The following is a 56,455-nucleotide window of genomic DNA, read 5'->3' as shown; positions in this document are numbered from 1 at the left end:
CCCAGCACCAGCCCCAGGCCCAGGCCCAGCAGGAGGGCGAGCGTGGTGCTGCCGATGTGCCCGACCGGCACCGCCACGAACATGGCCAGGACGCCCAGAAGCAGCAGCGCCCCGGCCATCGCGGTGGCCAGGGCGGTCAGCCGTGCCTGCATCGACCAGTGCGATGGGGACCACCGCGTGACCGGATGCGACATTCCGGCGCCCTCCCCGGGTAGCGCGCGGTCGTGCACCGCGCCGCGTCCGCACCTGGGGGTGAGCGGAATGGAGTGTTCTACCTTCTCTAGGGCTTGTTGTAACCCTCCCATTGCCGGTGAAACAACGGCTCAGGTCAAGGATGAGCCGCCTGGGAGGAGTCGCCGGTGACCGGGACGGGCCGTGCCGTCGCCGTCCCGGTCACCGGACGGCCCCCGCCGTAAGAGCGCCCCGAACGGCGGGGACGACCTGGCCGGCCCACTCCGCGAGCACGGAGCCGGGCCGGGGGGTCTCGCCGGCCGCGCCGGGCGGCCGGATGATCGTTTCGAGTTCGGACTCCAGCAGCGCCAGCCCCGGGGAGGGCACCGTGGCGCCGAGCTCGACCAGCAGCGGCCGCAGGTGCACCTCGACCGCCAGCGCGTGCTGAGGCGCGCCCATCACCAGCACCGGGAGCGCGACGGCGCCGTGCAGCGCGCCGCCGGCGATCCGGTCGAGGAAGACCTTCAGCAGGCCGGTGTAGGTGGCCTTGTAGGTGGGGCTGGCGACCAGCAGCACCTGGGCCGCCTTGACGCGTTCGAGGGCCGCGGCGACCTCCGCCGGGGGCGTGGCCTCCAGCAGTCCCGGTCCGTACTCGGACAGGTCGATCACGCCGGGCTCGCCGTCGATGCCGGCCGCCTCCGCGACGGCGCGGGCGGCGGCGACCGCGGCGGCGGCCGTACGGGATCCGGGACGGGGATTGCCGATGATGACCTCGAAGCTCACGAACCTCATCCTGGTCCATGTTCCCCACTAAGTCAACCAATTAGATAGGAAACATCCGAGGGAATCCGCGACCAGCCGCACCGGACATAAGAGGGCAAGAGCGGGGGAGGACCCCCAAAAAGGATCGATGCCCGCGCGGAACGGCGCCTCCCACCCCTGGGGTGCCGACCGCGCGGACATCGCCTTCGGTGCCGCCAACCGCTCGCTCCGCGCGCCGAGGAGGATCCGACGGAGCCGGGCGATTGCCGAACTGGAGATAACTCTGCCCTGTCCGAATGCCATCGGGGCTACATCGAGGTGACGAACACGTTTCCTGCAATCTGTGTTCATACGGCACCATACTGTGCACATGATCGGGGGCTGGACGGACTGGAGTGACGAAAGGGGCCGACGGGTCAAGCATGGACGGGCACGCCACCGGATCCCCCGCGCACGAATCCACCCCTGTGCGCGAATCCCCGACGTACGACGTACGCCCGCTGGAGGCGGGTGATCCGCGGACGGTGGGCGGCTACTCCCTGCTCGGCCGGATCGGCGCCGGCGGGATGGGCACGGTCTACCTCGGCCGCCGCTCCGACTCCGACCGGCGGGTGGCGGTGAAGACCATCCACCCCCATCTCGCGGTCGACGCCGCGTTCCGGGACCGGTTCCGCGACGAGGCCGTCCTGGCCGGGCGGGTCGCCTCCTTCTGCACCGCGCGCGTCCTGGCGCACGGCGAGGAGGACGGCCGCCCCTACATCGTCAGCGAGTACGTCGGCGGGATGTCGCTCCAGCACCGGATCACCGCGGGCGGGCCGATGCCGGACGCGGACGCGCACGCGGTGGCGGTGGGCGTGGTGTCGGCGCTGGCGGCGATCCACTCGGCCGGGCTGGTGCACCGCGACCTCAAGCCCGCCAACGTGATGCTGACCCTGTCCGGCTGCCGCGTGATCGACTTCGGCATCGCCCGCTCCCAGGACACCCCCGGCACCCTCACCTCCGCCGGGACCGTCCTGGGCACGCCCGGTTGGATGGCCCCCGAGGTGCTGCGCGGCGGGTACGCCACCCCGGCGGCCGACATCTTCACCTGGGGCTGCCTGGTCGCGTACGCCGGGACGGGCCGGATGCCGTTCGGGGAGGGCGAACCGGCCGCGGTCGCGCTGCGCGTGATGCGCGAAGAGCCCGATCTGGACGGGCTGCCCGTGGCGCTGCTCAACGCGGTGCGGCCCGCGCTGGCCAAGGACCCGCGCGACCGGCCCACCGCGTCCGGCCTGCTGCTGGCCCTCGTCCAGGGAACCGGCCGTCCGGCGCCCGCGCCGTCCGCCACCGCGGCCCTCCCCCGCCGGGAGGCACGGAAGGCGGCCCGGAACGGCGGCGCGGCGCGCAACGGGACCGTCCCAAGGACGAGCCCCAGGAACAACGCCCGCAACGGCGCGGGCAACGGCGGAAAGGCGCTCGGCCGGCCGGTCGCCGCGCCGCCGCGTCCGGCCTCCTCCTCCGGTGCCGGCGACGAGGGCCCCGACACGGCCGCCTTCACCGTGATCGGGCACGTCGGGGCGCGCTCGTCGACCCGTGTCCGGCTGCTGGCCGGAGTCGGGGCGGCGGTGGCGACCCTGCTGGCCGGCGGACTGATCATTGGAATGAGCGGGGCGGGCAGGGACGCGGTCCCGGCGTCGTCGACGTCGGCGACGCCCCCCTCGGCACCGGCCTCCGGCACCACCTCGCGCGCCCCGGTGCGGCGCGTGGTGCCGGTCACGCCCCGCCCGTCCAAGCGGCACCCCGGCCAGCGGCAGTCCCGCGACCAGAAGGGCAAGAACAAGGGCGAGGGCAAGACCGGCGGAAGGAACAGGGGCAGCGGCGCTCCCTGAGCCCTGGGCCCAGGGGATGGGGCGCGCCGTGGGATCAGGTGCGCCAGATCAGCACGAGGGCGCAGTCGTCGTCGCGGGCCGCCGCCATCGTCTGGACCAGCTCCCTGGCGCCCTTCCGGAAGCCCTCGGGGACGAGCCGCTCGGCCTCACCCAGCAGCCGGTCGATGCCCGCGTCCAGGTCGCGGCCGGGCGACTCCACCAGTCCGTCGGTGTAGAGCATGAGCGCGTCGCCGGGCTTGAGCCTGCCGTGCTCGGGGACGCAGCGCAGGTCGGGCACCACGCCCAGCACCACGCCCTTGGCCGTGCCGACGTGCCAGGTGCCGGTGGCCGACTCGAACTGCACGGCGGGCGGGTGGCCCGCCGACTCGACCGTGAAGTCGCCGGTCTTGAGGTCGAGCACCAGATGGACGGCCGTGACGAAGCCCTCGTCCCAGCGCTGCCGCTGGAGATAGGTGTTGCAGGCGGGCAGGAAATGCTCGGGCTGGAGCGATCCAAGCAGCCCACCGAAGGCGCCGGACAGCATCAGGGCCCTGGTGCCGGCGTCGGTGCCCTTCCCGGACACGTCCACCAGCGCGACCTCCAGCGTCTCCCCGTCGCAGTTCGACACCACGAAGTCGCCGCCGAACGACGACCCGCCCGCCTGGAGGAGCACGACCTGGGAGTCCCAGCCCTCCGGCAGCTCGGGCATCTCGCCCTGGCGGCGCAGCCGGTCGCGCAGCTCCAGCAGCATCGAGTCGCCGCGCAGCCCCTGCACGCCGAGCCGCTGCCGGGTGCGGGCCAGGGTGAGGGCGAGCACCGCCGTGACGCCCAGCGTGGCGATCATGACGGGCCCGACGCCCTGCGGGTCCTTCCAGTCGTTGTAGCCGACCATGACCACGACCACGCACAGCAGCGCCACCAGGCTGCGCACCTTGAGCAGCAGGCCGCCGCCGAGCACGGCCAGGAACAGCGCGCTCAGCGGGGCCCAGGCCTGCGACACCGGCGCGCTGAACCCGATCACCAGCGTCAACACCGCCAGGGCCGCGAAGACGTTCCGTTCACGGGTCAGCCTGCCGCGCCGCAGCCACCCGTAGACCCGCACGAGGATCGGGATCCGGCGCAGGAAGGCGCGGACCCTCGGCGGAAGGAGGTGGACCAGACGTTGCAGCATGACTCCGGCACTGTATCGAGCATCCGGCCCGACCGGCGCCCATCCGCGCCAGCGATCACCGGTTGCGACGATCCACTACGCCCCCGTGGTCCCACCTTGCCCCCGAGCCCGTCCAGGATCACACTCCGTGGCCGCCGCCCTTGCCAGGAGGTGGGGCCGGTGGTGTCCAATGGACGCACCGAACCGGCCGTGCGCGGGCGAGCGGGAACGAGCGAGGAGGTCGCGGTGGGTCAGCCGGGAATGCGGATCACGGTGGACGCGGCGATGCGGGCGCGGGACATCTCCCGGCCGCGCCCGGACGGCGAGGAGCCCCCGCCGCCCAGGCCGGCCGCCGCGCCGGAGGCGGCCGAGCCGGGCAAGCGGGGCAAGGCGGCCAAGAACGAGCGGCGCCGCCAGGACAAGCGCGGCGGCGCCCGCAAACCGCCCGCGCCCTGACCGCGCCCTGACCGTCTAGAGGGGCGGGACCTCTCCGGTCTCCTCGTACTCGCTGAGCATCTGGATCCGGCGGGTGTGGCGCGGCTCGTCGGAGTACGGCGTCTCCAGGAAGATCCGGACGAACTCCGTGGCGGTGTCCAGGTCGTGCTGGCGCGCCCCGATGCTGATGACGTTGGCGTCGTTGTGCTCGCGGGCGAGCCGCGCGGTGTCCTCGTTCCAGACCAGCGCGGCCCGCACGCCCCCGACCTTGTTGGCGGCGATCGCCTCGCCGTTGCCCGAGCCGCCGATCACGATGCCCAGGACCCCGGGCCACTCGGCGGCGGTCCGCTGGGCGGCCCGCAGCACGAACGGCGGGTAGTCGTCGACGGCGTCGTACACCGGCGCCCCGCAGTCGACCGGCTCGTGCCCGTTCGCCTTCAGCCAGGCGACCAGGTGCTCCTTGAGCTCGAAGCCGGCATGGTCGCATCCAAGAAACACGCGCATGGCCAAGATTGTCCCAGGTCCGCCGACCCGCCGGCGCCCCGGGGCGGCGATCAGCCCGGGATCGGGACGGGGAAGCGGAAGCCGTGGTCGACCTGGGCCTCCAGGTCCTCGCCGACCGCCCGGTTGGCCCAGCTCCGCGCGTTCTTGACGTGGAACTCCACGGCCTGGCGGCGGAACCGGTCCCAGTCGCGCTCGCGGGCGTCGACGGCCGCGACCATGCGGTCGAGCGCGTCGCGGTTGGCGGCCTCCAGCGCGATCCCGTCGCGGCCCTGCTCCATGGCCCGGACGGAGGCGGACTGGCCGAGCCAGGTCAGCAGGTCGCCGCCGACGTGCTCGCGCAGGTAGGCCACGTCGCCGTCGCCCTGCACCTTGTTGCCGACGACGGTGATCGCGACGTCGTAGTCGCGGGCGTACTCGGTGTACTGGCGGTAGACCCCGACGCCCTTCCGGGTGGGCTCGGCGACCAGGAACATCAGGTCGAACCGGGTGAACAGCCCGGAGGCGAAGGTGTCGGCGCCGGCGGTCATGTCGACGACGACGTACTCGCCGGGGCCGTCGACCAGGTGGTTGAGGTAGAGCTCGACCGCGCCGGTCTTGGAGTGGTAGCAGGCCACACCCAGGTCGTCGTCGTTGAACGGGCCGGTGGCCAGCAGCGTGACCCGGCCGGCGGCGCCGCCCGAGCGGACCGCGACGTCGCGGCCCAGGGCGTGCACGGGGTCGTCGCCGCCGAGCCGCAGCAGCCGGGAGCCGGAGCCGGGCGGGGTGGTCTTGACCATGGCGGCGGCCGAGGAGATCCGCGGGTTGTCGCCGCGCAGGTGGTCCTTGATCTCGGGGAGCCGGTCGCCCATGGCGGGGATCGCGGCCGCCGTCTCGTCGTCCAGCCCGAGCGCCGCGCCCAGATGCTGGTTGATGTCGGCGTCGATGGCCACCACCGGCAGCCCCCGGGCGGCCAGGTGCCGGATGAACAGCGACGACAGGGTGGTCTTGCCGCTGCCGCCCTTGCCGACGAACGCAACCTTCACGAATGCCTCGATTCGGATATGAAAACCGTTGCCATTTCAGGTGGACGAGTCTTCCCGAAGCGCGGTGCGGCAGGCAAGCCGAATCCCCGAACTAGCCCGAAGGGGCCAGAAGGGCATGACCGGAGCGACTCCCCGGGGTTCAGCCGCGCGAGCGCGCGGCCGCCGCCGGATCGAAGCCGAACGGCAGCTCCAGCCGGTGCTCGGCGAGCAGCGGGGCGTCGCCCAGCAGGTCGAGCGTGGGCGCGTCGGCGGCGATCACGCCGCCCGACAGGATCAGCGACCGCGGGCACAGCTCGGCCGCGTACGGCAGGTCATGGGTGACCATCAGCACGGTCACCTCCAGCCCCAGCAGGATCTCCGCCAGCTCCCGGCGGCCCGCCGGGTCCAGGTTGGACGACGGCTCGTCCAGCACCAGGATCTCCGGCTCCATCGCCAGCACCGTCGCCACCGCGACCCGGCGCCGCTGCCCGAAGCTCAGATGCTGCGGCGGCCGGTCGGCGACCTCCAGCATGCCGACCCGGCCCAGCGCGACCTCCACCCGGCGGTCCAGCTCGGCGCCGCGCAGCCCCAGGTTGGCGGGGCCGAACGCGACGTCCTCCCGGACCGTGGGCATGAACAGCTGGTCGTCAGGGTCCTGGAAGACGATCCCGACCCGACGCCGGATCTCCCGCAGCGCCTTCTTGTCCTTGGGGTCCACGGTCATCCCGCCGACCCGGACCGTTCCCAGCCCGCCGTGCAGGATGCCGTTCAGATGCAGGACGAGGGTGGTCTTGCCCGCCCCGTTGGGGCCCAGCAGCGCCACCCGTTCACCCTGGCCGATGGTGACGTCGACGCCGTACAGGGCCTGGGTCCCGTCGGGGTAGGCGTAGGCGAGCCCACTCACTTCCAGGGACGGAGCACTCGTCATGGCCCCATCCAAGCGGCCAGGGCGACCAGGCCCGCCGCCAGGGGGAGGGCGGAGGCCGTCCACCACTGCGCGGCGGAGGCGCCGACGTCGTGCAGCACGGGCATGCGGCCGTCGTACCCGCGGCTCACCATCGCCAGGTGCACCCGCTCCCCGCGCTCGTACGAGCGCAGGAAGAGCGCGCCGAGCGAGCGGGCCAGGACACCCGCGTCCCGCATGCCGCGCGGCTCGAAACCGCGGGCGGCGCGGGCCACCCGCATGCGGCGCAGCTCGCCGGCCACCACATCGCCGTACCGCAGCATGAACGCCGCGATCTGCGTGAGAAGCTGCGGCATCCGCAGCCGCTCGATCCCGAGCAGCAGCAGCCGCGGCTCGGTGGTGGCGGCCAGCAGCACGGACGCGACCACGCCGAGGGTGCCCTTGGCCAGGATGTTCCAGGCGCCCCACAGGCCGTCCTCGCTCAGCCGCAGCCCCAGGACGGCGACCTTCTCACCGGTCGCGACGAACGGCAGCGCCAGCGCGAACGCCACGAACGGCACCTCGATCGCCGTCCGCCGCAGCACCAGCCCGTACGGGACGCGGGCCACGGCGGCGACGGCGGCCAGCAGCACCGCGTACACCGCGAACGCCCAGATCCGCTCGCGCGGCGTGGCCACGACCACCAGCACGAACGCCAGCAGGGCGACCAGCTTGCACTGCGGCGGCAGCCGGTGCACCGGCGAGCTCCCCGGAACGTGCAGCCGGTGGGCGTGGCCCCCGCCCATCTAGGCGTCCCGCGACGGGGCGGGCGCGGACGCCGCGCGCTCCGCACCGGCGTCCTCTCCGGCGACCGGGGCGCCGCGGCGGCGCAGCACCCAGAACAGCCCGCCGCCCACGGCCAGGACGGCGGCGACGCCGATCACGCCGGACAGCCCGCCCGACAGCCGGGCGTCGTCGATCCCCTTGACGCCGTAGTCGCCCAGCGGGGAGTCCTTGAGCGCGTGGTCCTTCTCCTCGGCGCTGATCCCCTTGTCGCCGGCGACCTTCTCCAGGCCGTCGGGGTGGGAGCTGGCGTAGTAGCTGACGATCCCGGCGAGCACCAGGGTCACCAGCAGGGCGGCGGCGAAGAAGCGCTTGGTGGTCATGACCGTCCCTCCGCGGGCTCGGCCGGCGCGCCGGGCGCCGGGGCGGACTCTCCGGCGGCGGGCCGCCGGGTGCGCAGCGTCACGGGCTTGATCAGGTCGCGGGCGCCGTGGACCAGGTCCGGCCGGACGGCCAGCACGCTCGACACGGCGAACGCGGTGATCAGGCCCTCGCCGATCCCGATCAGCAGGTGCACCCCCAGCATCGCGGCGGCGACGGTGCCGATGGGGACGTCGGTGGTGCCGCCGACGGCGTAGATCAGTGTGAAGGCCAGCGCGGAGGCGGGCACCGACACGGCGGCCGCGACGAACGCGGCGCCGCTCGCGGCGGGCCGCGACGCGGGCAGCACCTTCAGCAGCAGCCGGAACAGGCCGTACCCGACCGGGACCGTGACCAGGGCCATCAGCGTGATGTTGACCCCGAGCGCGGTGAGCCCGCCGTCGGCGAACAGCAGCGCCTGCAGGAGCAGCACCACCGACACGCACAGCACTCCCGCGTACGGCCCGACCAGGATCGCCGCCAGCGCGCCGCCGAGCAGATGCCCGCTGGTCCCGGAGGCCACCGGGAAGTTGAGCATCTGCGCGGCGAACACGAACGCGGCGGTCAGCCCGGCCAGCGGCGCGGTGCGGTCGTCCAGCTCCCGGCGGGCGCCGCGCAGCGACACGGCCACGCCCGCGACGGCCACCGCGCCGGCCGCGAGCGAGACCGGCGCGTCGATGAATCCGTCCGGCACGTGCACGATCATCACCATCCCTGCGGAGATGTTGGGACAGGCCCAGTGTGGGCGCGAGATGGCGGCAGCTGCAAGAGTGTCGCAACAGCTCACATCTCGCGCAGATCATCGCAGCGCACGGTGGACGGGACGGCGGCGGGGCCCGCCGAACGGCGGGCCCCGGAACAGCCGAAGATCGAATCAGTCGGGATCAGTCGAAGATCGGGTCCCTGGTGCGGGTGCGCTTCAACTCGTAGAAACCATCCGTGGACGCCACCGCCAGCACTCCGTCCCAGAGCTTCACGGCGGCCTCGCCGCGCGGGATCGGGGTGACGACCGGGCCGAAGAAGGCGCTGCCCTCGACCTCGATCACCGGGGTGCCGACCTCCTGCCCCACCCGGTCGATGCCGTCCTTGTGGGACGCGCGCAGCGCCTCGTCGTATTCCTCGGAGTCGGCCGCGCCGGCCAGGGCCGGGTCCAGGCCCGCGGCCTCCAGGGCGGCGATGTAGGTGGCCTTCTCCCTGGGCAGCTTGTCATGGTGGAAACGGGTGCCGAGCTCTGTGTAAAGGGTTCCCAGCACCTCGGGGCCGTATTTCTGCTCGGCGGCGATGCACACGCGCACCGGGCCCCAGGCCGTCTTCAGCATCTCTCGGTAGTTCTCGGGGATGTCCTTGTCCTCGTTCAGGACGGCCAGGCTCATCACATGCCAGCGCGGCTCGATCGGGCGCAGCGCGGCGACCTCGTGCACCCAGCGGGAGGTGATCCACGCCCACGGGCACAGCGGGTCGAACCAGAAGTCGACGGGGGTGCGGGTCTCGGGGGACGACTCGGACGACAAGGCAGCCTCCTCAGGCCGTTCACAGACAACTCCTCTGCGGCAACCCCCCACCGCGGACCCCCATTCCCACTTGCTCTACCTGACCAAGGGATTTTGCTGAGATTCCCCGCGAGGTCTGCGGCTGTTCCGACCCGTTCCGGCCCGTTCCGGTCTGTTCCGGACAGCGCCACCGCCACCTGGCCGTACCGGTGACGCGCCACCGCGCCCCAACGGCCGACCCGGTTGGTAGACATGGAGCGACAGCTATCGGGACAGCCAAGGAGTACATGTGGCAGGCAACCTCACGCGCGACGAGGCGCGGGAACGGGCCCGGCTGCTCACCGTCGACTCGTACGAGGTCCATCTCGACCTGACGACCGGCGCGGAGCGGTTCGGTTCCACCACCGTGATCAAGTTCGGCTGCGCCGAGCCGGGCGCGTCGACCTTCGTGGACCTCCACGGCGCCGAGGTGCGGGAGGTCGTCCTCAACGGGACCGCGCTCGATCCGGCGTCCTACGACGCCGAGAAGGGCCGGGTCCCGCTGCCGTCCCTGGCCGCGTCCAACGAGCTGCGCGTGGCGGCCGACTGCGCCTACTCGCGTTCGGGCGAGGGCCTGCACCGGTTCGTCGACCCGGTCGACCAGAGCGTGTACCTCTACACGCAGTTCGAGACGGCCGACGCGCACCGGATGTACACCTGCTTCGACCAGCCCGACCTGAAGGCGACGTTCGCGCTGCGCGTCACCTCGCCCGCGGACTGGAAGGTGATCACCAACGAGGCGTTCGCGACCGACGGCGCCCGCACCGGCGAGTGGCGCTTCCCGCCGACGCCGCGGGTCTCGACCTACATCACGGCGCTGATCGCGGGGCCGTACCACGAGGTCACCGGCGAGTACCGGCGGGCCGACGGCGGCGTCATCCCGCTCGGCGTGTACTGCCGCGCGTCGCTGAGCGAGCACCTGGACGCCGAGGCGATCCTGGACGTGACCCGGCAGGGCTTCGCGTTCTTCGAGGACGTCTTCGACCTGCCCTACCCGTTCGGCAAGTACGACCAGCTGTTCGTGCCGGAGTTCAACGCGGGTGCGATGGAGAACGCGGGCGCGGTCACGTTCCTGGAGGACTACGTCTTCCGGTCGCGGGTCACCGACGCGGCCTACGAGCGGCGCGCCGAGACGATCCTGCACGAGATGGCGCACATGTGGTTCGGCGACCTGGTCACCATGCGCTGGTGGGACGACCTGTGGCTGAACGAGTCGTTCGCGACGTACATGAGCGTGCTGTGCCAGGCCGAGGCCACCAAGTGGACGGGGTCGTGGACCACGTTCGCCAACCTGATGAAGGCGTGGGCGTACCGGCAGGACCAGCTGCCCTCCACCCACCCGATCGCCGCCGACATCCCCGACATCCGGGCGGTGGAGGTCAACTTCGACGGGATCACCTACGCCAAGGGCGCCAGCGTGCTCAAGCAGCTGGTGGCCTATGTCGGCCGCGACAACTTCCTGGAGGGCGTGCGGCGCTACTTCCGGCGGCACGCCTGGGGCAACACCGTCCTGGCGGACCTGCTGGACGCGCTGGAGGAGACCTCGGGCCGCGACCTGACGGCGTGGTCGAAGGAGTGGCTGGAGACGGCCGGGGTCAACACGCTGCGTCCCGAGTACGAGGTGGACGCGGACGGGAACTTCGCCTCGTTCGCGGTGCTGCAGGAGGCCAAGCCGGAGTACCCGACGCTGCGGTCGCACCGGATCGCGATCGGCCTGTACGACCGGACGCCCGAGGGGATCGTCCGCCGCGAGCGGGTCGAGCTGGACATCGTGGGCGCCCGGACCGAGGTGCCCGAGCTGGCCGGGCGGAAGCGTCCCGACCTGGTGCTGGTGAACGACGACGACCTCACCTACGCCAAGATCCGCCTGGACGAGCTGTCGCTGCGGACGCTGGTCGAGGGCATCGGGGAGATCCGGGACGGGCTGCCGCGGGCGCTGTGCTGGTCGGCGGCCTGGGACATGACCCGGGACGCGGAGCTGTCCACCCGCGACTACGTGCGGCTGGTCATCAGCGGCATCCGCGGCGTCACCGACATCTCGGTGGCGCAGACGCTGCTGCGGCAGACCCGTACGGCCGTGCAGCAGTACGCCGCCCCGGCGTGGCGCGAGGAGGGGCTGCGGCTGATGGCCGACGCCCTGCGCGAGCTGGCGGAGGGGGCGGAGGCCGGTTCGGACTTCCAGCTCGCCTACGTGCAGGCGTTCGCGGCGTCCGCCACCGGGGAGCACCTGGACCTGGTGGCCGGGCTGCTGGACGGTTCGGCGACCCTGGAGGGGCTCAAGGTCGACACCGAGCTGCGCTGGGCGCTGCTGCGGCGCCTGGTGGTCACCGGCCGCGCGGGCGAGGCGGAGGTCGCGGCCGAGGTGGAGCGCGACCCGACGGCGGCGGGCGAGCGGCACGCCGCGGCCTGCCGCGCCGCGGTGCCGACGGCCGAGGCCAAGGCCGCGGCGTGGGAGCGGATCATCGGCGGGGAGCTGCCGAACGCGGTGTACCGGGCGACGCTGGGCGGGTTCGTGGAGCCCGACCAGGCGGAGCTGCTGGTGCCGTACGTCGACCCGTACTTCGCCGAGGTGGGCCGGATCTGGAAGGAGTGGAGCAGCGACATGTCCCAGACGTTCGCCGAGGTCGCCTATCCCTTCCTGGTCGTGGAGCAGTCGACGATCGACCGTACCGAGGCCTATATCGCCGAGCACGCGCCGCCGCCGGCGCTGACCCGGCTGCTGTCGGAGGGCCGTGACGGTGTGGCCCGGGCGCTGCGCGCCCGGCGCAAGGACGCCGAGTCCGCCTGAGTTCGGTCCGGCCGCGGGGCCGCCCCCACCGGTGCCCTTGGGCGTCCGGGGGCGGCCGCGCGGTCGCGGGACGGTGGTGGCTCGGCGGAGAATGGTGGCTGTGGAGACGGCACGGGACGTTCTGACGGCGCTGGCGCGCAGGCACGCCTTCGGGGACATCGAGGCGCTGGCCGGGGCCGGGGTGGTGCCGTCGGCGGAGACGGCGTCGTTACGGGCGTTGTGCGCGTTCGGGCAGCGGGTGCTCGATCTGGACGCCGAGGACTTCGGCATGCCGGAGGAGGTGGGGGAGGTCCCCAAGGACCTGCTCGACCGGGCCCGCGCCAGCCGGATGCCGCAGGCGCCCAGGGAGCGGCCTCGCGGTGCCTTGGCGAGCCTGCGCCCGGCGTACTCGCTGCTGCTGGAGGTCGTGGCGATCCGCTGGGAGCGGCGGGAGATGGCCGCGCTGGTGGCCGCGGTGCACATCGCCAGCGAGTACCTGGCGCTGCTGGCGTGGGAGCCGGTGCTGGGGCACGCGGGCGATCCGGCGCTGATAGGCGGGTCGGTGTCGGGTCCGGGGAGCCGGTTCGGGGTGCCGCTGGAGCCGGGCGCCGAGCGCAACTGCGACCACACCCGTCCGGAGCGTTCGGCGTGCGAGCGGACGCTGCGGGTCGCGACGGAGCCGCCGCCGGGGTGGCGGGCCTACCTCGACCGGCAGCACAGCCAGGTGGCGCAGGCCCTGGGCGACTGCGCGGCGCGCTGCCGCACGCCGTGCACGGTGATGACGCGGCTGGACGAGGGCGTGCGCGCGGATCTGGTGGAGCGCTGCAAGCTCGCCTCCGACTTCACCGACGGGGCGCTGGTGAAGCTGCGGCACGCGGCTCCGGTCGGTCATGGTTTCGGGGTGCCGTCTCCGGAGGAGGTGCAGGCGGCCTGGGCGCGGGCGCGCTCGTCTCTGCGCCGGAACCCGCTGGGCAAGGCGGCGCTGGCCGGGGACGATCGCGACGGGTATCCGCTGCCGGGCCTGCCGGGGCTGTTCTCCGCGATCGCCTCGGCCCGGATCGAGCCGGACACCCTGCTGGACGAGGTCTCCACCCGCCTCGTCACAGCCCTCGCCTGAGGCGCTTCAGGGAAGCCTGGCCTCGTCCTCGGGACGATGGGTGAGCGCCCTGAGGGGCGCCAGGGCGGCTTCCAACTGGGGGCGGCCGGGGAGGTCGTCCAGGAGGACGGGGTCGCCCTTGGCGTCGGCGAGGGCCACCCGCCAGTTGGGGTACTCGTCGGTGGTGCCGGGCTGGTTCTGGGTGCGGCGCTCCCCCACTGCGTCGGCCAGGGAGATCCCTATGAGGCGGGCCGGGGTGCGGACCAGGAAGGCGTGCAGGGCCGTGGCCACCTCGGCGTCGTAGCGGGTGGAGCCGCCTCCCGGGGCGTCGGCCGTCACGGCTTCGAGGATCTCTCCGGGCGGGGTGGTGAGGAGGCCCTCGTCGTGGAGGAGCCCGAGCCAGTCGGCCAGGTGCGTGCGGTGGTCGGCCAGTTCCTCTTCCAGGGGGCGGGTGAGCAGTTCGAGCCGTTTGCGCAGCTCGATGTGGTCGCCGTGCAGGAAACCCGTGATCGGGGGCATGTCGTGGGTGCCGACGGTGGCCAGTGACTTCTCGCGCCAGTCCCGGGGCTTGCGGGGGCGGCCCTCGGCGTCCCGCTCGAACCAGAGGAGGGATGTTCCCAGGATGCCCCTGTCGGCGAGGTCGTCGCGTACGTCGGGTTCGACGGTCCCCAGGTCCTCCCCCACCACGACGGCCCCGGCCTGGGATGCCTCCCAGACGAGGGTGGAGAGCATCGCGTCACGGTCGTAGGCGACGTACGTCCCGTCGGCCGGGGAACGCCCTTCGGGGACCCACCACAGGCGGGAGACCTGCATGGCGTGGTCGAGGCGGAGTCCTCCGCCGTGCCGCAGGGCCGCGGCGAGCATCCCCCTGAACGGGAGGTAGGCGGCCTCGGCGAGACGGCCGGGATGCCAGGGCGGCTGGCCCCAGTCCTGGCCGAGCTGGTTGAACTCGTCCGGGGGCGCCCCCACGCTCATGCCGGGGGCGAACATGGGGCGGTACATCCAGGCGTCGGCGCTGCCGGGGTGCACGCCCACGGACAGGTCGTGGACGATCCCGATGGGCATGCCCGCGGCGCGGGCGGACGCCTGGGCCGCGGCGAGCTGCTCGTCGAGCTGCCACTGCAGCCAGGCGTGGAACTCGACGCGGTCGGCGAGGCGCTTGGCCGCGTGCGCGACGGCGGGGTTCTCCGCGTCGCGCAGCTCGGCGGGCCAGCGGCGCCAGTCCGCGCCGTGCTCCTCCCCCAGGGCGCTCCAGGTGGCGAACGCCGTCAGCGGTGCCCCCTCGCGGTGGCGGTACCACTCGTAGGCGCGCTGCCGTTCGGGGCCGCGGGGCAAGGCGTAGAGCGTTTCGAGGGCCTCCCGCTTGGCCTCCCATACGGCGTCGCGGTCGAGGTAGCCGCCCCCGGCCCCCTTCTTGGAGCCGACGTCGCGGGCCCCGGCGGCCAGGGCGGAGAACCGTTCGCGGTCCTCAGGCGAGAGCGCGGCGTACTCTGGGACGTCCTCCACCCTCAGGTAGAGCGGGCTGGCGAACCGCCGGCTCATGGGCGAGTAGGGGGACGGGCCTATGGGCGTGGCGGGTTCGGTGGCGTGCAGGGGGTTGACCAGGACGAAGCCCGCGCCGAGGTCCCGTCCACTCCAGGAGGCGAGGTCGGCCAGGTCGTGCAGATCCCCCAGGCCCCACGACTCCTTGGAGCGCACCGAGTAGAGCTGCGTGGTGAATCCCCAGGTCCGCTGTGGCGGGTGCAGGCGTTCGGGGGTGAGGAGCAGGGGAGCGCTCTCCTCCCGCCCTTGGTCGCGGACGCGCACGCGCACCCGGTGCCAGCCCTCCGGGGTGCCCTGCGGCAGGTGGTACTGCTTCATCAGCCCTTCGGGCGTGCGGACGCTCGTCCCGTGCAGCTCTGCCGAGCCGCCCGTGGACATGTCCAGCCACACCTCGGTCGCCGCCCGCGCGTTCCACGGGATCCTGATGGCCGCGGGGCGTCCCGCCCGCTGGAACAGGATCGGCGGGAGCAACCGGGCGCGCCGCTCCTCCTCCAGGCGGGCCAGTGTCTCCCGTACGGCCTCGGGCGTGGAGACGTCCGCCCCCAGGGCGGTGAGGACCGCTCTGAGGGTGCCCTGGGAGACCTCGGTGTCCCGGCCACGCCAGTCGGCGTAGCGGGTCGCTACGCGATGCGCCCGAGCCAGCTTGTTCAGTTCTGCATCCGCCACGCTCTGACCCTGCCCCTTAGTCGCTGCTTGCTCCCCTCCGGTACGCATTACCCGTATCAAGCGCCCTACCCCACACTGGCGGCAGGCCGGGGAAGGTCACTCGTTCCAGATGGGCGGCTTGCGGTCGATCCAGGGGCGGGCCTCCTCCAGCTGCGCGGACAGGGAGATGAGCGTGTCCTCCCCGCCCAGGCGGCCCGCGAGCATGACGCCGATGGGCAGGCCGTCGGCGTTCCAGTACAGCGGCACGTTCACCGCGGGCTGGCCGGACACGTTGTAGGGGGCGCAGAAGGGCGTGAAGTGCTTCTGCCGCGCGAAGTTCTCCTCCGGCTCCTGGCCGTGGAAGTAACCGATGGGCGCCGGGGGCTGCGCCAGGGTCGGGTGCAGGATCGCGTCGAACTCGTTCATGACGGGGAACGCGCTGCGCAGCGCCGCCTGCAGCATGGCGTGGGCCCCGAACAGCTCGGGCGCGCTGGTGGCGTGCCCGCGCTCGCGCAGCCACCGGGTGAGGGGCTGCAGGAGGTGCTCCCGCTCGGGCTCGACGGGCGTGAGGGTCGCCATGACGCCCCAGAGCGTCTCGAAGATGGGCACGAGGTCGGGGCCGAGCACCTGGGGCAGTTCCACGACCTCGTGGCCGAGCTCCTCCAGAAGCAGCGAGGCGTCCTCGTACGCGGCGACGCAGTCGGGATGGACCTCGGCGTCCGGCACCACCGGCTCACGGCTCCGAGCGATCCGCAGGCGGCCCGGGGGACGCTCGGCCGCGTCGAGGTAGGACCCCTCGCGCGGAGGCGCCAGGTAGAGGTCTCCGGGCATCGGGCGGGCCATCACGTCCAGGAGGAGGGCCGCGTCCCGGACGGTCCGCGCGATCGGCCCGTTGGCCGACAGGCCGAACAGGTCGGGGACGATCGGCCCCTGCGAGATCCGGCCCCGGGTCGGCTTGATCCCGAACAGCCCGCAGACGCTGCTGGGAATGCGGATCGAGCCGCCGCCGTCGCTGCCCTGCGCGACCGGCGCCAGCCCGCCGGCGACCGCCGCGGCCGCCCCGCCGCTGGAGCCGCCGGCCGACCGGGTGAGGTCCCAGGGCGTCCGGGCCGGAGGCGCCACGGCGTTTTCGGTGTAACAGGGCAGACCGAATTCGGGGGTCGAGGTCTTACCTGGAAGGACAGACCCCGCTTCCCTCAGCAGTAGGACGACATTGTCATCGGCAAACCCGGACAGATCGGTAAAGACCTCCGAACCGAAGGTCATCCGGACGCCGTCCACCATGTTGAGGTCCTTGATCGGCACCGGGACGCCCAGCAGCGGCGGCAGATCGGCGGGATCGGCGGCCTCCATCAGCCGTTTCTCCGCCCGCTCCGCCTCCTCACGGGCACGATCGGCGGTGACCGTCACATAGGCGCCCAGCCTGGGGTTCAGCCGCTCGATCCGCTCCAGGTAGTGGTCGGCGACCTCGACGGGGGAAAGCTCGCGGGAGCGAATCGCGGCGGCCAGCCGCATGGCGCTCAGATCATGGGTATGGGTCACACCGCGGAACGCTAGACGGCGGATGCCCCAGCATCAAAGATGACAAGGACGACAAGCCACGAAAGAGGGATGAGCACCGCCGTACCCGGCGGCGGCAACTTCCAACCATGATGAACCGGGGACAAAAGTATTAACCCGACATGGCTAGTCCCCGATCGCGAAAATGATTACTCTGCGCTCGGAGGATCATGCTTCCGGAGCGAAAGGAACACGGAGCGTCACTTATGGCGATCATGGAGAGGGGCAACTCCCAGGAGGCCCGCGGGCAGCCTCAGCAGACCCCTGACGACGCCGACGGCGGCCGCCCGTCCGGCCGCCCGCCCCTGCGCGACACCGTCGACGACGCGCTCAAGGACCCCCGGATCAAGCGGTGGCTGGTGCGCGCCGGGATCGCGGTCGCGCTGTGCCTGCTGCTCACGCTCATCTTCGGCCTGCGGATCGGGCTCACCGTGGCGGTGCTGGCCGTGGTCGGCGACGTCGTCCGGAGTTCCCGCAAGGACTCCAGCGTCCCGGCCTGGCAGAAGTCCTCGGCGGCCGAGCGCCGCACCGAGAAGCAGCTGCGCTCGCTCGAGAAGGGCGGCTACCGCGTGCTGCACGCGCGCGCCGTCCCGCGCGACGACGAGGGCGTCAGCGACGGCCGGATCGACCACCTGGTCATCGGCCCGAGCGGCGTGTACGCCATCGACTCGGAGAAGTGGGACAAGCGCCTCCCGGTGCGGACCCTCTCCCACCGCAAGCTCTTCCACGGCCCCTTCAACAAGAAGGACCGGCTGGACGAGGCGCGCTGGGAGGCCGACCAGGCCAGCAAGATCATCGCGGCGGGGGTCGGGTTCGAGGTGCCGGTCCAGGCGTCGGTGGCCATCTACGGGCCGTCCATCCCGTGGAAGGTCATGCGGGTCCGCGACGTCGACGTCTTCGCGGGCAACCGGGCGCGGGGCTACCTGCGCCGCCGTCCCAAGGTCCTGACCGAGACCGACGTGCAACGCATCTACCAGGCCGCCCGGGACTCCCTGCCGCCCAAGTACCCCGACGCGGAGTAAGGGCCCCGGCTCAACGACGAGCCCCCGAGGAGGGGCACCTCGTCCCCGGCGAGGTGCCACTCCGCATCCCCGACTTCCAACGCCGGGACGCTTCGCGTCCCGGCGTTTCGCCGCGCGTTGATACCATCGTTCGATACGGGCCGGCCCTACATGACCTCTGCGGAGCCGGCGGCAGCGCCGCGATCCGCCGCTGCGTCCACATTCAGCGCACGTCACAGGTTGGGAGAGGTCCCTCATGCCCCCGCTCAGGTCACGCACCGTCACCCACGGCCGCAACATGGTGGGCGCCCGCGCCCTCATGCGGGCCAGCGGCGTAGCGCGGGAGGACTTCGGCAAGCCGATCGTGGCGGTCGCCAACAGCTTCACCCAGTTCGTGCCCGGCCACGTCCACCTGCGCGAGGTCGGCGACATGGTCGCCGCCGCCGTCAGCGAGGCCGGGGGCGTCCCCCGCGAGTTCAACACCATCGCCGTGGACGACGGCATCGCCATGGGCCACGGCGGCATGCTCTACTCGCTGCCGTCCCGCGAGCTGATCGCCGACGCCGTCGAGTACATGGTCAACGCGCACTGCGCGGACGCCCTGATCTGCGTGTCCAACTGCGACAAGATCACCCCCGGGATGCTGATCGCCGCGATGCGGCTGAACATCCCGACCGTGTTCGTCTCCGGCGGCCCGATGGAGGCCGGCAAGCCGGTCGAGGGCGTGCGGGACGGCCACAAGCTCGACCTGATCGACCCGATGATCGCCTCCGCGGACGACTCGGTGTCCGACGAGACCCTGGCCCAGATGGAGGAGGCGGCCTGCCCGACCTGCGGTTCCTGCTCGGGCATGTTCACCGCCAACTCCATGAACTGCCTCACCGAGGCGATCGGCCTGGCCCTGCCCGGCAACGGCACCGTCCTGGCCACCCACGTCGCCCGCAAGAAGCTCTACGCCGACGCCGGCCGCACCGTCGTGGAGATCGCCCAGCGCTACTACGAGCAGGACGACGACTCCGTCCTGCCGCTGAACATCGCCACCCGCGACGCGTTCGAGAACGCCATGGCCCTCGACATCGCCATGGGCGGCTCGACCAACACGATCCTGCACCTGCTGGCCGCCGCCCACGAGGGCGCCGTCGACTTCGGCCTCAAGGAGATCGACGAGCTGTCCCGCCGGGTGCCGTGCATCTGCAAGCTGGCCCCCGCCACCCCCAAGTACCACGTCGAGGACTGCCACCGCGCCGGCGGCATCCCCGCCCTCCTGGCCGAACTCGACCGCGCCGGGCTGCTCAACCGCACCGTCCACACGATCCACTCGTCCTCCCTCCAGGAGTTCCTGGCGAAGTGGGACGTGCACTCCCCCGACGTGCTCCCCGAGGCCGTGGACATGTTCCACGCCGCCCCCGGCGGCGTCCGCACCACGCAGGCCTCCGGCCAGAACGCCCGCTGGGAGACCCTCGACCTCGACCGCGAGGCGGGCTGCATCCGCGACGCCGAGCACGCCTACACCACCGACGGCGGCCTGGCCGTCCTGTTCGGCAACATCGCCCCCGACGGCGCCATCGTCAAGACCGCCGGCGTCGAAGAGGAACTCTGGACCTTCACCGGCCCCGCCGTCGTCTTCGAGAGCCAGGAGGACGCCGTCGAGGGCATCCTCGGCGACAAGGTCCGCGAGGGCGACGTCGTCGTGATCCGCTACGAGGGCCCCAAGGGCGGCCCCGGCATGCAGGAAATGCTGTACCCGACCAGCTTCCTCAAGGGCCGCGGCCTCGGAAAGGCCTGCGCGCTGGTCACCGACGGCCGCTTCTCCGGCGGCACCAGCGGCCTGTCCATCGGCCACGCCTCCCCCGAGGCCGCCGCCGGAGGCACCATCGCCCTGGTCGAGAACGGCGACCGCGTCGTCATCGACATCCCCCGCCGCACCCTCCAGCTGGACGTCCCCGAAGAAGAACTGGCCGTCCGCCGCGAAAAGCTCCTGGCCGACCTGGGCGGCTACCGCCCCCGCGACCGCCACCGCCCCGTGACCGCCGCCCTCCAGGCCTACGCAGCCATGACCACCTCAGCCTCCACCGGCGCCGCCAGAGACATCAGCCAGCTCTAGCCACGATCGTCCCCTCTCCCAGGGCGAGCTCGATAAGCTGAGGTGAACGCCGCTCACTCAGGGGGAAACCTATGTCTCTCGGTGCTTCGGAGCAGCCGCTCATTCCGCAGCCTCCGGCCACGGTGACCGCGTTGCGTCAGGCCGTGGCACAGGTTTCCCCTGCGGCACTGCCGGCGTTCACTCGCGAACTGGACCAGGCTGCGGACGAGGCCCGGCTGGGGTCGGACCTCGGGCCGCTGCGGCGTTTCTCTCGACAATGGGCGATCTACGTCCATATCCACCGGCAACCACACCTGGCAGCTCGGTTCCGGGAGCTTGAGGATCGCGCGCAGCGCGGAAATGCCGCCCAAGCCCGCGCGGCCGCCGTGGAGCTCGGGCGCATTCTCGACGAGGCGCAGGCCGCACTCTCCGAGAACACGCGCTCTTGAGCGACCAGTGGGCATGGGAATACTCCCCGGATCACTCACACGTCGCCGGCGGTATTCCAGCCGCCGTAATCAAAGAGGTCGAGCGACTCGCGGACCAGCTCGTCGAACTCGCCGATGTGGGCGTGGACGTTTCGGAGCTCGGGGAAGGCCCTCACGCGGGAGGTCTACGAAGGATGAACGCCGCAAATGGCTGGTTCTACTTCCTGGCCTCACCGCACGATCGGTTGATCATCATTGTGAGGATCATCCCGCCGTTCGCTGACTTGTGAACGCCGCGGTCAGGAGCAGCAGCCTCCGCCGCAGCAGCCGCCTCCGCCGCTGGGCGGGGGCGGGGCCGGGGCGGGACCTCCTCGGCCCATGACGGCGACCGTGGACAGCAGCTTGACGGTGTCATCATGACCGTCGGGGCAGGCGGCGGGCGCGGACGCCTCGCTCATCGGGCGCGAGACCTCGAAGGTGGACCCGCAGGCGCGGCAGCGATAGTCATAACGTGGCACGCCCCCAAGGATATAAACCCGGGAGCCCGGTCGGCTACGACGACCTCAGCCGACTTACGTCCGCGACAACCTCGGCCCGCCTGCCCAGCCCCGTGGAGACCCCCGGGCGTGCGAGCGCGTCCGAAGGCCAGCCGGGTTCGAAGCCGAAGGCGAGAATCCGGCTGATCGCGAAGCGATGCAGCGCTCGCCGCGAGCGCGACAAGCGACGAGCCGCCAGGCGAGGAGCGCAGCTCGCGCTCGCAATAAACACTACGCTGCAGGTTCTGTTACGTAGGGGGCCCATTGGGGGTCGCCGTCGTGGATGACGCCTATGAGTCTCCAGTGGGCGCCGCGGGGGACGCCGGGGATGATGTTGAGGGTCCAGCCGATCTCTTCGAGGAGGCGGTCGGCCTTGCGGTGGTTGCAGGTGGTGCAGGAGGCGACGCAGTTCTCCCAGATGTGCTTGCCGCCGCGGCTGCGGGGCTGCACGTGGTCGATCGTCTCGGCGCGGTGGCCGCAGTAGGCGCAGCGGAAGTTGTCGCGCCGCATGAGCGCGGCCCGGGTCAGGGGGACGCGGGTGCGGAACGGGATCCGTACATACCGGCGGAGCCGGATGACGGAGGGGACCTCGATGGACATGGTGGCCGAGTGGAGTACGGCGCCGGTGGCGTCGGTGTGGACGACCTCGGCCTTCTCCCTGAGGACCAGGCACACGGCCCGGCGCAGCGGGAGCGTCGTCAGCGGTTCGTAAGTGGCGTTCAGGAGGAGGACCTGTCTCATCAGACGCCCTCCACCGGGCTCTGCTTCGCCTCGGCGGACGCGGGCGACCGCGCCTCACACCGAGGCCCGAGTATTGTCTCCGGCACCTGCGAACCCGCCATGAGGACCTCCCCAGGGGCGAACCGACCCGCAATCAGTGTGGCGCCTGAGAAGGCGGTCCGCTACCCCATTAATCCCCACATGCGCTCCAGATCGAACGCAAAGGGCTGCTGTCATCACGGAAGGTGAGTTCTTGCTGCCCTTCCGTCACGAAGTCGTCGCGTACCAGGGAGTGATGAGCGCGCTTCGTTTCACGGTGATGTTGGGGCGAGGTTGGGGGGATTCGTCCCTTTCGGGGGGCAGGGCGCCGGTGGAGGGGCGTTCGGGCGGGGTGGGGGCGGTGGCGGGCAGTTGCCAGGTGACCCTGCCGCGGATCTGGACCAGGCCGGTGACGTCGTCCGGCAGGTCGGCGGTCAGGGTGCCCTGCTTCTTCTGGCGGGGGTTCAGCGTGCGGTAGTCGCATCTGACCGTCCGGCGGGTCACCTTGCAGGGGGCGCTGATCGAAACGATCTTGAGGTTGGGCTTGATGCGGTGGAAGAGCAGGACGCCGCTCACGGGGCGGTCTCCGGTGTTGCGGAGCGCCCAGCGCCAGATGACCTGGTCGCCGGTCTGGGAGAGCTCCGGGGGCGAGTAGGTGAAGTCGACCTTCCCGTCGGGGGCCGGGGCGGCGGCCGACGGCGGGGCCAGGGCCGCGGCGGTCGCGGCCGCGGCGGCGAGGACGGCGAGGCGCGCGGACGACCTGGTCTTCATGATCAACCCCCGTTGGACGATCCAGTGATCGGCTTCCCTTCTACCGGAGAGGGCCCGCGCGACACGCCCGCCTCGCCGCCCCCTGGCACGGCCTTTGCCTTGCGGCGGTACGGGTACGGAACGGCAGCCCGGCCGCATAAGGTGCAGATCATGAGCCGACCGCCGTACCCGCCCGCGCAGCGCGAGGAGATCGTCGAGACCCTGCACGGCCACCAGGTCCCCGATCCCTACCGGTGGCTGGAGGCCAGGGAGGACGGCGACACCGAGGCGTGGCTGACCGCGCAGGAGCAGCTGTTCCACCGGTTCGTGGACGATCTGCCCGGCCGCGACCGGCTCCGCGGGCGGCTGCGCGAACTGCTCGGCGCCGGGAGCGTCGGCGCCCCGGTCTGGCGGGGCGAGCGGCGGTTCTTCACGCGCCGTACCGCCGAGCAGGAGCATCCGGTGCTCTACACGGTCGACCCGGACGGCTCCGAGCGGGCGCTGGTCGATCCGATGGCGCTGGATCCCGGGGGCACCACGACGCTGGACGGCTGGCAGCCCGACAAGGAGGGGCGGCGGCTGGCGTACAAGATCTCGACGGGCGGTGACGAGGAGTCGCTGCTGTACGTGATCGACGTCGCGTCCGGCGAGCGGGTCGAGGGCCCGATCGACCGCAGCCGGTACGGCTCGATCGCGTGGCTGCCCGGCGGCGAGGCGTTCTACTACGTCCGGCGGCTGCCGCCCGAGGCCGTCCCCGAGGGCGAGGACCAGTACCACCGGCGGGTCTACCTGCACCGGGTCGGCACCGATCCCGGCACCGACGTCCTGATCTTCGGTGCCGGGATGGAGAAGACCAACTACTACGGCGCCGGGGTGAGCCGCGACGGGCGCTGGCTGACGATCTCCGCGTCCCAGGGCACGGCGCCGCGCAACGACCTGTGGATCGCCGATCTGACCGCGGCGGGCGGCGCGGAGCGGCCCGCGCTGCGTCCCGTCCAGGAGGGCGTGGACGCCGGGACGGGGCTGCACGTCGGCCGCGACGGCCGCGCCTACGTGTTCACCGACCGCGACGCGCCGCGCTCGCGCCTGTGCGTCACCGACCCGGCGGATCCGTCGTACGAGAACTGGCGTGATCTCCTCCCGCAGGACCCGGAGGCGGTGCTGACCGACTTCGCGATCCTGGACGGGCCGGACCTCGGCGACCGCCCGGTGCTGCTGGCCGCCTGGACCCGGCACGCGATCAGCGAGATCACGGTGCACGACCTGGCGACCGGCGAGCGGACCGGCACGGTGCCGACGCCGGGCCTGGGCACGATCGGCGGCATCGTGGAGCGGCCGGAGGGCGGCCACGAGGCGTGGTTCGGCTACACCGACAACGTCACGCCCACCGGGGTGCTGCGCTACGACGCCCGCACCGGGGAGGTCGGGGTCTGGGCGAGCGCGCCGGGCACCGTGGAGGTGCCGGAGCTCGAGGCGCGGCAGGTGGCGTACGAGTCGTACGACGGCACCGAGGTGCGGATGCTGGTGCTCTCCCGTCCCGGCGCCGGCGGCGAGGGGCCGCGGCCGGCGATCCTGTACGGCTACGGGGGTTTCAACATCTCGCTCACGCCCGGGTACTCGGCGAGCATCCTGGCCTGGGTGGAGGCGGGCGGCGTCTACGCCGTCGCCAACCTGCGCGGCGGGTCGGAGGAGGGCGAGGAGTGGCACCGCGCGGGGATGCGCGACCGCAAGCAGAACGTCTTCGACGACTTCCACTCCGCCGCCGAGAGGCTGATCGCGGACGGGCTGACCGCTCCCGACCGGCTGGCGATCTCCGGCGGTTCCAACGGCGGGCTGCTGGTGGGCGCGGCGCTCACCCAGCGTCCCGACCTCTACCGGGCGGTGGTGTGCTCGGCGCCGCTGCTGGACATGGTCCGGTACGAGCGGTTCGGCCTCGGCCGCACCTGGAACGACGAGTACGGCACCGCCGACGACCCGGAGGAGCTGGGCTGGCTGCTGGCGTACTCGCCGTACCACCGTGTGGAGAAGGGGGTGTCCTATCCGGCCGTGCTGTTCACGATCTTCGACAGCGACACCCGGGTGGACCCGCTGCACGCCCGCAAGATGTGCGCGGCGCTCCAGCACGCGACGGCGGGTGACGCGCCGATCCTGCTGCGGAACGAGTCGGAGGTCGGGCATGACGCCCGTTCGGTGAGCCGTTCGGTGGGGCTGATGACCGACACGCTGTCGTTCATGGCGGCCCAGACGGGCCTGGCCCTCTGAGCGGCGCCGCGGCGTCGTGACGTAGCGTGGCATGCATCACAACCTGGGCGAAAACAGGGCGAACCCAATTGACGGGTGATCGAATAAGGGGGTGACGGCCTCGATGGTGCGCGGCGGCGCCGCGCGTGGGGGTCCTTCCGGGAAGGGCCACGCACGCGACGGCTCCGTGCGGGAACGGATCCTCGGCCTCCTCGACGTCCCCCCGCCCGCCGCGTCCGATGCCGGCCCCGGCTACCTCGACCTGATCGGTCCCGAGGAGGAGCCGCCGCCGTCCATCGCCCAGCGGGTCATGGAGTCGACGTTCCTGCCGCGGATCTACGAGCGGTACTGGCGTCCCATCGGCTTCAACCTGGCCAAGGGCTGGCCGGTCGGCCCCGACACCGCCGCCGAGCACGCGCTGGCCCGCACCTGGCTGGGCCTGGGCTCCCCCGGTCCGGCCGGTCGCGGCACGGACGGCCGGCGGACCGGCCCGCCGGACATGACCGTCCTGGACGTGGCGTGCGGCCCCGGCAACGTCACCCGCGCGCTGGCCGCCGGGGTCGGCGAGGACGGGCTGGTGGTCGGGCTCGACCGCGCCGCCGGGATGCTCGACCGCGCCGCCGCCGACACCGCCGAGCCGCAGGTGGGGTACGTGCGCGGGAACGCGGCGGACCTGCCGTTCCGGGACGCCTCGTTCGACGCCGTCTGCTGCTTCGGCGCGCTCTACCTCTTCGAGGACCCGTGGGGCGCCCTCGACTCCATGGTGCGCGTGCTGAAGCCCGGCGGGCGGCTGGTCGTCCTGACCAGCCGGCGTCCTCCGCTCCCGCTGGCCCGTCTCGGCGGACGGGCCGTCACCGAGATCACCGGGGTCCGCCTGTTCGGGAGCGGCGAGGTCACCGGGTTCCTGCGCGGGCGCGGGCTCACCGAGCTCAAGCAGCGCCGCTATCCGGCGATGCAGGTGGTGGGCGCACGGAAACGGGTCCCGCCCGTCCGCGCGCGGCGCTGAAAGGTGCTCCGCTGAAGGGACGGCCAGGGGAAGACTCCCGAGATCGCGGTGGTCCCGCACCGGGCCGCGCCGCCGGCGCGAGGCCACCGCGACTCGGGTTCCGCCGTCCCTTCAGCGGAGCTGCTCGGGCACCCCGTCCCGAGCGGCTCAGCGGAGGGTTTTCTCCAGGTAGATGTTGACGATGCCGCCGATCACCTCGCGTCTGGTCTCGTTCCAGCCGAAGCCCCGGTAGAGCTGCAGCGCGGGCCCCTGCAGTTCGGTGGTGTCGGCGCGCAGCACCCGGTAGCCGTACTCGGCGGCGCGTTCCTCCAGTGCCGCCACGACCGCCCGGCCGTACCCGCGCCGCTGCGCGCCGGGATGGACGCGCAGCCGCACCATCTCGACCGCGTCCAGCGCGGGGCCGCCCGTGACGTACCCGCCGAGGGCGCGGTCACGGCCCGCCGGGACCAGATCGGCCCGCCGCAGCCCGCCCATGGCGACGATGCGGCCGTTCGCCTCGCCGACGATGAACTCCCCGTCGTTGCGGAGATAGATGTCCTCCATCCGGAAGAAGTCGTGGTCGTAGTAGACGCCGTCGCCGGGCCGCAGGCCGACCTGGGCCAGGCCCTCGCGGTGCAGTGACAGGACGGTGTCGTGGTCGTCGGCGCGGTAGCGCCGCAGACTCAGGTCGTCGAACCTCCAAATCGGCGGCTCCGCCTGGATCCGGACCAGGGTCCGGGCCCGGGCGGCGCCGTCCGCGGCGGCCGCCGTGGGACGCTCCGCGTCCCCCGCGGCGCCACCGCTCCCGGGGGCGCCGTCACGCGTTTCCATCTCGGTCAGACTTGCTCGGACGGCGGCACGGCGGGCGGGGAGCCGGTGGTGGGACTCCTCACCGGCGCCGACAGCGCCTCGTAGAAGTCGTTCAGGGCCGCGATCTGGCCGTGCTTGGCGTTGACCGCGGCGCCGATCTGCCGGGCCCGGTGCACCAGGATGTCGGAACGGTGCTCGGGCGGCAGGTCGAGGATGGCGTCGCGGCCGGCCTGCAGCGCGGCGTCGGGATGGCCCGCGTGCAACTGGCAGGCGGCGCGGTCGAGGCGCACCAGGGTGCGATCGACCCGGTCGGTGGGCGCGTAGAGGGTCAGGGCCCGGCTCAGCACCTCGTCGCCCTGCCGGTGATCGCCGAGATTGGTGAAGGTGTCGCCCTCGTAGAAGGCCATCTGCCGGTCGGTGAACCCGAACGCCAGGTCGCTGGTCTGCTCCGTGGTGAGCTGGTCGAACACCGCCCGGCCGCGGACCAGGGCCCGGCGCGCGCTGGGCGCGGCGTCGCCGCGCCCGCGCATGGCCAGCAGCCCGAGCGCCCGCGCCTCCACGGCCGGGGCCATGGCGGCCGCGACCCCGGGACTGCGGCCGGCCAGGTCCTGCGCCTTGCGCGCCAGGTGCAGCGCCTCGCGCGGGTCGCCGTAGTACATCGGCACCAGCGACTCGCGCACCGTCACCCAGGCGCGCAGGTGCCGGTCGCCGGTCTCGTCGGCGGCCGTGCGCGCGGTGCGGAAGAACGAGCGGGCCAGCCGGTGGTCGCCCAGATTGATCATGATCAGCCCGGACAGCCCGGACAGCTGGGCCGCGATGCGGCACAGCCGTTCCTGCAGCTCGACCGGCTGCCGCTTGTCGGCCATGCGGCGGACCTCGCTGAAGTCCAGCAGCACATCGCACAGCATCCGGAGGGACGGGGTGGCCTGGTACTGCCGGCCGTATCCGAGGGTCGTCTCCTCCCACTGGTCCAGCATGGTCGGTGAGACGGTGGCGCTGACCAGGGTGTCGTCCATCTTGCGTCGTAGGTTGTCCACTGCGCCCAGGAACTGGCCGTCGAGCGCCACGCCCGCTCCGGCCAGCAGCTGCAGAAGGGTTCTGCGAAGCACGATGTCCTCCTCTCCAACATCGATGGAAGCGGGGCCGCCGGCGCGGTCAGGGCCCCGGGTTTCACTGACGGGAATCCAATAACGGTCGCCCGGGCTGGGGACGACCATGCCGACCAGGGGCTGGTCGGGGACCGGCGCGATGGAGCGCCCCAGGGGGTGCTCCGGTACGCGCTCAGGCGCGTACCGCGGCGCCACGGGGGAGGCGCCGCCCGGCGCGGCCGCGTGGCCACGGCCGCAGATACAGGGACTCTGGTAGCCGAGTTCGTCGGGTTCGACCCGATAGACGGCGCAGAGGTAGTGAAGGTACTCGGGCCCCGGACGCTTGTAGCCGCTCTCGTACGCCGACAGCAGGGTCTCCCCGAGCCGGGGAACGGGTTTGCCGGCGACCTCGTACAGCGCCTTCACCTGGGCGACGATGTCGGACAGAGCGACACCATGGGACAAACGGTGCGCCTTGATCCGGCTGGTGCCGAAAAGCGGCCCGCATTGATCGTGGATTTCCTCCGCGATCTCCGCGGGGCCACGCCCTCGGGCCAGACCGCGCGCGCGTATTCCGCGCGCTATGTCCGTTTCTTTCCGGGGGGTGTCCGACATCGGTTCCGGCCTCCTCACCGCTGAGCCCGGAAGGCGGGGTGCCGGGGGGATTCCCGCCTCAGGGTCACGGCGACCAGGTCAATGGATGGCCACGAGAGATAATCTCTCGCGCACAGAGCGTAACTCCCGCAACGGGACCGGCCAAGCCATTCCGGGGAATCACGGGCGCTTCGGAGGGTGCTTCGGGCCCCGGGGGTAGAGATTCTTCCTCCGGACGGGGGCATTCCTCTCCCGGCGGAGGCGATACCGCTATCCCGTGCACGGCGGCGCCCCTTGACCGCGTGCGTGAGAGTTGCAATTCTCGCCGCGAGTAACCGAACGGACCCAGAGAGTTCGATCAGCGCACGCATCGGCGGGGCGCCGCGAGCGGCCTCACGGCACGGACGACGGAGGGGGTGTTGCAAGTGGGCACCGACAGGCGCACGGGCTACCTGGAGGAGCTGGAGCACGAACTCGACACGCGCGGCCTTGTGGCCCGGGTGGTGCGGACCCGCTCAGGCCCGGTCTTCCTCCGGGTCGTCAACCCGGACGCGGCGAGCCTCGCGGAGGACGTCACCTGCGCCCCCGCCCCCGAGTCCCACGACCACTACTACTGGTGGTCCTGGGGCGAGCGGATGCACCGCGTGGACGATCCGGGCGGCGCCGCCGTCAAGCTGGCCCGCGTGCTGCAACCGCTTCCGAGCGAGACGCTCCACCCCGAATCGCTGCACGGTGAGCCGCTGCACGGCGAGTCCCTGCGCGCCGCACCGCTCCCCGCCGGGCCCCTCCCCCAGGAGCCGCTGTCCCCGGCGCACCGCCCGAAGACGCACCTCCCCCAGGCGCACCTCCCCGTCGGGAAGCGCCCCCTGAGAGCTCAGCCGCCGGAGACGGCGGCTGCGGAACGGCCCACCGGCCGCTCCTGAAAGACCGGGCGTGTCCCGTGCGGTCGCGGCCGAAACGGCGCGGCAGCCGCCGGCCCACGGGACACGTTCGCCCGATGCACCCGGCCGACCCGCCTCACCCCGGAAGGAGACGGCACCACCGGACCAGAGAGCGTCCCACCGGACACCGGGCCGCCGCCCGGACCGGCCTGAGCGCCGCCCTGACGGCGCCATCGCGGCGCCCCTGCCTTCCGGCGGTGGCGGAAGGGCGGGCCGCATTGGGCACCTGCCCGTGCCCTGGCACGGCCTACCGGCCGACAGTTCGTTCCGCCCGCGCCGCGGGCGGAACGGCGACCTCGGGGACCGGGGCACGGGCAGGCGGACTCTTCGCCACCGACCCGCACGGTGGCCGATCACGACTTGGGGGGCGTGCCGCGAGGGGAAAATTGCCGTGCATTCCGGACATGGCTTGATAACCGGGGCGCGGCGCGACCGGCCGCCGGACCTGGAGCGTGATCCTGGCCGCTTCAGGCCCCCGCCCGGACGATCACCCTCAGCACGCCGCGTCCACGACGCCGCGGGCCCCCTCCCCGCCTCCGTATGCCCAGGTCAAAGCCATACCGCTGACCCGGCCCCACCCCCGTGCCGACGCCCGCGATCCGCCTCCCCGCCCCTCCCCGGCCGGGACACCACACGCCCCCCGCGCAGTACGAACCGCTTGTCGCCGTCCCTTACGATCAGGCTCGTACCGCGCCGGGTCCTGCCCCTGAGAGGGCCGGGTGCGGCAACGCGACACCCACATCCGGCCGGGGAGGGTCTGCCCCCTATGTCACTCACCCTTGAGCCCCTCGTGCTGCCCTGGGCACAGGACGGCACGCCCGAGACCGCCTGCCGCAGCAAGACCCCCAGCGTCGCCTGCCGCGTGGTGTGGAACATCTCGCACAACGACGACTTCACCGGGTTCTTCCGCAACTGGCTCGACCGGCCGCTGACCACCGTCTTCTGGATCATCGTGATCCTGGTGATCGCGCTGGTGCTGCGGGCCATGGCGCACCGCATGATCACCCGGATCACGCTGCGGATGGCCGAGAGCACCATGTCGGAGAAGGTCCGCGAGCGCAGCCGGACGGTGTTCGACGGCAGCCCCGCGCTGCTCAACCAGCGGCGCGCCCAGCGGGCCAGGACGATGGGATCGGTGCTGCGCAGCATCTCCTCCATCGTGATCATGGGGACGGCGTTCTTCAGCGTCCTCGGCCAGCTCGGGCTGAACCTCACCCCCGTGCTCGCCAGCGCCACCGTGATCGGCATGGCGGTCGGCTTCGGCGCGCAGAACATCGTCAAGGACTTCCTGGCCGGGCTGTTCATGCTGCTGGAGGACCAGTACGGGGTCGGCGACGTGATCGACGTGGGCAGCGCCAAGGGCACCGTCGAGGCGGTCACGCTGCGGGTCACCCGGATGCGGGACGTCAACGGCGTGGTCTGGTACGTGCCGAACGGGGAGATCAAGAAGGTGGGGAACGAGTCCCAGAACTGGGGCAGGGCCGTGCTGGACATCCCCGTCGACATCGGCGAGGACGTGGAGAAGGTCAAGGAGATCCTCAAGGCCACCGCCGACGAGCTCGCGGCGGCCCCGGACTGGGACGAGCTCATCCTGGAGGAGCCGTCGGTGTGGGGCGTGCAGGCGCTGGCGGGGGACGCGGTGATCGTCCGGATGGTGCTGAAGACCGCCCCGGGACGGCAGGCCGACGTCTCCCGCGAGCTGCGCGAGCGGGTCAAGAAGGCGTTCGACGAGGCGGGCATCGCCGTGGCGACCCCGGCCGTCGCCGGCTGACCGCGTCCCGGACCGCGATCAAGGTGAACGATCCCTCTCGGAGCGGTCCCGCTCTCACATAAGGTGGACAGCGCTATGGCGCAACAGGTGACCTTTTACGAAGCGGTCGGCGGCGAGGAGACCTTCCGGCGGCTGGTGCACCGCTTCTACCAGGGAGTCGCGGACGACCCCGTGCTCCGTCCCCTCTACCCGGAGGAGGATCTCGGCCCGGCCGAGGAGAGGCTGCTGCTCTTCCTCATCCAGTACTGGGGCGGCCCCAACACCTACAGTCAGCAGCGCGGGCATCCGCGGCTGAGGATGCGGCACGCCCCGTTCGTGATCGGCGAGCCCGAGCGCGAGGCGTGGCTGCGGCACATGCGGGACGCCGTGGACGATCTGGATCTCCCCGAGGATCTGGAGAAGATGCTCTGGGACTACTTCACGATGGCCGCCCGCAGCATGGTGAACGCCCCGTCCCTCTAACCGGCGCCTCCACCGGCCGCCCCCGGAAGACGGGGACGGCCGGTGACTCATTTCAGAGGGGCGGACGCTGCAGCTGGAGCGGGTCCGTGGCGTCGGCGGGCGTGGTGGTCAGCACCTGCGCGCGCTGCGTGGCGCCGGCCCAGCGGAGCAGGTCCGCGATGGCCTTGGACCGCTGCTCGGCCGGCAGCTTGTCGATGAGCCGGCCGCTGTGGTTCATGCCGGGCGCCTCGTACACCGCGGAGTCCTTGCTGCCCTTGCCCAGGCGGAACCGCTCCGAGCCCCACGGGTCGTTCTCGCCGTACAGGAACATCAGGCGGCTGCCGTGGTCGCGCACCCAGCGGTCGATGTCGCGCATGGCCCGCCCGCCGTCGAACCGCATCGGGATGTCCCGGGGGACGTACGTGCGGGGCTGGTAGCTGCTCTCGTAGCGCAGCAGGGGCCGCAGGTGCTTGAACTGGGGCGAGCCCCAGCCGAGCTGCGTCCCGGCCTGGTAGTAGTACGGGATGTACGGCGCGAGGCCCTGGTCGGTGTAGAAGGAGATCCCGGCGATCTCGTCCAGGGTCTTGTAGAGGACGTCGTCGGTGGCGTCGAGCGGCGGCAGGGCCGCGCAGTCGGACTGGAGCTTGTACTGCCAGAAGCCCCACTCGAAGTCCATGACCGAGTTCTCGAAGGCCCGGTCCGGGTCGCGGAGGATGGAGAACGTCCAGCCGTTCCCGGCGGCGTCGGCCTTGAACCTCTCCAGCATCGCGGGGCGCCGCTTGAGGAACTCGCGCGCCAGGCTCTTGATGTGGGCGCGGCACGTGTCGTCGGTGCCGACGGTGGCGAAGAACCTGTCGTACCGGCTGTCCTCGTCGTTGTCGACGTCGTTGGGCGCCACGTACACGACGCTGCCGTCGACGTCGTTCGGGTAGAACCGCTTGTGGTAGACGGCCGTCATGCCGCCCTTGCTGCCGCCCGTGGAGATCCAGCGGCTCTGGTAGATCTTCTTCAGCGCGCCGATCAGCCGGTGCTCGTCGGTGGCGGCCTGCCAGATGGTGTCCTTCGTCCAGTCCGTCGGCTCCGGCCTTGAGGGCGTGAAGTAGCGGTACTCCACCGAGATCTGGTTGCCGTCCACCAGCGCCGTCGGCTCCGACCGGAACATGGTCTCGGGGGTGTCGTAGCCGCTGGTGTAGAGCACCATCGGCCGCTCCGCCGCCTTGTGCTGGAGCATGATCCGCTGCTCGAACCACTGCCCCTTGGGACGCCGGTGGTCCACCGGCTGCCGGTAGTTCAGCCAGAACCAGCGGTGGCCGGGCAGCGTCGAGGGCTTCTCCTCGACCTTCATGCCCGGGATCGCCTTGAGCCGCGCGGCGATGTCCTCCGCCGCCGTCGGTGCCGCCTGGACGCCCTGGACCGCCGTGCCGGTCATCCCGGCTGCCAGCAGCAGGGCCAGCACCCCTTGTGAGACGCGCCGCATCTTTTCCCTTTCGCGTGGGATCACCACAATTCGCCAGGTGACACTAAAGGGAGAAGTGCGGCCAAAACGGATTGCTGTTGCGCTTGTTACGGGTCCGTGACCCGAGGGTTGTCCCCGCCCGCGCGGCGTCATAGCGTCGGAATCGGGTGCGGCCGGCCGTGGCCGTACCGTTCCGGAAGGTGATCTCAACGGGGGAGAGACACCATGTTCATCCAGACCATCCAAGGCCATGTCTCCGGCGACACCGGCGAGCTCAAGGAGGCCATGGACCACTGGCAGCGCGACCTCGGCCCGACCGCCCCGGGCTGGCTGGGCAGCACCGCGGGGGTGACGGACGACGGGATGTTCGTCTGCCTGGCCCGCTTCGAGTCGCCCGAGGCGGCCCGCCGCAACAGCGACCGCCCCGAGCAGCACCAATGGTGGATGGAGACCTCGAAGCTGTTCGGCGGCGACGTCCACTTCCACGACTGCACCGAGACCGACACCTTCCTGGACGGCGGCTCCGACGACGCCGGCTTCGTCCAGGTCATGCAGGGCCGGATCCGCGACCTGCCGGGCCTTCGCGCCTACCTGGCGAGCCAGGACGAGTCGGCGATGCGCGAGTTCCGTCCCGACATGATCGGCAGCGTCGTGGCGGTCCAGCACGACGGCGGCTTCACCGAGGCCGCGTACTTCACCTCCGAGGCCGCGGCCAGGGAGGGCGAGCGCAAGGAGCCGCCGCAGGAGATGCGCGACGAGATGCAGAAGATGATGAGCTTCTACGAGGGCGAGTGGACCTACCTCGACCTGAAGGAGCCCTGGCTGTACTCGCCCACCGCCTGACTCAGACCTTCCCGCCGGTCAGCAGGTGGGCCACCAGCCAGCCCAGCCCCAGCAGCAGGACCACCCGGCGCAGCTGCCACCCCGCCGGCTTGCCGCGGACGGCGAACACGCGCCAGATGACCTCGGAGAGGGTGTCACCGGGCTGCCGGTTGAAGACCGCCGGCAGCTCGATGGCGAAGAACATCATGATCCAGAAGATCCATGCGGCGAGATAGGGGGACATCGATCACCTCGGGGGGAAAGGGCGTCACCTGCTTACTCCCCGTGATCGGAGATCGTCACGCGCACGGCGGGTGCAGCGCGACTCCGTCGTCCCAAGGAGCCAGCCGCTCGAAGAGCCGCTCGTCGTGCCAGCGGCCTTCCACGTGAATGTGCCGACGCGACACCCCGACCGGGGTGAACCCGTTGCGTTCCAGCACCCGCTGCGACGCGTGGTTGTCCACGCGCGTGAACGCCTCGACACGATGCAGCCCCAACTCGCGGAAGGCCACCTGAAGGGCCTGCCGCACGGCCTCGGTCGCCACGCCGCGTCCCGCGTGGGCGAAGGCCACCCAGTAGCCCACGAAGCAGCTCTGCAACGGCCCGCGCAGGATGTTGTTGAGCGTGATGCGCCCGGCGACCTGACCGTCCACCAGAACAACACCCGGCCACATCTCGCCGGCCCCGTACGCGTCGAGGAGGTCGTCCAGGTTCGCGCGCTGCCCCTCCACGGTGAAGTAGGCGTCGTCCCGTTCGGGCTCCCAGGGGCGCAGATACTCGCGGTTGGCAACGCACAGGCGGGCCAGCGCCCCGGCGTCGTCCGGCCGCACGACCCGCAACTCCACCAGGGACCGGCGGACAACCGTCTCGGTCATGCCGCGACGTAGCGGCCGATGAACTCCCGCTCCTTCTCGGTGAACCGCCGCAGCCGGTTCGCCTCCGGGTCGAACGCCACCAGCACCGACATCGCCTCCGCGTACACGTGCTCGTCATCGCGGACCTCGTAGGCGAGCTTGAACGACGCCGCCCGCGCCTCCGTCACCCAGGTCTCCACCCGAATCGGGTACACGGTCGGCAGCAGCGGCCGCCGGTAGTCGATCTCGTGCCGGGAGATCACCATCCCGCGGATCGGCTGCTCCCCCTTCCGGACGGGGTCGCCGTGGAACATCTCCAGCCGCGCGTCCTCGAGGAAGCCCAGGAACTTGACGTTGTTGACATGCCCCTGCGAGTCGATGTCACCGAACCGCAGACGGAACTCGTAAACATGGCGGTACTCGGCCGGAGGGAGCTCGTTGTCGGACATGTCCTCGCCTGGGGCTCGCGAACAGATCGCGCCGATGCTACCCCAGCCACCTCCCTAGTCATCGTGTGCCCGTCGTCCCAAGCCCAGGCCACAATCCCCACCCCGTTAAGGGTCCTGGACGGCTGCAACGTAGTTCTTCACGGTGCCGCAGGAGAGATGCACCTCACTAACGATCTCGATCAACCCCACAACGCCGAACTCCCGCCCCCGGCCCCGTCCGCCCACCAGCGCGGGACGTACAAGACAACGCAGCAGTCTGCAGGCTGGCGTCTTCCCCAACCGCAGCGCGCACCTCGACCAGCAGCGCGAGCGTGGACCGCTTGACCAGAAAGCCGCAAGCACCGCTGCGCCGTCGTAACCACAACCACGCAAATCGGGTCGGCGCCCCCGATGCCGGAATGGCGTTCGGCCAACGGCCAGCCCCAGCGGGGAGCCTTAGGCATCGCGGTCCCCGCGCAGGGCCTCCACGGCCTGACAGGGCGCGCTGCCTGGCCTCCTCCACGCGGGCGAACAGGTCGGCGGCGCGTTCGGGGTCGCGGACGGCGACCAGGCAGCCCGCCTGGGCCTGCACCACGATCGCGCTCACCTCGTAGGCGACGAAATCATGCGGGTCCTGTGCCAGTTCCAGGCGCTGGCCGCCCCGAGCGTCGGCGACCGCGCGCCCCTGTTCTCCACGACCAGCGGCACCGCCAGACCGACGGCACCCACCTCCACCCCACCCGCCACCGCCGCCATCTCCACGTAGCTCAGGACGTTCCCGGCCTGATGCGGAGAGATCACACTGACCCCAACGGGATCAAGATCGTCCGCTCGGGCGAACAGAAATTTGCCACCCTGGCCTGCCCCGCCCCACCAGCCACCCAGCGCAGCCGCCGAGGCCCGCCGGGTCGCAGCGGCGCAAGCACGGGGTTCGGGCACGGCTCGCACCGGAGTGCAGGGCCACCAACGCGGTTGGTAGGCGCAGGGAAAGAGAGCACGAACGCAACCCGCAAAACCAGCGCGGAGCACGGGGCCCGGTTGGAGGCTGGAACGCCGCGGCCCGGAAGGTCGGGCCGCGGCGTTCTCGGATGGACGGGGCGTCAGTCGCGCATGAGTTTGCGGTGGGTGACGCGGTGGGGGCGGGCGGCGTCGGCGCCCAGGCGCTCGATCTTGTTCTTCTCGTAGTCCGCGAAGTTGCCCTCGAACCAGAACCAGTTCGAGCCCTCTTCCCACGCCAGGATGTGGGTGGCGATGCGGTCCAGGAACCACCGGTCGTGGGAGGTGATGACCGCGCAGCCCGGGAACTCCAGGAGCGCGTTCTCCAGCGAGCTCAGGGTTTCGGTGTCGAGGTCGTTGGTGGGCTCGTCCAGGAGGAGGACGTTGCCGCCCTGCTTGAGGGTCAGCGCCAGGTTGAGGCGGTTGCGCTCGCCGCCGGACAGGACGCCGGACGCCTTCTGCTGGTCGGGGCCCTTGAAGCCGAACGCGGCGACGTAGGCGCGGGACGGCATCTCGACCTGGCCGACCTTGATGTGGTCAAGGCCGTCGGAGACGACCTGCCACACCGACTTGGCCGGGTCGATCCCGCCGCGCCCCTGGTCGACGTAGGAGATCTGGACGGTCTCGCCGACCTTCAGCGCCCCGTTGTCGGGCTTCTCCTCACCGACGATCATGCGGAACATCGTGGTCTTGCCGACGCCGTTGGGGCCGATCACGCCGACGATGCCGTTGGGCGGCAGGTTGAAGGACAGGTTCTCCATCAGGAGCCGGTCCTCGAAGCCCTTGGTGAGGTCCTCGGCGACGATCACCGTGTTGCCCAGGCGGGGGCCCGGCGGGATCTGGATCTCCTCGAAGTCCAGCTTGCGGGTCTTGGCCGCCTCGGACGCCATCTCCTCGTACCGCTGCAGACGCGCCTTGCTCTTGGTCTGCCGGGCCTTGGGGTTGGACCGGACCCACTCCAGCTCGTCCTGGAGGCGCTTCTTGCGCTTGGCGTCCTTGTTGCCCTCGACCTTGAGCCGCTCGGCCTTCTTCTCCAGGTAGGCCGAGTAGTTGCCCTCGTACCCGAAGAGGCGGCCCCGGTCGACCTCGCAGATCCAGCCGGCCACGTTGTCGAGGAAGTACCGGTCGTGGGTGACGGCCAGGACGGTGCCCTCGTACTTCTCCAGGTACTGCTCCAGCCACTGCACGCTCTCGGCGTCAAGGTGGTTGGTGGGCTCGTCCAGCAGCAGCAGGTCGGGGTGCTCCAGCAGCAGCTTGCACAACGCGACGCGGCGGCGCTCCCCACCCGACAACTGGGTCACGGGCAGGTCGCCCGCCGGGCAGCGCAGCGCGTCCATGGCCTGCTCGAGCTGGCTGTCGAGGTCCCAGGCGTTGCGATGGTCGAGCTGCTCCTGCAGCTTGCCCATCTCGTCCATCAACTCGTCGGAGTAGTCGGTCGCCATCTTCTCGGCGATCTCGTTGAACCGGTTGAGCAGCGCCTTGGTCTCGGCGACGCCCTCCTCGACGTTGCCGAGGACCGTCTTCTCCTCGTTGAGCGGCGGCTCCTGCTGCAGCATGCCGACCGTGAAACCGGGCATGAGACGGGCGTCACCGTTGGAGGGCTGCTCCAGGCCGGCCATCATCCGCAGCAGCGTCGACTTGCCCATCCCGTTGGGGCCGAGGACACCGATCTTGGCCCCCGGCAGGAAGCTCATGGTGACGTCGTCAAGGATGACCTTGTCACCGTGCGCCTTGCGCACGCGCTGAAACGTGAAGATGTACTCCGCCATATCGTCAAGCCTAGGGGGTCTCGGGCACCATTCGTTGCAGCCGCGGCCAAGCACCGTCCGGCCGCGTGATCGCCCCATGGCCAGCGGAGATCATCGCCATGGCCGGGTCAGCTCTCCGACGCCTTCGGTCCCTCGAGGGCGGGCAGGCAGACCCGGTCGCGACCGGACTGCTTGGCCCGGTAAAGGGCGAGGTCGGCGGCGGCGAGCAGCTCGATCAGGTCCTGGCCGTGCATCCGGAACAGCGCCACCCCGACGGAGATCGTCACGCCCACGGTGCCCTCCTCTGCGGGCACCGCCAGCCGCCGGACCCTGCCGCGCAGCCGTTCGGCGACCCGGCAGGCCTCCACCGTGTCGGCGCCGGGCAGCAGCACCACGAACTCCTCTCCGCCGAACCGGCCCACGACGTCGTAGTCGCGCAGCTGGCCGCACAGGGTGGTGGCCACGCCCACCAGCACCTCGTCACCGACCAGGTGGCCGTGGGTGTCGTTCACCCGCTTGAAGTGGTCGATGTCGATCAGCAGCAGGGCGAGCGGGTCGTGGGTGCGCTGGGTCCGGGCCAGCTCGGTGTCGGCCTCGCGTTGCCAGGCGGCGGCGTTGAGCAGCCCGGTCTTGGCGTCGGTACGGGCCGCGGCCTGCAACTGCTGGTGCATGAGGCTGCGCTGGAGCAGCACGACCGGGGGCAGCGCCAGCAGCAGGAGGAGCAGCGACAGGGTGGCGAGGATCGCGACCGAGACGCCCACGCACAGCTCGACCACGTCCAGCAGCAGGGTCTCGCGGTTCCACAGGACGTCCCGCCAGCGGCCCTCGGGGTTGGCGGCATGCGCCGCGATCACCACCAGCAGCGTGTTCAGCACCGTGAACAGCGCGGCGCAGCCCACGGCGACCAGCAGGTCGGTGATCCCGCCGATCACCCACAGAGGCCGGCCGTCCAGCGGCTCGGGCACCGCCAGGTGAAAGACCAGCGACGCGCACGCGCCCGCCAGGCCATGCGCCGCCATCACCATCACCCGCCGGTACAGCAGCGACCGCCGCACCCGGAACTGCAGCAGCAGCTGAAGCGGGATCGGGATCAGCAGGGCGTAGACCGGGGGGAGCAGCAGCGCGACCGGCAGCCACCAGGCCGACAGGATGTCGCGGGCGACCCCGGCGGGCATCCCGAGCCGCCGCGTCGCCTCGATGCACACCGCGCCGCAGGCCAGCAGCGCACCAAATGTCAGTAGATCGTTCGGCCGCGGGACGGTGCTCATCAGCCCGGCGACGGTCAGCGCCAGGTGCACGGCAACGACCACCGGCACGTAGACGGCCAGCAGGGACGGACGCATCGGCACCGCCCGCCGTTGCGGCCTTCGGGTGAGTTCTCCGCCGCGATCCTCGGCGGACGACTGCACAGCCGTCATCCTTCCCCCCTAAGCCTCACGTTGTGTAACACGATAATTGCAACGTGTGCGGAGGGGGCTGGAAACCGGTACCTTCGATAACGCACAAGTGGGTATCCGAGACGTGACCCACCGTAGGACCAGCGAAATCGCTGTCCGCCGCACATCCTGAGGGGGAATACACCATGCGCGGCGTCTCCTGGATATAACGCGTCTGCCACCCCGACGGCGCGGGGGCGCCGGCCGGCACCAGCCGGCCACCCGCCGACGCCCCCGCATCCCGGGTTCGATCCCCCCTCCGCCCACCCTGCGGGGCCCGCAAGCCCCGCAGGGAAGCACCCGTGCAGCGTCATCTGCGCCCACCAGCCCGTTCTTTCATCTCTTGTCTCTTTGACTTCCGGGGCACCCTTGGCCCCATCTCCAGCCCACGTCTCTCCGTCACCACGCTTCCTCCCTTCTCTTCGCCTTGTACGGAGCCCGCGCGCCGCGCGTTCACCCAACGCGATCACTCCCACACCCCGGGCACACGCCCGAGCCGACCGCCCTGGCCAGCATCGGCCGCCGGACAGCCAGGGGCGCCTGTCGCGAAGCGACCTCCAACACCACGCGAACGCCCTACCCGGGCAGCGAACCAACGCCGAAGGCAAGCGTCCCCACCTTGATCGCGAAGCGACACCGCCCTCCCAAGCCCCGGCAACCGCGAACCGCCCAGGCACGAACCAGCCCGAGCCGACACGGCGCAAGCCGTCCAGGCATGAGCCGGCCCAGCGCAAGCCGTCCAGGGCATGAGCCAGTGCGGCGCAAGCCGGTGCGGCCTACCGGTCAGACACGAACCAGTCCGAGCCGGTGAGGCATTAACCGGCGTGTGTGATCCGATCTGACCAAGCACGAGCCGGTGAGGACGCCCCGGTCACGCGCGAGCCCGTGACACGCACCCGTCCGAGCCCTCCAGACATGAGCCGGTGCGGCGCGAGCCGGTGAGGCCCGCGCCGGTCAGGCACGAGCCAGCCCGATGCGAGCCAGGCACGCACCAGCCCTTTGCGCACGAGCCGGTGCGACGCACGCCAGGCAAGCGCCAGCCCCTGAAGTACAAGTCGGCGCGGCGCGAGCCGGCCAGACGCGGGCTGGCCAGGCACTAGGCCGCGAGACACGAGCCGCTCAGCACGAGTCGATCTGAGCTGGTGCGCGCTCAGCACGAGATCTGAGCTGGTGCGACGCGAGTCGGTCATGCGCAGGCCGATGAGGCGCGAGACAAGCACCGGCTCGAGCCGTCCAGGCGTGAGCCGGGTGCGGCCCGCACCGGTCGGGCACGAGCCAGGCCGCGCCGGTGAGGCGTTCGCGTGTGAGCCGGTCTGACCGAGCACGAGCCGATGAGACGCGACCCGGTCACGCGCGAGCCCGTGACACACACCGGTCCGAGCCTTCCCTCCAGGCATGGACGGTCATGCGCGAGCCGGTGCGGCCCGCGGCGGTCGGGCACGAGCCAGCCCGAGCCGGCGCGGCGCGGCGCGAGCCAGCCAAACGCGAGCCCGTGAAGCAGGAGCCTGCGACGCAAGCCAGGTAAGCGCCAGCCCTTGAAGCACGAGTCGCGCGGCCAGACGCGGGCTCTCCAGGCGCTAGCCAATCAAGCACTAGGCCCACTACTCGGCACAAGGCGGTCTGAGCGAGCGCGAGCCTGTGGCACGCACTGGGACGAGTCGTTCGGGTATGAGGCGGGGCGGGTTGTGGTGGTCTCGGGTACGAGTCAGGTCGTGGTGGGGAGGCGTTAGCGGGGGGCGGTCTGGGTGGTTCGAGTCGCGGTGGGAGGTTAGGCGGCCTTGGGGTCTTCTTCTGGTTGGTCGGTGGCGGTCAGGGCCCACTGGTCGGCGGCATCCTGGGCTTCGCGGCGGTCTTCGTCGGTGAGGGCGCCGCCGCGCTGGACGGGGCGGAAGGCGGCGGTGCCGCGGCTGAGGTCATGGCCCAGGGTGGTGGCCTCGACCTCGGCGGAGAAGCGCCACTGACCGTCCCTCTCGTACTGGCGGATGCGGAGGCGGCCGGTCACCACGACCGGGTGGCCGCGTCTCAGGTCGGAGGCATTGACGTTGTCGGCCAGGGACCGCCAGCAGTTGACCGTAAGGAACATCGTCTCGATGTCCTGCCACTGGGCGCTCTGCCGGTCGTAGCGGCGGGGGGTGTAGCCGACTCGTAACGACAGGAACGGGGTGCCGTTGCCGGTCACGGTGAAGTAGGGCTCGGCGGCCAGCCAGCCGACCACGGTGATCTGGGCCTCGTTCATGGCTGCTCCACTCTTGTTGAGGTGCGTGCTCTCAACGGTGGCGCAGGATGACGGTGGGTGAAAGGGGATGTGCGGATTGTGGATAACTCAGCCGAGGAGGTTGGCGGCCTCGGAGCGGAAGTGGGCGTAGCGGTCGAGTTCGGCCGCGACCGGCTCCAGGACCTTCTCGTCGGCGATCTGCTCGATGCGTTCGCGCATGTGGGTCTCCATCCGCTGGCCGTGCTTGGCCGAGGACAGCGCCACCAGGTTGCGGCACGCGGACGAGGTGAGGGCGCCCATGCCGAGCGTGCAGACGACCAGGATCAGGACGTACGGGATGAGGCCGGTCTCGCCGAGCAGGGCGCCGGGGCCGTCCGCGCCGACGACGGCGTAGATCAGGAGCAGCGCGATCCACAGCGCGCCCAGGCCGCTGACCAGGACGAGGAAGTACTGCCAGGTCTTGACCAGCCACCACCAGCCGGGGACCTGGTTGAACGTGGGCAGGGCGTCCATGAGGGAGGCGCCGAGGGCTTCGGGGAGTTCGCCGGCGTGGGAGCGGGCGGCGGCACGGACCGAGCGGGCCCAGGGTTCGGGCAGGTCGCCGGTGACGCCGTCGGTGACGCCCTGCAGGGCGGTGTCGACGTCGCCCTGCTGGGCTCCGATGGGGCCGGTGAAGGCGTTGCGGAGTTCCTCGCGGAGCTCGGTGAGGCGCATCCGGCGCAGCGGGTCGCTGCGCAGGCGGGTGACCAGGGCGCTGACGGGCCAGCCGACGAAGTCGGCGGCGCGCAGCTCGTAGGCGCTCTCCATGGCCTCGGCGACGGCCGGGGCGCCGGCGGCGTCGGTGAGGGCCTGGACGAGCTCGGCCCGGCGGTCGGCGCCGATGCCGGACGGGGGTTCAGCGGGGCCGCGGAGGGCGGCGAGGCGTTCGGCGACCCGGTCGATGTCGACGTCGAGCCGTTCGCCGCGGGCGCGGCGGGCGGCGACGGTGTCGACCAGGACGTCGCGGAGCCCGCGCACGCCGCGCTCGCTGACCGCCGAGGTGGTGACGATCCGCGGGTCGGCCAGGCCCTCGGCCTCCAGGAGGCGGCGCAGGTCGGCGACGCAGTCGTCGATCTCGAAGGACTGGAGCCGGTCGACCTGGTTGAGGACGATCAGGGTGACGCCGGCGTGCCGGGCGAACGGGACGATGTAGTTGCGGTGCAGCGCGGCGTCGGCGTACTTCTGCGGGTCGACGACCCAGACCAGCAGGTCGGCGATGGTGACGAAGCGGTCGACCTCGGCGCGGTGGACGGCCTGGATGGAGTCGTGGTCGGGCAGGTCGATCAGGACGAGCCCGTGCAGGGAGCTGTCGGCGCGGTCCAGGTCGAGGGCGCTGGCGCGGGCGTAGCGGTGGCGCTTGTCGACGTCGAGCCAGTCGAGGAGGGGCCCGGCGCCGTCGAGGCCCCAGACGCAGGCGTGCGCCTTGGACGTCATCGGGCGGCGCATGCCGGTGGGCGACAGTTCCAGTCCGCAGACGGCGTTGAACAGGGAGGACTTGCCGCTGCCGGTGCCGCCGGCGAGGGTGACGACGGTGTGGTCGCCCGACAGGCGCAGGCGCTGCCCGGCGCGGTCGAGGAGCTTCCCGGCGTCGTCGATGAGGTCGCGGTCGAGGCGGCCGGTGCCGTACCGGACGAGGCGTTCCAGGCTGTCGAGGCGGGTGGCGACGCCGCCGGGGCCGGGTTCGGCGGCGGCCTCCGGGGCGGCGGGTGGGGCGGGCCTACCGGAGGCGCCGGAAGGGCCCGGCGCGTTCGCGGGGATGGCCGAGGTGGTCATCGGGCGACCTCGAGGTTGTAGGTGGCCTGGTAGAGCTGGACGGGAACGGTCTCGTCGGGGATGCCGGCGGCGTCGATGGCCTGCCCGTAGCGGATCGACTCCTCGTCGAACAGCATCCCGATGCGGCTGCGCAGGTCGGCGCGGGCCTTGGCGCCCATGCCGCGCAGCGACTCGGCGCCGAACAGGGCCTTGAGGAGGCGCTGCGGGACGGCGCTGGTGCCGCCCTCGACGGCGACCTCGGAGGTGCCGTAGCCGAGTAGTCCGATCATGAGGACGAGGGAGACGGCCTCGGAGTCGAACGACAGCACCTTGGCGACCGAGCGCTTGGTGACGCCCTCGGTGCGGATCAGTTCGTGGACGTGGTCCTGCCAGGCGCTGACGGCCCGGGTGACGCGGCGGGAGAGTTCGGGGGAGGCGTGGCCGAGCCCGGTGACGGGGCCGTCCAGGACCTGGCGTCCGGCGGGGTGGTCGCGCCAGCGGACGATGACCTGGTCGGCGGCGTGCTCGGCGGAGGAGAGGATGAGCGATTCGAGGCCGCCGCGCAGCGCGGCCTTGAGCGCGCGGACGCGGGTGGGGCTGGTGCGGCGGCGCCGGCTGGGGCCCCGCTTGGGGCGTCCGCGCTGGACGTGCAGGGAGCGCAGCAGGTCGCCGGTGCCGGCGAAGTCCTGCCAGCGGGCCAGCACCTCGCCGCGCAGGAGGGAGCCGTTGCGGGTGGCCTCGTCGAGTTCGGCGAGGGCGGTGCCGTAGGAGGACTCGACCTCGCGGGCCAGTTCGGCGCGCTTCTCGACCTGGGCCTCGACCTGCTTGGCCAGTTCGGGGACGCGGGTGCGGAAGCTGTCGAGCACGCCGACGAGGGTGTCGCCGATGACGACGGTGCGGTCGTCGGCGTTCTCGCCGACGCCGACGAGCCATTCGCGGATGTCCTCGACGGCCTCCTCGGGCAGGCGGCTGTCCTCGACGCGGGTTTCGGGGATGGTGAAGCGGCGGGCCTCGCCGACGTCGTGCTCCACCAGCATCTCGCCGAAGTGGTCGACGACCTCGGAGCCGGCGCCCTGCGGCACCCGGGAGAGCACGACGCCGATGGTGGCGCCGTTCTCGCGGGCGCGCTGGAGCATCTCCCAGACCTGGGCGTCGGCGTAGCGGGCGGCGGTGGTGACGCACAGCCACAGGTCGGCCGCGGCCATGAGCTTGGTGGCGAACTCGTAGTGGTCCTCGAAGACCGAGTCGAAGTCGGGGCTGTCGAGGAGGGCGAGGCCGGGCGGCAGCGCGTCGCTGCCGATGATGACGAGCTGGTCGCCGGCGATGGCGTCCGGGGCGGGGCCGCGGACGCGGCCCATGCCGGGCAGCATCGGGCCTTCGAGGAACCAGTCGGTGAAGTCGGGGTGGCAGACCAGGATGGGGCTGCTGGTGGTGGGACGGAGCACGCCGGTGGCGCTGACCCGCGCCCCGACGAGCGTGTTGACCAGGGTGGACTTGCCCGCGCCGGTGGAGCCGCCGAGGACGACGAGCATGGGCGTGCCGGCGGCCTGGATGCGCGGGAGGACGTAGTCGTCGAGCTGGTTCTTCAGCTGCAACTGGGCCTCGCGGGCCTCCTCCACGCCGGGCACGTCCAGCAGGAACTCGAACGCGCCGAGCTCGTCGCGCAGGGCGCCGAGGGCGCGGACCAGTTTGCCCTGGCGCACCGAGATGCCGGCCTCGTCGGGCGTGTCGCCGGACCCTCCGCCGGGGGCGGCACGGGACGTGCCGGACCTGCCACGGGGGCCGGGGACCGCGCCCGCCTTCTCGTCGTGAACCGCGCTCTGCTCTGCCGGGGGTGTCACGGATCCCGTCCCATGTCCGCTCGAATCATGTCGATCTCTCGTGCCACGTTGACCACGTCGCCCACGACCACGATCGCCGGTGGCCGCACCCCTGCGGCCTCCATCTCCCCCGCCACCGTGCCCAGGGTCGCCGTCAGCGCCCGCTGGCCCGGGAGCGTGCCCTCCTGGACCACGGCGACCGGCGTTTCAGTTGACCGACCATAGCGCATGAGGGCCTCGGCGATGAGCGCCATGCGCTCGACCGCCATCAGCAGGATCAGCGTGCCCTGGGCCCGGCCGAGACCGGGCCAGTCGACCGTGGAGGCCGGATGACCTGGGGAGACGTGCGCGGACACCACGTGGAACTCCTGGGTGACGCCGCGGTGGGTCACCGGGATGCCGACCGCGGACGGCACGGCGACCGCGCTGGTGATCCCCGGGACGACGGTGACCGGGATGCCGTGCCTGGCGCAGTGCAGGACCTCTTCGGCGCCGCGCCCGAACACGAACGGGTCGCCGCCCTTGAGCCGGACCACGAACTTCCCCTGCCGGACGTGCTCGACCAGGTAGTCGTTGATCCGCTCCTGGGTGACCGTGCGCCCGTAGGGGATCTTGGCGGCGTCGACGACCTCGACGTCGGCGGGCAGCTCGTCCAGCAGCTCGCGGGGGGCCAGCCGGTCGGTCACGACCACGTCGGCCTGGGCGAGCAGCTGCCGCCCGCGCACGGTGATCAGCCCGGGATCGCCGGGGCCGCCGCCGACCAGCGCCACGCCGGCCGGCTTGTGCCGGGAGTGCCGCGCTTCGAGGGTCGCGTCGCGCAGGCCGTCGACGACGGCGTCGCGGATCCCGGCGGCGCGGCGGGGGTCTCCCCCGGCCAGCACGCCGACGGTGGTCTCGCCGACCCGGCCGCTCGCGGGCGTCCAGGCCGGGGAGGCGTCGGCGTCGTCGGCGCGCACGCACCAGATCCGGTCGGCCTCGGCCTCGTCGGCGACGGCGGCGTTGACCTCGGCGTCGTCGGTGACGGCCTGGACCAGCCAGGCGCCCGCGCAGTCGCCCTTCTCGTACGGCCGGCGCAGCCAGGTGACCGTGCCGGTGCCGCCGTCCCGGCCGGGCGCGGCCTGGACGAGCAGGTCCTCCAGGGAGGGGGTGATCTCGGGGGCGACCATCACCACGTCCGCCCCGGCCGCCAGCAGCGCCGGCACCCGGCGCTGTGCGACCCTGCCGCCGCCGACGACGAGGACGCGTCGCCCGCCGAGTCGCAGGCCTAGCAGGTACGGGGGCACGTGGGTGTTCTCTCGATCGGGGCTGTGGGGTTGTTCGCGGCCGCCGGTGACGGACACGTGTCCATGTGGACCAAAGGTACTCGCGTTGAGGCGTTCATGGAGAGGGCTCCCGCCCAGTCGATAGCCGAGCGTGACTCATTCCGTGATCATGCCGTGACTCTGCCCGGAGCCCTTTCCGCTCACCCCGGCCGAGTCGAAGGTGGCGACCTCGTGCAGGACCCGTACCGCGCTCTGCACCAGCGGCAGCGCCAGCAGCGCGCCGGTGCCCTCCCCGAGCCGCAGTTCCAGGTCCACCAGCGGGCGGAGCCCCAGGTGGTCCACGGTAGCGGAATGGCCGGGCTCGGCCGAACGGTGGCCCGCCACGCAGGCGGCCACGGCGTCGGGGGCGATCGCGGCGGCGGCCAGGGCCGCGGCGCCGGCGATCACGCCGTCGAGCACCACGGGCACCCGCAGCGCCGCGCCGCCGAGGATGAAGCCCGCCAGGGCGGCGTGCTCGAACCCGCCGACCGCGGCCAGCACCCGCAGCCCGTACTCGGTGCCGCCGTCCGGCGTGTCGCCGTCCCCTGCGGGGAGGGCGTGGCGGGCCAGGGCGGCGCGGACGATCTCGACCTTCCGGGCGTGGGTGGCGTCGTCGATGCCGGTGCCGCGGCCGGTGACGCGCTCGGCCGGCAGGCCGGTGAACGCGGCGATCAGCGCGGCCGACGCGGTGGTGTTGGCGATGCCCATGTCGCCGGTGAGCAGGCAGCGGGCGCCGGAGCCGGCCAGGTCGCGGGCGGTCTCGATGCCGACCGCCATCGCCCGGCGCGCCTGCCCGGCGGTCATCGCCGGGCCCAGGGTCAGGTCGGCCGTGCCCGGGGCGATCTTGCGCGGGAGCAGGCCGGGCGCGGCGGGCAGGTCGGCGGCGACGCCCACGTCCACGACGGTGACGGTGGCGCCGACCTGCGCGGCGAAGGCGTTCACGACCGCGCCGCCGGCCAGGAAGTTGGCCACCATCTGCGCGGTCACCTCCTGCGGCCAGGGGCTCACGCCCTGGGCGTGGACGCCGTGGTCGGCGGCGAACACGGCGACCGCGGCGGGCTCGGGCAGCGGCGGCGGGCACGTCCCGGCCAGCCCGGCGAGCCGTACCGGCAGGTCCTCCAGCACGCCCAGCGAGCCGGGCGGCTTGGTGAGGCGCGCCTGGTGCTCGCGGGCGTCCCGCATCGCCGCCTCGTCGAGCGGGCCGACGGCCGCGACGGTCTCCTCGATCACGGACGCGGCCGCCTCCGCGGTCAGGTCAGATTCCCAGCTCACCCAGCACCTCCAGGAGGGCGTCGTTGGCGGCCCGGTCCCGTACGGCCACACGCAGCCAGTCGGGGCCGAGCCCGGGGAAGGTGTCGCCGCGCCGGATGGCGAAGCCGCGCTCCCGCAGCAGGGCGCGGATGCCGAGCGCGTCCGGCACCCGCAGGCACAGGAACGAAGCCCGCGCCTCGGGGACGACGTAGAGTCCGCGCCCGGCCAGCTCGGCGGCCAGCCGGTCGCGTTCGGCGCCCATCCGGGCGGCCCACGCCTCCGCCTCGGCAATGGCGGCCGGCGCCAAGCACTCCTCGACGGCCACGAGCGCGGGCGTGGACACCGCCCACAGCGGCTGCGCCTCGGCCAGCGCGGCGATCAGCCGCGGTTCGGCCAGCACGTACCCGGCGCGCAGCCCGGCCAGCCCCCACGTCTTGGTGAGGCTGCGGACGACGATCACGCCGCCGGGGAGCCGTCCGGCCAGGCTCTCGGGTTCGCCGGGCACGCAGTCCATGAACGCCTCGTCCACCACGACGGTGCGTCCGGGACGGGCGAGCCCGGCGATGGCGGCGGCCGGGTGCAGGACGGAGGTCGGGTTGGTCGGGTTGCCGATCACGACCAGGTCGGCGTCCTCGGGGACGGCGGACGGGACGAGGGCGAAGTCCTTGCCCAGCACGACCCGTTCGACCGCGTGGCCCGCCGCGCGCAGCGCGGACTCGGGCTCGGTGAACTGCGGGTGGACGACCGCGGCGCGGCGGGGCCTCAGGGCTCGGGCGATCAGCACGAACGCCTCGGCGGCGCCCGCGGTGAGCAGCACCTCCTCGGTGGCCCGCCCGTGCCGCCGGGCCGCCGCCCGCCGCGCGGCCGAGGGGTCCGGGTAGGCGGCGAGGTCGGAGATCGCGGCGCGCAGCCGGTCGGCGAGCCAGTCGGGGGGCATGCCCGTGCGGACGTTCACGGCATAGTCGCGGAGCCCCTCCCCGACCTCGGTGTCACCGTGGTGCCGCAGGTCGATGTCCTCGTCCGCCGATCCGTCAGTGTGCATGGACGTGCCCATGCCCGTGCCCATGCCCGTGGCCGTCCGCGGGGTCGTCGGGGTGGTGGTGCGGCGTCTGGGGGGCGCCCACGCGGTCCTCGAATCCGGGCAGGGTGATCCGGTAGACGCAGGTGTCGCAGTTCATCCGGATGTCGCCGGCCAGGGCCTCCTCGTACCGTTCGACGACCAGGTCGGCCAGTCCCTCGCAGTCGCCGATCACCTCGGCGCAGCGGATGTCCAGGGCGGGGTGCCCGGCGGCGTACGCCCGTGCCTCGTCCGCCACGCGGTCCGGCAGCACGCCTCTGAACAGGAAGTACGGCAGCACGACGATCCGCCGGGCGCCCAGGCTGCGCAGGCGTTCGAGCCCTTCGGGGACGCTGGGGCGGGCCAGCGAGATGAACGCGGGCTCCACGCACATCAGCCCGTGCCCCTGGTCGGGCCCGCCCGCGCCGCGTCCCTCCCAGAAGAGCCTGGCCACCTTGTGGACCTCGGCGTTGGCGTCGGGGTCGGTCGAGCCGCGTCCCACCAGCAGGACGGCCGCGGGCCCGTCGGCGGCGGTTCCGGACGCGCCGCTCAGGGCCGCCTCCATGCGCTCTTCCAGGAGGGTGAGCAGGGTGGGGTGCGGTCCGAGGGGACGGCCGTAGGTGTACGAGAGCCCGGGATGGCGGACCAGCTCGCGGGCCATCGCGCCCGGTATGTCGCCCTTGCCGTGGCCCGCCGCGACCAGGACCAGCGGCACGGCGGCGACCCTGCGGTGGCCGTCCCCGTACAGTCCGGCGACGACCTCGGTGAGCGGGGGCGGCGACAGTTCGATGAAGCCCCCGGCCACGGCCGGGCGCATGCGGCGGCGCAGCCGCTGGACGAACCGGCCGAAGTCGGCGACGCCGTCCTTGTCCTGGGTGCCGTGGCCGACCACCAGGAGCGGCGGTCCCGGCTCCGCGGGCACGGTCATCGTGACTCCCCCTCGTGGTAGAGCAAGGCGTTGGCGGCGGCCGCGGCGACCGCCGAGCCGCCCTTCTCCGAGACGTTGCTGAGCTGCGGGAGCCCGCTGGCGCGCAGCGCCTCCTTGGACTCGGCGGCGCCGACGAAGCCCACCGGCAGCCCGATGACCAGGGCGGGGGCGACCCGGCGGTTGATGAGCTCGAACAGCGCGGTGGGGGCGCAGCCGACGACCCAGACCGCGCCGGGGCCGACCTCGGCGTACGACAGCCGCACCGCGGCGGCGGACCGGGTGATGCCCGCCGCGCGGGCCATCCTGGCCGCCGCGGGGTCGTTGACGTGGCACAGCGTCTCGCGGGCGGTGATCCCGGCGGCGACCATGGCGACGTCGGTGACCAGCGGGGCGCCCGAGCGCAGCGCGGCCCAGCCGCGTTCCAGGTGCTCCTCGCGGGTCTGCAGGTCGACGGCGTACTCCAGGTCGGCGCTGGCGTGGATCACGCGCTCGGCCACGGCCCGCCACAGCGGCGGCATGGGCGAGAGGTCGACGCGCGACCGCAGGATCTCGAACGAGCGGACCTCGATCGGGTGGGGCCGGCGAACGGTCACGGGCGCTCCTCGGCAGGAGAGGGGACGAACGGGGGGACGGACGGAACGGTCAGGCCCATCGATACCCCCTGGGGGTGACGAATCGCCCGGCCACGGTCCGGCTGCGGCTCGATCCGACCAGCACCACCGTGAGCATGTCGACCGCCTCGGGGTCGAGCCCGCCGAGCGTGGTGACGGTGACGGTCTCGTCCGGGCGGGAGGCGTTGCGGACCAGGCCGACCGGCGTGTCCGGGGGCCGGTGCGCGGCCAGGATCTCCAGGGCCGCGGGCAGCTGCCAGTCGCGCGCGCGGCTGCGCGGGTTGTAGAAGCAGACGGCGAAGTCGCCCTCCGCCGCGGCCCGCACCCGCCGCTCGATGATCTCCCACGGGGTGTGCAGGTCGGACAGCGAGATGTAGGCGTGGTCGTGGCCGAGCGGGGCGCCGAGCAGGCCGGACGCGGCGACCGCGGCGGTGATCCCCGGGACGCCCTCGACCTCGACGCGGTCCGAGGCGAACTCCAGCGCTGGGCTCGCCATCGCGTACACGCCCGCGTCCCCGGACCCGATCAGCGCGACCGCCCGCCCGGCCTCCGCCTCCTCGACGGCGGTACGGGCCCGTTCCTCCTCCTGGCCCAGGCCGCTCTCGACGATCCTGGTGCCGGGGCGGAGGAGGTCGCGGACCTGGTCGACATACTGGTCCAGGCCCACGACCACCGACGACCGCCGCAGCGCCTCGTGCGCGCGGGGGGTGAGCAGGTCGCGGGCGCCCGGCCCGAGCCCGACGATGCTCAGCCGCCCCTTGGGGGCCAGCCGGGCGACGGCGGCCGTGGCGTTGGCCGACTTGTGCTTGGGGGCGACGAGTTCGGCGCTCCGCCCGAACGAGCGGGCGGCGTGCAGGGCCGCGGCCTCGGCGACGCTGGGCGTGCCGACCTCGGCCCGCACGACCTCGGACGGGTTGGGGACCTCGACCTCCGCCAGCACCTCCGCCGGGAACGTGACGACCTCCCAGCCGCGCTCCTCGGCGGCCTTGAGGATCCCCTCCTCGTCCGCCTTGAGGTCCACGGTCGCCAGGCACCGGACGGACTCCGGCGCGAGCCCGGCGCCCGCCAGCGTCAGGTCGATCAGCTCGCCGGCCTCCGCCGCCGTGACGCCGCGCGCCGACCCGACCCCCACCACCAGCGACGGCGGCCGGTACACCAGCCGGTTGCCGAACCAGCCCTCGTGGCACATGCACGCGATCTCGGCGCCGTCGGTGACCAGGATCCCGGTCCCGGGCTCGTCCTGCTCCTCCCGCTCATCCTGCGCGGAGGGGGGGACGCGGACGTTCGGCGGGAGGGCGGGCAGCGGCCAGCCGTCCGCGCCCTCCAGCGCGACCGGCTCCCCCGACAGCACCGCGGCCCCGACATGGGCGAGCAGGTCCGGGTTGTGGACGGTGAAGCCCAGGTCCGCGCCGTAGGAGTCGAGCGGGGCGACACCGGTGCGGTCGCTGGCGGTCGTGACGACCGGCTCGCAGCCCAGCACCCCGGTGAGCCGCCTGGCCAGCAGGTTCGCGCCGTGGTGGCCGCCCAGCACCGCCACCGCGAACCGCATGCTCTCATCCACGCAGACCACGGCCGGGTCGGTGGTCTTGTGCTCCAGCAGCGGGGCCAGGACCCGGACGGTCGCGCCGACGGCGAGGAAGCTGACGATGGAGTCGCAGGTCCGCCAGGCCTCGCGGAGCGCCTCGGACGCCTTCAGATCGGTGAACGAGCGCACCTCGCCCGGCCAGGCGGCCGCCAGCGCCCCGGCCGCTGAACGGCCCCCGGCCGTCGCCGCGACGACTCCGATCACCGCACGCTCCCGCTCGCAGACTCGCCGTCCATACCGTCCACTTCGTCCACATCCATTTCGGGGAGTTCGGCGACCGTCACGGCCGCGGACGCCGGGGGCCGCTGCGGCACCGCCCGCCCGCGCCGCCCCTCCGGGCCGGTCGCGGTGCCGGCGCGCTCGCCCCACACGACGTAGACCGGCGCGGCCGGCGCCGCGCCGAACGGGGCGGCGGAGAGGCTTACGGCCTGGGTGGCGAGCGACTCGCCCTTGAGCGCGTCGATGGCGCCTTGCACGCGGTCGGCGTCGGCGACCACGACGACCACGCTGCGCAGGGCCCGGGCGGCGCAGGCCCGCGCCACGTCCGGCCCGCCGCCGCCGACGAACACCGCGTCGGGCTCGGGCAGGTGCTCCAGGACGGCCGGCGCCGTGCCGCGCGAGACGGCCACCTTGACGCGGTGGGCGCGCACGTTGGCGCGGATCCCCTCGCAGGCCGCCTCGTCCCGTTCGACGGCGACGACCGCCGCGCCGAACCGGGCGCACTCGATCGCGATCTCGCCGCGGCCCGCGCCGACGTCCCAGACCATGTCGCCGACCCGGGGGCCCAGCTTGGCCAGCGCGAACGCCCTGATTTCCGCGCCCGTCCCGGCGGCGCCGCGGGACGGCGCGCCGTACGCGAAGTCGGCCGGGGGCAGCGCCCACCGCGCCGGTCCGGGCCGCGCCCCGGCGATCCAGCCGCGCTCGCCGTAGGCGGCCGCCGCCGCGATCCGGCGCTGGTCCAGGACGAGCACCACGTTCGGGTCGCGCCAGGGACGGGTGGTGGCCTCGGCGGGACGGACGCGCACCACGCGCTCGCGCGGGCCGCCGAGGTCCTCGCACACCACGAACGTGCGCGGCGTCTGCGGGAACAGGGCGCGCGCCAGCTCGGCCGGGCCCGCGCCCGGCGCGGTGAGCACCGCGACCTTGGGATGGGCCCGGCACGCGTTCACGGCGCGGCGCAGTTCGCGGCCGTGCGCCGAGACGACAAGGGCGTCGTCCCACGACAGCCCGGCCCGCGCGAACGCCCGCTGCACCGACGACAGCGCCGGAAGCACCCGGGGCCGCCGCCCGCGCTCGCGCAGCGCCCGGACGATCCCGAAGAACCCGGGGTCGCCGCTGGCCACGACCACCACGTGGTGGTCGCCGTCCTCGCGGTCGAGTTCCTCGTCGATCGCGTCGAGGGCGGCCCGGAGCTCGCCCATCACGATCGTGCGGGCGCCGGGCGGGACCGGCACCGCCGCCAGGTGCCGGCGGCCGCCGGCCACGAGCGAGGCGCGCTCCAGCAGCTCGCGGGCCTCGGCGGAGAGGGGCGAGCCGTCGTGCCCCAGGACGGTCAGGGACGACGACGAGGCCGGGGAGGTCATCGGCTCAGCCGTCCGTACATGCCGACCATGCGCTCGCCGCCGAAGTCCATCAGCACGACCTGCACCGCGATCGGGCTCGCCTCGGAGCCCTCCCGCACGGCCGCGGCGGCGCGTTCCAGGTCGTCGGCGACGCGGCGGCACAGCTCCCGCCCGCACGGCCCGAGCAGCCTGGCCTCCTCCCACAGCTCGTAGGCGCGCCGCGCGGATCCAGCCGCGGCCACCGCGTCCGCCAGTTCCGCGGACCCGCCCATGTCGGCGGTGATGCCGGCGAGACCGTCCACCGGTTCGAGGGCGGCGAGGGCGTCCGCGGTGGCGAGCAGGATCAGCTGGCGGAGGCCGTGCTCGACCGCCTGCCGCAGCGCCTCGTCCACGTCGCCGCGCGCGGCCGTCCCGGCGCCCACCTCGACGAAGCAGACCTCGGGGAGTTTGGGCAGCATCCTGGCGGCCGTGCGGCCGGCCGGTCCGGCGCCGTGCAGCACGAGGGTCCGCTCGCCCTGTGCCGCGATCGCCGCTACCGCCCCGCCACCACCGCTGCCGCCGCCGGTGCCGCCGTCCGATCGTGCCGTGCCTGTTGGGTTCATGGCCGACGAGCCTCCCGAAGCCGCCGCCGCGCCGACGGCTCGGCACGCCGGTGACCGTGGAAGTGGCCCGGGTGGTACAGGTGCGACCGGGTGCCGCCCGCCGCCAGCGCCGGCCCGACCAGCACCAGCGTGTGCTTCCACAGCCGGTGCTCCTTGACCGTGGCCTCCAGCTCGCCCAGGGTGCATCGGACGACCAGCTCGTCCGGCCAGGTCGCCTGGTAGGCGACCACGCACGGGGTGTCCTCGGGGTAGCCGCCCTCCAGCAGCTCCTCCTGGAGCTGCCCGGACCGGGCGGCCGACAGGAACAGCGCCATCGTGGTGCCGTGCCGCGCGAACGCGCGGACCTCCTCCCCCGGCGGCATCGGGGTCTTGCCGCCGCCGAGCCGGGTCAGCACGACCGACTGGGCGACCTCGGGGATGGTCAGCTCGCGCTCCACCACGGCCGCGACCGCGCTGAAACTGGACACGCCCGGGACGACCTCGGTCTCCAGGCCCATCTCCTTGCAGCGGTCGAGCTGCTCCTGGAGCGCCCCCCACAGCGCGGGGTCGCCGGAGTGGATGCGGGCGACGGTGAGCCCCTCCGCCACGGCCCGCTCGTAGTACGGCAGCACGCCCTCCATCGGCAGCTGCGCGGAGTCGACGATCTCGGCGCCGTCCCGGGCGTGCTCCAGCACGTCCGGATGGACCAGGCTGGCCGCCCAGATCACCACGTCCGCGGACGCGATGGCGCGGGCGGCGCGGAAGGTGAGCAGGTCGGCGGCGCCGGGCCCGGCGCCCACGAACAGCACCCGGCCGCGGGGACCTGAGGGGGGTGTCATCGCAGCCTTCCTCCCCGGGCGCCGTCGCGGCGGCCCGGCACGATCAGCGTGGACAGGTAGGGGACGGGCCCGGCCAGGTCGCGGGCGGGCCGGATCTCCTCGCCGGGCAGGCCGAGGCGGGCGCCGTAGCGGGCGTCCTCCAGCCGTCCGGTCTCCTTGAGCGCCTCGACCACCTCGGCGGCGACCGAGCCGAACTTGTACGCCACGACGGTGTCGCCCGTCTCCAGCGCGGCCCGGAACGCCCGCAGCGCCCCCGGGCCTCCGGCCAGCGGCACCAGCCCGATCGACTCCGTGCCCTCGGCGAGCACGGTGCCGGACCGGGCCGCCAGGTCCTGCATGGCGGTGATCCCGGGCACGGTCGCGACCTCGGTGCCGGGCCGCAGGGCCTGGACGGTCTGCGCGAGGTAGGTGAAGGTCGAGTAGACGTTGGGGTCGCCGATGGTGGCGAACGCGACGGTGGCGGCGCCCTCGTCGAACGCCCGGACGACGCGTTCGGCGGCGGCGTCCCAGGCGGCGGCGCGGCGCTCGGTGACACCGCCGCGGTCGTTGAGGGCGAACACGACGCGTTCGGCCTTGCCCGTGTAGGCGCGGACGACCGACTCGGCGCGGCCCTCCTCGTCCAGTGCGATGACCGGCACCAGGACGACGTCGGACTCCCGCAGCGCGCGCACGCCCTTGGCCGTCACCAGTTCGGGATCGCCGGGCCCGACGCCGACGCCGATCAGCTTCCCGGGACCGCGCGCGCCCTCGCGCCGGGCGTCCAGGTCGGCGGCGACGAGACTGAACACGTACTGGTCGACGGGACGGCCTTCGGGGTCTCGCCCGGTGGCGCGCAGCACGCCCTCATGCCGGAAGCCCGCCTTCTCTGCGACGCGGACGGAGGCGTGGTTGCCGACGTCCACGCGCAACTCGACCCGGTTGAGCCCGCCCCCGCCGCTTTCGCCGGGACGCAGAGCCCACTCACTGAGGGTGCGGAGCGCGTCGGTGGCCAGCCCGCGGCCGCGTGCCGCCGGGCGGATCCCGTACCCGGCCTCGGCCGCGCGCGCCGTCCAGTCGACCCGGTACAACCCGATCGTGCCGTGCAGCTCGCCGGTCGCGCGATCGGCCACCGCCGCCTGCAGGCCCTCACCCGAACGGGCGGCGCCGTGCACGCCCTCGGCCAGCCACCAGTCCAGCGCGTCGCCGCTCGCCGGGACGTTGGGCGGCAGGAAGTCCTCGCCCGCGCCCATCGCCTCCGCCAGGGCGGCCGCGTCGCCCGGCGCGAACGGGCGCAGCCGTGCACGCCCGCCCTCCAGGCCGCCGCCCTCCGCGCCGAAGGCCGCATCGAAGGTCGTCAAGCGTCCTCTCCTTCTTCGGCCTGGCTCGCCCGCACCATCCGCTCGGCGAACAACGGTTCCCCCGCCCAGTGCAGATGCAGATACGAGGCGATGCAATCCCCCTGGACGAAACCCTCGGGGGAGGTGGTCGACCACTGCCAGGCCGCCGTTCCACCGTGGCGGGGCTCGGTGACGGTGCGGTGGAACTCGTGGCCCCGCACACGCTCCCCGGTACGGGCGACCACCGAGTCCGACACGGCGACGGCCGACCGGTACCCGAGGGTCAGCCGCGGCGCCATGGTCGCGGTGACCTCCTCCAGGACACCGCACATCGG

The 56,455-nt window shown here is 72.7% G+C and carries 51 protein-coding genes (2 of these 51 running past the window's edge); 14 read left to right on the top strand and 37 right to left on the bottom strand.

Annotated elements, in window-relative coordinates:
• A protein-coding gene (locus tag ACFPZN_RS15400) for a sensor histidine kinase (protein WP_378282632.1) crosses the window boundary here: on the bottom strand, positions 1-152 show its 5' portion. Its footprint begins 847 nt before the window's first position; only the first 152 of its 999 coding nucleotides appear in the window; it begins with the start codon at positions 150-152; its stop codon lies beyond the left edge, outside the window.
• A gap of 241 nt (positions 153-393) precedes the next feature.
• Positions 394-963, bottom strand: a complete 570-nt coding sequence (locus ACFPZN_RS15395; RefSeq protein ID WP_378282631.1) for an NADPH-dependent FMN reductase — start codon at positions 961-963, stop codon at positions 394-396.
• A gap of 437 nt (positions 964-1,400) precedes the next feature.
• Between ACFPZN_RS15395 and ACFPZN_RS15390 the strand changes: the two genes are divergently transcribed.
• Positions 1,401-2,801 (top strand): serine/threonine-protein kinase, encoded by a 1,401-nt coding sequence (locus ACFPZN_RS15390; protein WP_378282630.1) that lies wholly within the window; start codon positions 1,401-1,403, stop codon positions 2,799-2,801.
• A gap of 34 nt (positions 2,802-2,835) precedes the next feature.
• Here the strand turns inward: ACFPZN_RS15390 and ACFPZN_RS15385 are convergent, their stop codons facing one another.
• The gene (locus ACFPZN_RS15385; RefSeq protein WP_378282629.1) at positions 2,836-3,951 is read right to left on the bottom strand and encodes a PP2C family protein-serine/threonine phosphatase; all 1,116 of its coding nucleotides are present in this window, start codon (positions 3,949-3,951) and stop codon (positions 2,836-2,838) included.
• 225 nt (positions 3,952-4,176) lie between these two features.
• Between ACFPZN_RS15385 and ACFPZN_RS15380 the strand changes: the two genes are divergently transcribed.
• On the top strand, positions 4,177-4,386 hold the full coding sequence (locus tag ACFPZN_RS15380; RefSeq protein WP_378282628.1) for a hypothetical protein: 210 nt from the start codon (positions 4,177-4,179) through the stop codon (positions 4,384-4,386).
• Positions 4,387-4,401: 15 nt separating this feature from the next.
• Here ACFPZN_RS15380 and ACFPZN_RS15375 read toward each other — a convergent pair whose 3' ends face one another.
• The 7 genes from ACFPZN_RS15375 to ACFPZN_RS15345 form a co-directional block, all read right to left on the bottom strand.
• Positions 4,402-4,869, bottom strand: a complete 468-nt coding sequence (locus tag ACFPZN_RS15375) for a ribose-5-phosphate isomerase (protein ID WP_378282627.1) — start codon at positions 4,867-4,869, stop codon at positions 4,402-4,404.
• A gap of 50 nt (positions 4,870-4,919) precedes the next feature.
• Positions 4,920-5,891 carry an ATP-binding protein gene (locus ACFPZN_RS15370; RefSeq protein WP_378282626.1) on the bottom strand — a complete coding sequence of 324 codons (972 nt, stop codon included), beginning with the start codon at positions 5,889-5,891 and terminating at the stop codon, positions 4,920-4,922.
• Positions 5,892-6,030: 139 nt separating this feature from the next.
• Complete coding sequence (locus ACFPZN_RS15365) at positions 6,031-6,798, bottom strand: energy-coupling factor ABC transporter ATP-binding protein (protein ID WP_378282625.1); 768 nt, start codon at positions 6,796-6,798, stop codon at positions 6,031-6,033.
• Positions 6,795-7,559 (bottom strand): cobalt ECF transporter T component CbiQ, encoded by a 765-nt coding sequence (gene cbiQ / locus ACFPZN_RS15360; RefSeq protein WP_378282624.1) that lies wholly within the window; start codon positions 7,557-7,559, stop codon positions 6,795-6,797. Before cbiQ ends, ACFPZN_RS15365 begins: the two co-directional genes overlap by 4 nt.
• Positions 7,560-7,919, bottom strand: coding sequence for a PDGLE domain-containing protein (locus ACFPZN_RS15355; protein WP_378282623.1), 360 nt, complete (start codon positions 7,917-7,919; stop codon positions 7,560-7,562).
• Positions 7,916-8,662 (bottom strand): energy-coupling factor ABC transporter permease, encoded by a 747-nt coding sequence (locus ACFPZN_RS15350; RefSeq protein ID WP_378282622.1) that lies wholly within the window; start codon positions 8,660-8,662, stop codon positions 7,916-7,918. The genes ACFPZN_RS15355 and ACFPZN_RS15350 overlap by 4 nt, the downstream gene beginning before the upstream one ends.
• 178 nt (positions 8,663-8,840) lie before the next feature.
• Positions 8,841-9,467 (bottom strand): mycothiol-dependent nitroreductase Rv2466c family protein, encoded by a 627-nt coding sequence (locus ACFPZN_RS15345; RefSeq protein ID WP_378282621.1) that lies wholly within the window; start codon positions 9,465-9,467, stop codon positions 8,841-8,843.
• Between the two features lie 268 nt (positions 9,468-9,735).
• Between ACFPZN_RS15345 and pepN the strand changes: the two genes are divergently transcribed.
• Both pepN and ACFPZN_RS15335 read left to right on the top strand, forming a co-directional pair.
• Positions 9,736-12,273, top strand: a complete 2,538-nt coding sequence (gene pepN, locus ACFPZN_RS15340) for an aminopeptidase N (RefSeq protein WP_378282620.1) — start codon at positions 9,736-9,738, stop codon at positions 12,271-12,273.
• A gap of 100 nt (positions 12,274-12,373) precedes the next feature.
• Entirely contained in the window at positions 12,374-13,369 is a 996-nt protein-coding gene (locus ACFPZN_RS15335) for a hypothetical protein (protein WP_378282619.1), read from the top strand.
• Positions 13,370-13,375: 6 nt separating this feature from the next.
• Here ACFPZN_RS15335 and malQ read toward each other — a convergent pair whose 3' ends face one another.
• Both malQ and ACFPZN_RS15325 read right to left on the bottom strand, forming a co-directional pair.
• Positions 13,376-15,556, bottom strand: coding sequence for a 4-alpha-glucanotransferase (gene malQ, locus ACFPZN_RS15330; protein WP_378282618.1), 2,181 nt, complete (start codon positions 15,554-15,556; stop codon positions 13,376-13,378).
• A 96-nt stretch (positions 15,557-15,652) separates the two neighbouring features.
• Positions 15,653-17,077, bottom strand: coding sequence for an amidase (locus ACFPZN_RS15325; RefSeq protein WP_378282617.1), 1,425 nt, complete (start codon positions 17,075-17,077; stop codon positions 15,653-15,655).
• Between the two features lie 224 nt (positions 17,078-17,301).
• Here ACFPZN_RS15325 and ACFPZN_RS15320 point away from each other — a divergent pair, with 224 nt between their 5' ends.
• The 3 genes from ACFPZN_RS15320 (at position 17,302) to ACFPZN_RS15310 (ending at position 20,628) form a co-directional block, all read left to right on the top strand.
• Positions 17,302-18,117 carry a nuclease-related domain-containing protein gene (locus tag ACFPZN_RS15320; protein WP_378282616.1) on the top strand — a complete coding sequence of 272 codons (816 nt, stop codon included), beginning with the start codon at positions 17,302-17,304 and terminating at the stop codon, positions 18,115-18,117.
• Between the two features lie 235 nt (positions 18,118-18,352).
• Positions 18,353-20,200, top strand: a complete 1,848-nt coding sequence (gene ilvD, locus ACFPZN_RS15315) for a dihydroxy-acid dehydratase (protein ID WP_378282615.1) — start codon at positions 18,353-18,355, stop codon at positions 20,198-20,200.
• A gap of 71 nt (positions 20,201-20,271) precedes the next feature.
• Entirely contained in the window at positions 20,272-20,628 is a 357-nt protein-coding gene (locus tag ACFPZN_RS15310; RefSeq protein WP_378282614.1) for a hypothetical protein, read from the top strand.
• A gap of 278 nt (positions 20,629-20,906) precedes the next feature.
• Here ACFPZN_RS15310 and ACFPZN_RS15305 read toward each other — a convergent pair whose 3' ends face one another.
• The 3 genes from ACFPZN_RS15305 to ACFPZN_RS15295 form a co-directional block, all read right to left on the bottom strand.
• Positions 20,907-21,125 (bottom strand): FmdB family zinc ribbon protein, encoded by a 219-nt coding sequence (locus ACFPZN_RS15305; protein WP_378282613.1) that lies wholly within the window; start codon positions 21,123-21,125, stop codon positions 20,907-20,909.
• A 249-nt stretch (positions 21,126-21,374) separates the two neighbouring features.
• Positions 21,375-21,884: an HNH endonuclease gene (locus ACFPZN_RS15300; protein WP_378282612.1), complete on the bottom strand. Its 510-nt coding sequence runs from the start codon at positions 21,882-21,884 to the stop codon at positions 21,375-21,377.
• A 246-nt stretch (positions 21,885-22,130) separates the two neighbouring features.
• Positions 22,131-22,673: a hypothetical protein gene (locus ACFPZN_RS15295; RefSeq protein ID WP_378282611.1), complete on the bottom strand. Its 543-nt coding sequence runs from the start codon at positions 22,671-22,673 to the stop codon at positions 22,131-22,133.
• Between the two features lie 150 nt (positions 22,674-22,823).
• Between ACFPZN_RS15295 and ACFPZN_RS15290 the strand changes: the two genes are divergently transcribed.
• Both ACFPZN_RS15290 and ACFPZN_RS15285 read left to right on the top strand, forming a co-directional pair.
• The gene (locus ACFPZN_RS15290) at positions 22,824-24,914 is read left to right on the top strand and encodes a prolyl oligopeptidase family serine peptidase (RefSeq protein ID WP_378282610.1); all 2,091 of its coding nucleotides are present in this window, start codon (positions 22,824-22,826) and stop codon (positions 24,912-24,914) included.
• A gap of 91 nt (positions 24,915-25,005) precedes the next feature.
• Complete coding sequence (locus ACFPZN_RS15285) at positions 25,006-25,899, top strand: class I SAM-dependent methyltransferase (protein WP_378282609.1); 894 nt, start codon at positions 25,006-25,008, stop codon at positions 25,897-25,899.
• Positions 25,900-26,046: 147 nt separating this feature from the next.
• On the opposite strand, the gene ACFPZN_RS15280 is transcribed toward ACFPZN_RS15285, so the two are convergent.
• Complete coding sequence (locus ACFPZN_RS15280; RefSeq protein WP_378282608.1) at positions 26,047-26,709, bottom strand: GNAT family N-acetyltransferase; 663 nt, start codon at positions 26,707-26,709, stop codon at positions 26,047-26,049.
• 5 nt (positions 26,710-26,714) lie between these two features.
• Complete coding sequence (locus ACFPZN_RS15275) at positions 26,715-28,391, bottom strand: helix-turn-helix domain-containing protein (RefSeq protein ID WP_378282607.1); 1,677 nt, start codon at positions 28,389-28,391, stop codon at positions 26,715-26,717.
• A gap of 404 nt (positions 28,392-28,795) precedes the next feature.
• Here ACFPZN_RS15275 and ACFPZN_RS15270 point away from each other — a divergent pair, with 404 nt between their 5' ends.
• The 3 genes from ACFPZN_RS15270 (at position 28,796) to ACFPZN_RS15260 (ending at position 31,544) form a co-directional block, all read left to right on the top strand.
• Complete coding sequence (locus ACFPZN_RS15270; RefSeq protein ID WP_378282606.1) at positions 28,796-29,293, top strand: hypothetical protein; 498 nt, start codon at positions 28,796-28,798, stop codon at positions 29,291-29,293.
• A gap of 784 nt (positions 29,294-30,077) precedes the next feature.
• Positions 30,078-31,082 (top strand): mechanosensitive ion channel family protein, encoded by a 1,005-nt coding sequence (locus tag ACFPZN_RS15265; RefSeq protein WP_378282605.1) that lies wholly within the window; start codon positions 30,078-30,080, stop codon positions 31,080-31,082.
• A gap of 87 nt (positions 31,083-31,169) precedes the next feature.
• Positions 31,170-31,544, top strand: a complete 375-nt coding sequence (locus ACFPZN_RS15260) for a globin (protein WP_378282604.1) — start codon at positions 31,170-31,172, stop codon at positions 31,542-31,544.
• A gap of 52 nt (positions 31,545-31,596) precedes the next feature.
• On the opposite strand, the gene ACFPZN_RS15255 is transcribed toward ACFPZN_RS15260, so the two are convergent.
• Positions 31,597-33,000 (bottom strand): S28 family serine protease, encoded by a 1,404-nt coding sequence (locus tag ACFPZN_RS15255; protein WP_378282603.1) that lies wholly within the window; start codon positions 32,998-33,000, stop codon positions 31,597-31,599.
• Between the two features lie 204 nt (positions 33,001-33,204).
• On the opposite strand from ACFPZN_RS15255, the gene ACFPZN_RS15250 reads away from it, so the two are divergent.
• Positions 33,205-33,822, top strand: a complete 618-nt coding sequence (locus ACFPZN_RS15250) for a hypothetical protein (RefSeq protein ID WP_378282602.1) — start codon at positions 33,205-33,207, stop codon at positions 33,820-33,822.
• Position 33,823: 1 nt separating this feature from the next.
• On the opposite strand, the gene ACFPZN_RS15245 is transcribed toward ACFPZN_RS15250, so the two are convergent.
• The 3 genes from ACFPZN_RS15245 to ACFPZN_RS15235 are packed head-to-tail and all read right to left on the bottom strand — an operon-like array spanning position 33,824 to position 35,104.
• A complete protein-coding gene (locus tag ACFPZN_RS15245) occupies positions 33,824-34,045 on the bottom strand; it encodes a hypothetical protein (RefSeq protein WP_378282601.1) in 222 nt (73 codons plus the stop codon).
• A 55-nt stretch (positions 34,046-34,100) separates the two neighbouring features.
• Entirely contained in the window at positions 34,101-34,676 is a 576-nt protein-coding gene (locus ACFPZN_RS15240) for a GNAT family N-acetyltransferase (protein ID WP_378282600.1), read from the bottom strand.
• Positions 34,673-35,104 (bottom strand): acyl-CoA thioesterase, encoded by a 432-nt coding sequence (locus ACFPZN_RS15235; protein ID WP_378282599.1) that lies wholly within the window; start codon positions 35,102-35,104, stop codon positions 34,673-34,675. Before ACFPZN_RS15235 ends, ACFPZN_RS15240 begins: the two co-directional genes overlap by 4 nt.
• A 604-nt stretch (positions 35,105-35,708) precedes the next feature.
• Here ACFPZN_RS15235 and ACFPZN_RS15230 point away from each other — a divergent pair.
• Complete coding sequence (locus ACFPZN_RS15230; RefSeq protein WP_378282598.1) at positions 35,709-35,849, top strand: hypothetical protein; 141 nt, start codon at positions 35,709-35,711, stop codon at positions 35,847-35,849.
• A 334-nt stretch (positions 35,850-36,183) separates the two neighbouring features.
• On the opposite strand, the gene ettA is transcribed toward ACFPZN_RS15230, so the two are convergent.
• The 16 genes from ettA to ACFPZN_RS15150 form a co-directional block, all read right to left on the bottom strand.
• The gene (gene ettA, locus ACFPZN_RS15225) at positions 36,184-37,848 is read right to left on the bottom strand and encodes an energy-dependent translational throttle protein EttA (protein WP_378282597.1); all 1,665 of its coding nucleotides are present in this window, start codon (positions 37,846-37,848) and stop codon (positions 36,184-36,186) included.
• 107 nt (positions 37,849-37,955) lie between these two features.
• Complete coding sequence (locus tag ACFPZN_RS15220) at positions 37,956-39,245, bottom strand: GGDEF domain-containing protein (protein ID WP_378282596.1); 1,290 nt, start codon at positions 39,243-39,245, stop codon at positions 37,956-37,958.
• 1,786 nt (positions 39,246-41,031) lie between these two features.
• Complete coding sequence (locus ACFPZN_RS15215; RefSeq protein WP_378282595.1) at positions 41,032-41,499, bottom strand: single-stranded DNA-binding protein; 468 nt, start codon at positions 41,497-41,499, stop codon at positions 41,032-41,034.
• Between the two features lie 87 nt (positions 41,500-41,586).
• The gene (locus ACFPZN_RS15210; RefSeq protein ID WP_378282594.1) at positions 41,587-43,290 is read right to left on the bottom strand and encodes a P-loop NTPase family protein; all 1,704 of its coding nucleotides are present in this window, start codon (positions 43,288-43,290) and stop codon (positions 41,587-41,589) included.
• Positions 43,287-45,110 carry a GTPase family protein gene (locus ACFPZN_RS15205; RefSeq protein WP_378282593.1) on the bottom strand — a complete coding sequence of 608 codons (1,824 nt, stop codon included), beginning with the start codon at positions 45,108-45,110 and terminating at the stop codon, positions 43,287-43,289. Before ACFPZN_RS15205 ends, ACFPZN_RS15210 begins: the two co-directional genes overlap by 4 nt.
• Complete coding sequence (gene cobA / locus ACFPZN_RS15200) at positions 45,107-46,372, bottom strand: uroporphyrinogen-III C-methyltransferase (protein WP_378282649.1); 1,266 nt, start codon at positions 46,370-46,372, stop codon at positions 45,107-45,109. The genes ACFPZN_RS15205 and cobA overlap by 4 nt, the downstream gene beginning before the upstream one ends.
• 135 nt (positions 46,373-46,507) lie before the next feature.
• The gene (gene cobT / locus ACFPZN_RS15195) at positions 46,508-47,662 is read right to left on the bottom strand and encodes a nicotinate-nucleotide--dimethylbenzimidazole phosphoribosyltransferase (protein WP_378282592.1); all 1,155 of its coding nucleotides are present in this window, start codon (positions 47,660-47,662) and stop codon (positions 46,508-46,510) included.
• Entirely contained in the window at positions 47,646-48,683 is a 1,038-nt protein-coding gene (cobC, locus tag ACFPZN_RS15190) for an Rv2231c family pyridoxal phosphate-dependent protein CobC (RefSeq protein ID WP_378282591.1), read from the bottom strand. Before cobC ends, cobT begins: the two co-directional genes overlap by 17 nt.
• Positions 48,673-49,626 (bottom strand): sirohydrochlorin chelatase, encoded by a 954-nt coding sequence (locus ACFPZN_RS15185; RefSeq protein ID WP_378282590.1) that lies wholly within the window; start codon positions 49,624-49,626, stop codon positions 48,673-48,675. Before ACFPZN_RS15185 ends, cobC begins: the two co-directional genes overlap by 11 nt.
• Complete coding sequence (locus ACFPZN_RS15180) at positions 49,623-50,219, bottom strand: precorrin-8X methylmutase (RefSeq protein WP_378282589.1); 597 nt, start codon at positions 50,217-50,219, stop codon at positions 49,623-49,625. The genes ACFPZN_RS15185 and ACFPZN_RS15180 overlap by 4 nt, the downstream gene beginning before the upstream one ends.
• A 49-nt stretch (positions 50,220-50,268) precedes the next feature.
• Complete coding sequence (gene cobJ / locus ACFPZN_RS15175; protein WP_378282588.1) at positions 50,269-52,026, bottom strand: precorrin-3B C(17)-methyltransferase; 1,758 nt, start codon at positions 52,024-52,026, stop codon at positions 50,269-50,271.
• Positions 52,023-53,405 (bottom strand): precorrin-6y C5,15-methyltransferase (decarboxylating) subunit CbiE, encoded by a 1,383-nt coding sequence (gene cbiE / locus ACFPZN_RS15170; RefSeq protein WP_378282587.1) that lies wholly within the window; start codon positions 53,403-53,405, stop codon positions 52,023-52,025. Before cbiE ends, cobJ begins: the two co-directional genes overlap by 4 nt.
• Positions 53,402-53,986, bottom strand: a complete 585-nt coding sequence (locus ACFPZN_RS15165) for a hypothetical protein (RefSeq protein ID WP_378282586.1) — start codon at positions 53,984-53,986, stop codon at positions 53,402-53,404. Before ACFPZN_RS15165 ends, cbiE begins: the two co-directional genes overlap by 4 nt.
• Positions 53,983-54,804 (bottom strand): precorrin-4 C(11)-methyltransferase, encoded by an 822-nt coding sequence (gene cobM, locus ACFPZN_RS15160; RefSeq protein WP_378282585.1) that lies wholly within the window; start codon positions 54,802-54,804, stop codon positions 53,983-53,985. The genes ACFPZN_RS15165 and cobM overlap by 4 nt, the downstream gene beginning before the upstream one ends.
• The gene (gene cobI / locus ACFPZN_RS15155) at positions 54,801-56,141 is read right to left on the bottom strand and encodes a precorrin-2 C(20)-methyltransferase (protein WP_378282584.1); all 1,341 of its coding nucleotides are present in this window, start codon (positions 56,139-56,141) and stop codon (positions 54,801-54,803) included. Before cobI ends, cobM begins: the two co-directional genes overlap by 4 nt.
• On the bottom strand, positions 56,138-56,455 hold the 3' portion of the coding sequence (locus ACFPZN_RS15150) for a cobyrinate a,c-diamide synthase (protein WP_378282583.1). Its footprint extends 1,059 nt past the window's final position; 318 of the gene's 1,377 nt are visible here — the last part of the coding sequence; its start codon lies beyond the right edge, outside the window; it ends in the stop codon at positions 56,138-56,140. The genes cobI and ACFPZN_RS15150 overlap by 4 nt, the downstream gene beginning before the upstream one ends.

The sequence above is a fragment of the Actinomadura rugatobispora genome, from assembly GCF_042656285.1.
Taxonomy (GTDB): domain Bacteria; phylum Actinomycetota; class Actinomycetes; order Streptosporangiales; family Streptosporangiaceae; genus Spirillospora; species Spirillospora rugatobispora.
The sequence above is the reverse complement of the archived record's forward strand: the minus strand, read 5'-3'. Positions and strand labels throughout refer to the sequence as shown.

What these genes read in the sequence shown, in the direction of transcription:
- ACFPZN_RS15365 (WP_378282625.1), bottom strand. Translation starts at nt 6,798, where the DNA reads ATGACGAGTGCTCCGTCCCTGGAAGTGAGTGGGCTCGCCTACGCCTAC.
- ilvD (WP_378282615.1), top strand. Translation starts at nt 18,353, where the DNA reads ATGCCCCCGCTCAGGTCACGCACCGTCACCCACGGCCGCAACATGGTG.
- ACFPZN_RS15275 (WP_378282607.1), bottom strand. Translation starts at nt 28,391, where the DNA reads ATGTCGGACACCCCCCGGAAAGAAACGGACATAGCGCGCGGAATACGC.
- cobM (WP_378282585.1), bottom strand. Translation starts at nt 54,804, where the DNA reads ATGACACCCCCCTCAGGTCCCCGCGGCCGGGTGCTGTTCGTGGGCGCC.
- ACFPZN_RS15210 (WP_378282594.1), bottom strand. Translation starts at nt 43,290, where the DNA reads ATGACCACCTCGGCCATCCCCGCGAACGCGCCGGGCCCTTCCGGCGCC.
- ACFPZN_RS15265 (WP_378282605.1), top strand. Translation starts at nt 30,078, where the DNA reads ATGTCACTCACCCTTGAGCCCCTCGTGCTGCCCTGGGCACAGGACGGC.
- ACFPZN_RS15375 (WP_378282627.1), bottom strand. Translation starts at nt 4,869, where the DNA reads ATGCGCGTGTTTCTTGGATGCGACCATGCCGGCTTCGAGCTCAAGGAG.
- ACFPZN_RS15385 (WP_378282629.1), bottom strand. Translation starts at nt 3,951, where the DNA reads ATGCTGCAACGTCTGGTCCACCTCCTTCCGCCGAGGGTCCGCGCCTTC.
- ACFPZN_RS15295 (WP_378282611.1), bottom strand. Translation starts at nt 22,673, where the DNA reads ATGAAGACCAGGTCGTCCGCGCGCCTCGCCGTCCTCGCCGCCGCGGCC.
- cbiQ (WP_378282624.1), bottom strand. Translation starts at nt 7,559, where the DNA reads ATGGGCGGGGGCCACGCCCACCGGCTGCACGTTCCGGGGAGCTCGCCG.
- ACFPZN_RS15300 (WP_378282612.1), bottom strand. Translation starts at nt 21,884, where the DNA reads ATGAGACAGGTCCTCCTCCTGAACGCCACTTACGAACCGCTGACGACG.
- ACFPZN_RS15255 (WP_378282603.1), bottom strand. Translation starts at nt 33,000, where the DNA reads ATGCGGCGCGTCTCACAAGGGGTGCTGGCCCTGCTGCTGGCAGCCGGG.
- ACFPZN_RS15230 (WP_378282598.1), top strand. Translation starts at nt 35,709, where the DNA reads ATGCGGGTCCTGTGCCAGTTCCAGGCGCTGGCCGCCCCGAGCGTCGGC.
- cbiE (WP_378282587.1), bottom strand. Translation starts at nt 53,405, where the DNA reads ATGACCTCCCCGGCCTCGTCGTCGTCCCTGACCGTCCTGGGGCACGAC.
- ACFPZN_RS15355 (WP_378282623.1), bottom strand. Translation starts at nt 7,919, where the DNA reads ATGACCACCAAGCGCTTCTTCGCCGCCGCCCTGCTGGTGACCCTGGTG.
- ACFPZN_RS15280 (WP_378282608.1), bottom strand. Translation starts at nt 26,709, where the DNA reads ATGGAAACGCGTGACGGCGCCCCCGGGAGCGGTGGCGCCGCGGGGGAC.
- ACFPZN_RS15215 (WP_378282595.1), bottom strand. Translation starts at nt 41,499, where the DNA reads ATGAACGAGGCCCAGATCACCGTGGTCGGCTGGCTGGCCGCCGAGCCC.
- ACFPZN_RS15235 (WP_378282599.1), bottom strand. Translation starts at nt 35,104, where the DNA reads ATGTCCGACAACGAGCTCCCTCCGGCCGAGTACCGCCATGTTTACGAG.
- ettA (WP_378282597.1), bottom strand. Translation starts at nt 37,848, where the DNA reads ATGGCGGAGTACATCTTCACGTTTCAGCGCGTGCGCAAGGCGCACGGT.
- ACFPZN_RS15290 (WP_378282610.1), top strand. Translation starts at nt 22,824, where the DNA reads ATGAGCCGACCGCCGTACCCGCCCGCGCAGCGCGAGGAGATCGTCGAG.
- ACFPZN_RS15250 (WP_378282602.1), top strand. Translation starts at nt 33,205, where the DNA reads ATGTTCATCCAGACCATCCAAGGCCATGTCTCCGGCGACACCGGCGAG.
- ACFPZN_RS15310 (WP_378282614.1), top strand. Translation starts at nt 20,272, where the DNA reads ATGTCTCTCGGTGCTTCGGAGCAGCCGCTCATTCCGCAGCCTCCGGCC.
- cobC (WP_378282591.1), bottom strand. Translation starts at nt 48,683, where the DNA reads ATGCACACTGACGGATCGGCGGACGAGGACATCGACCTGCGGCACCAC.
- ACFPZN_RS15240 (WP_378282600.1), bottom strand. Translation starts at nt 34,676, where the DNA reads ATGACCGAGACGGTTGTCCGCCGGTCCCTGGTGGAGTTGCGGGTCGTG.
- ACFPZN_RS15395 (WP_378282631.1), bottom strand. Translation starts at nt 963, where the DNA reads ATGAGGTTCGTGAGCTTCGAGGTCATCATCGGCAATCCCCGTCCCGGA.
- ACFPZN_RS15165 (WP_378282586.1), bottom strand. Translation starts at nt 53,986, where the DNA reads ATGAACCCAACAGGCACGGCACGATCGGACGGCGGCACCGGCGGCGGC.
- ACFPZN_RS15320 (WP_378282616.1), top strand. Translation starts at nt 17,302, where the DNA reads ATGGCGATCATGGAGAGGGGCAACTCCCAGGAGGCCCGCGGGCAGCCT.
- ACFPZN_RS15185 (WP_378282590.1), bottom strand. Translation starts at nt 49,626, where the DNA reads ATGACCGTGCCCGCGGAGCCGGGACCGCCGCTCCTGGTGGTCGGCCAC.
- ACFPZN_RS15350 (WP_378282622.1), bottom strand. Translation starts at nt 8,662, where the DNA reads ATGATCGTGCACGTGCCGGACGGATTCATCGACGCGCCGGTCTCGCTC.
- ACFPZN_RS15220 (WP_378282596.1), bottom strand. Translation starts at nt 39,245, where the DNA reads ATGACGGCTGTGCAGTCGTCCGCCGAGGATCGCGGCGGAGAACTCACC.
- ACFPZN_RS15245 (WP_378282601.1), bottom strand. Translation starts at nt 34,045, where the DNA reads ATGTCCCCCTATCTCGCCGCATGGATCTTCTGGATCATGATGTTCTTC.